Annotated in this window: 57 protein-coding genes (1 of these 57 running past the window's edge); 36 read left to right on the top strand and 21 right to left on the bottom strand. The window is 67.6% G+C overall.

Annotated elements, in window-relative coordinates; translation table 11 throughout:
• From pcrA to sucD, 6 genes are all read left to right on the top strand, one after another.
• A protein-coding gene (gene pcrA, locus QZZ29_RS03215; protein WP_291381330.1) for a DNA helicase PcrA crosses the window boundary here: on the top strand, positions 1-249 show its end. It extends 2,115 nt beyond the left edge of the window; only the last 249 of its 2,364 coding nucleotides appear in the window; the start codon falls outside the window, past its left edge; its stop codon occupies positions 247-249.
• A gap of 95 nt (positions 250-344) precedes the next feature.
• A complete protein-coding gene (locus QZZ29_RS03210; RefSeq protein WP_291381328.1) occupies positions 345-1,301 on the top strand; it encodes an L-lactate dehydrogenase in 957 nt (318 codons plus the stop codon).
• A gap of 90 nt (positions 1,302-1,391) precedes the next feature.
• Entirely contained in the window at positions 1,392-2,762 is a 1,371-nt protein-coding gene (locus QZZ29_RS03205; RefSeq protein WP_291381327.1) for a sensor histidine kinase, read from the top strand.
• Positions 2,759-3,418 (top strand): response regulator transcription factor, encoded by a 660-nt coding sequence (locus QZZ29_RS03200; RefSeq protein WP_291381325.1) that lies wholly within the window; start codon positions 2,759-2,761, stop codon positions 3,416-3,418. Before QZZ29_RS03205 ends, QZZ29_RS03200 begins: the two co-directional genes overlap by 4 nt.
• Positions 3,419-3,521: 103 nt before the next feature.
• Positions 3,522-4,694: an ADP-forming succinate--CoA ligase subunit beta gene (sucC, locus tag QZZ29_RS03195; protein WP_291381323.1), complete on the top strand. Its 1,173-nt coding sequence runs from the start codon at positions 3,522-3,524 to the stop codon at positions 4,692-4,694.
• Positions 4,695-4,704: 10 nt separating this feature from the next.
• Positions 4,705-5,595 carry a succinate--CoA ligase subunit alpha gene (sucD, locus tag QZZ29_RS03190; RefSeq protein WP_291381321.1) on the top strand — a complete coding sequence of 297 codons (891 nt, stop codon included), beginning with the start codon at positions 4,705-4,707 and terminating at the stop codon, positions 5,593-5,595.
• 10 nt (positions 5,596-5,605) lie between these two features.
• Here sucD and QZZ29_RS03185 read toward each other — a convergent pair whose 3' ends face one another.
• On the bottom strand, positions 5,606-6,376 hold the full coding sequence (locus tag QZZ29_RS03185; RefSeq protein WP_291381319.1) for an IclR family transcriptional regulator: 771 nt from the start codon (positions 6,374-6,376) through the stop codon (positions 5,606-5,608).
• A 167-nt stretch (positions 6,377-6,543) separates the two neighbouring features.
• On the opposite strand from QZZ29_RS03185, the gene QZZ29_RS03180 reads away from it, so the two are divergent.
• From QZZ29_RS03180 to QZZ29_RS03160, 5 genes are all read left to right on the top strand, one after another.
• A complete protein-coding gene (locus tag QZZ29_RS03180; protein WP_291381317.1) occupies positions 6,544-7,272 on the top strand; it encodes an MIP/aquaporin family protein in 729 nt (242 codons plus the stop codon).
• Positions 7,273-7,281: 9 nt separating this feature from the next.
• Complete coding sequence (gene dhaK, locus QZZ29_RS03175) at positions 7,282-8,280, top strand: dihydroxyacetone kinase subunit DhaK (RefSeq protein ID WP_291381316.1); 999 nt, start codon at positions 7,282-7,284, stop codon at positions 8,278-8,280.
• 28 nt (positions 8,281-8,308) lie between these two features.
• The gene (dhaL, locus tag QZZ29_RS03170; protein ID WP_291381314.1) at positions 8,309-8,932 is read left to right on the top strand and encodes a dihydroxyacetone kinase subunit DhaL; all 624 of its coding nucleotides are present in this window, start codon (positions 8,309-8,311) and stop codon (positions 8,930-8,932) included.
• Positions 8,929-11,346: a phosphoenolpyruvate--protein phosphotransferase gene (gene ptsP / locus QZZ29_RS03165; RefSeq protein WP_291381312.1), complete on the top strand. Its 2,418-nt coding sequence runs from the start codon at positions 8,929-8,931 to the stop codon at positions 11,344-11,346. Before dhaL ends, ptsP begins: the two co-directional genes overlap by 4 nt.
• 87 nt (positions 11,347-11,433) lie before the next feature.
• Positions 11,434-12,705 (top strand): DUF6350 family protein, encoded by a 1,272-nt coding sequence (locus tag QZZ29_RS03160; RefSeq protein WP_291381311.1) that lies wholly within the window; start codon positions 11,434-11,436, stop codon positions 12,703-12,705.
• Here QZZ29_RS03160 and QZZ29_RS03155 read toward each other — a convergent pair.
• Positions 12,626-13,030: a hypothetical protein gene (locus tag QZZ29_RS03155; RefSeq protein ID WP_291381309.1), complete on the bottom strand. Its 405-nt coding sequence runs from the start codon at positions 13,028-13,030 to the stop codon at positions 12,626-12,628. The two genes, QZZ29_RS03160 and QZZ29_RS03155, sit on opposite strands and share 80 nt — an antisense overlap.
• 48 nt (positions 13,031-13,078) lie before the next feature.
• Between QZZ29_RS03155 and purN the strand changes: the two genes are divergently transcribed.
• From purN to QZZ29_RS03125, 6 genes are read left to right on the top strand one after another with little or no spacing between them, the layout of a single operon-like run.
• Positions 13,079-13,717 (top strand): phosphoribosylglycinamide formyltransferase, encoded by a 639-nt coding sequence (gene purN / locus QZZ29_RS03150; RefSeq protein WP_291381307.1) that lies wholly within the window; start codon positions 13,079-13,081, stop codon positions 13,715-13,717.
• Entirely contained in the window at positions 13,714-15,273 is a 1,560-nt protein-coding gene (gene purH, locus QZZ29_RS03145) for a bifunctional phosphoribosylaminoimidazolecarboxamide formyltransferase/IMP cyclohydrolase (RefSeq protein ID WP_291381305.1), read from the top strand. The genes purN and purH overlap by 4 nt, the downstream gene beginning before the upstream one ends.
• Before the next feature lie 5 nt (positions 15,274-15,278).
• Entirely contained in the window at positions 15,279-15,542 is a 264-nt protein-coding gene (locus tag QZZ29_RS03140) for a hypothetical protein (protein ID WP_291381303.1), read from the top strand.
• Between the two features lie 45 nt (positions 15,543-15,587).
• Complete coding sequence (gene arsB, locus QZZ29_RS03135; RefSeq protein ID WP_291381301.1) at positions 15,588-16,712, top strand: ACR3 family arsenite efflux transporter; 1,125 nt, start codon at positions 15,588-15,590, stop codon at positions 16,710-16,712.
• Positions 16,709-17,719, top strand: coding sequence for a metalloregulator ArsR/SmtB family transcription factor (locus QZZ29_RS03130; RefSeq protein ID WP_291381300.1), 1,011 nt, complete (start codon positions 16,709-16,711; stop codon positions 17,717-17,719). The genes arsB and QZZ29_RS03130 overlap by 4 nt, the downstream gene beginning before the upstream one ends.
• A gap of 30 nt (positions 17,720-17,749) precedes the next feature.
• Complete coding sequence (locus QZZ29_RS03125) at positions 17,750-18,187, top strand: arsenate reductase ArsC (RefSeq protein ID WP_291381298.1); 438 nt, start codon at positions 17,750-17,752, stop codon at positions 18,185-18,187.
• A gap of 12 nt (positions 18,188-18,199) precedes the next feature.
• Here the strand turns inward: QZZ29_RS03125 and QZZ29_RS03120 are convergent, their stop codons facing one another.
• Positions 18,200-19,033, bottom strand: coding sequence for an aquaporin (locus tag QZZ29_RS03120; RefSeq protein ID WP_291381296.1), 834 nt, complete (start codon positions 19,031-19,033; stop codon positions 18,200-18,202).
• A 144-nt stretch (positions 19,034-19,177) separates the two neighbouring features.
• On the opposite strand from QZZ29_RS03120, the gene QZZ29_RS03115 reads away from it, so the two are divergent.
• From QZZ29_RS03115 to QZZ29_RS03085, 7 genes are all read left to right on the top strand, one after another.
• Complete coding sequence (locus QZZ29_RS03115) at positions 19,178-20,395, top strand: NADP-dependent isocitrate dehydrogenase (protein WP_291381293.1); 1,218 nt, start codon at positions 19,178-19,180, stop codon at positions 20,393-20,395.
• Between the two features lie 49 nt (positions 20,396-20,444).
• A complete protein-coding gene (locus QZZ29_RS03110; protein ID WP_291381292.1) occupies positions 20,445-21,431 on the top strand; it encodes a malate dehydrogenase in 987 nt (328 codons plus the stop codon).
• 136 nt (positions 21,432-21,567) lie between these two features.
• Positions 21,568-22,761, top strand: coding sequence for an ROK family transcriptional regulator (locus tag QZZ29_RS03105; protein WP_291381290.1), 1,194 nt, complete (start codon positions 21,568-21,570; stop codon positions 22,759-22,761).
• Positions 22,758-24,203, top strand: a complete 1,446-nt coding sequence (locus QZZ29_RS03100) for a glycoside hydrolase family 3 N-terminal domain-containing protein (protein ID WP_291381288.1) — start codon at positions 22,758-22,760, stop codon at positions 24,201-24,203. Before QZZ29_RS03105 ends, QZZ29_RS03100 begins: the two co-directional genes overlap by 4 nt.
• Positions 24,200-25,093 carry an ROK family protein gene (locus tag QZZ29_RS03095; RefSeq protein ID WP_291381287.1) on the top strand — a complete coding sequence of 298 codons (894 nt, stop codon included), beginning with the start codon at positions 24,200-24,202 and terminating at the stop codon, positions 25,091-25,093. The genes QZZ29_RS03100 and QZZ29_RS03095 overlap by 4 nt, the downstream gene beginning before the upstream one ends.
• Entirely contained in the window at positions 25,086-25,868 is a 783-nt protein-coding gene (locus QZZ29_RS03090; RefSeq protein WP_291381286.1) for a glucosamine-6-phosphate deaminase, read from the top strand. Before QZZ29_RS03095 ends, QZZ29_RS03090 begins: the two co-directional genes overlap by 8 nt.
• A 1-nt stretch (position 25,869) precedes the next feature.
• Positions 25,870-26,736, top strand: a complete 867-nt coding sequence (locus QZZ29_RS03085; protein WP_291381285.1) for an amidohydrolase family protein — start codon at positions 25,870-25,872, stop codon at positions 26,734-26,736.
• Between the two features lie 11 nt (positions 26,737-26,747).
• Here the strand turns inward: QZZ29_RS03085 and purU are convergent, their stop codons facing one another.
• Positions 26,748-27,602 (bottom strand): formyltetrahydrofolate deformylase, encoded by an 855-nt coding sequence (gene purU, locus QZZ29_RS03080; protein ID WP_291381284.1) that lies wholly within the window; start codon positions 27,600-27,602, stop codon positions 26,748-26,750.
• 49 nt (positions 27,603-27,651) lie between these two features.
• Between purU and QZZ29_RS03075 the strand changes: the two genes are divergently transcribed.
• The 4 genes from QZZ29_RS03075 (at position 27,652) to QZZ29_RS03060 (ending at position 31,374) form a co-directional block, all read left to right on the top strand.
• Positions 27,652-28,155 (top strand): GNAT family N-acetyltransferase, encoded by a 504-nt coding sequence (locus tag QZZ29_RS03075; RefSeq protein ID WP_291381282.1) that lies wholly within the window; start codon positions 27,652-27,654, stop codon positions 28,153-28,155.
• A gap of 223 nt (positions 28,156-28,378) precedes the next feature.
• Complete coding sequence (glyA, locus tag QZZ29_RS03070; RefSeq protein WP_291381280.1) at positions 28,379-29,677, top strand: serine hydroxymethyltransferase; 1,299 nt, start codon at positions 28,379-28,381, stop codon at positions 29,675-29,677.
• The gene (locus QZZ29_RS03065; protein WP_291381278.1) at positions 29,678-30,568 is read left to right on the top strand and encodes a bifunctional methylenetetrahydrofolate dehydrogenase/methenyltetrahydrofolate cyclohydrolase; all 891 of its coding nucleotides are present in this window, start codon (positions 29,678-29,680) and stop codon (positions 30,566-30,568) included.
• Positions 30,565-31,374 carry an exodeoxyribonuclease III gene (locus tag QZZ29_RS03060; RefSeq protein ID WP_291381276.1) on the top strand — a complete coding sequence of 270 codons (810 nt, stop codon included), beginning with the start codon at positions 30,565-30,567 and terminating at the stop codon, positions 31,372-31,374. The genes QZZ29_RS03065 and QZZ29_RS03060 overlap by 4 nt, the downstream gene beginning before the upstream one ends.
• A 10-nt stretch (positions 31,375-31,384) precedes the next feature.
• Here QZZ29_RS03060 and QZZ29_RS03055 read toward each other — a convergent pair whose 3' ends face one another.
• From QZZ29_RS03055 to QZZ29_RS03050, 3 genes are all read right to left on the bottom strand, one after another.
• On the bottom strand, positions 31,385-31,621 hold the full coding sequence (locus QZZ29_RS03055) for a hypothetical protein (RefSeq protein WP_291381274.1): 237 nt from the start codon (positions 31,619-31,621) through the stop codon (positions 31,385-31,387).
• Between the two features lie 86 nt (positions 31,622-31,707).
• Complete coding sequence (locus QZZ29_RS12740; protein ID WP_366478935.1) at positions 31,708-32,166, bottom strand: hypothetical protein; 459 nt, start codon at positions 32,164-32,166, stop codon at positions 31,708-31,710.
• A gap of 22 nt (positions 32,167-32,188) precedes the next feature.
• Positions 32,189-32,464 carry a galactokinase family protein gene (locus tag QZZ29_RS03050; RefSeq protein WP_291381272.1) on the bottom strand — a complete coding sequence of 92 codons (276 nt, stop codon included), beginning with the start codon at positions 32,462-32,464 and terminating at the stop codon, positions 32,189-32,191.
• 90 nt (positions 32,465-32,554) lie between these two features.
• Here QZZ29_RS03050 and QZZ29_RS03045 point away from each other — a divergent pair, with 90 nt between their 5' ends.
• Positions 32,555-33,124: a hypothetical protein gene (locus QZZ29_RS03045; protein ID WP_291381270.1), complete on the top strand. Its 570-nt coding sequence runs from the start codon at positions 32,555-32,557 to the stop codon at positions 33,122-33,124.
• 6 nt (positions 33,125-33,130) lie between these two features.
• Here the strand turns inward: QZZ29_RS03045 and QZZ29_RS03040 are convergent, their stop codons facing one another.
• From QZZ29_RS03040 to QZZ29_RS03025, 4 genes are all read right to left on the bottom strand, one after another.
• Entirely contained in the window at positions 33,131-34,258 is a 1,128-nt protein-coding gene (locus QZZ29_RS03040; RefSeq protein WP_291381268.1) for a P-loop NTPase, read from the bottom strand.
• A 160-nt stretch (positions 34,259-34,418) separates the two neighbouring features.
• Entirely contained in the window at positions 34,419-34,928 is a 510-nt protein-coding gene (locus QZZ29_RS03035) for a DUF1003 domain-containing protein (protein WP_291381266.1), read from the bottom strand.
• Complete coding sequence (locus QZZ29_RS03030; protein WP_291381264.1) at positions 34,921-36,201, bottom strand: CBS domain-containing protein; 1,281 nt, start codon at positions 36,199-36,201, stop codon at positions 34,921-34,923. The genes QZZ29_RS03035 and QZZ29_RS03030 overlap by 8 nt, the downstream gene beginning before the upstream one ends.
• Before the next feature lie 41 nt (positions 36,202-36,242).
• On the bottom strand, positions 36,243-37,700 hold the full coding sequence (locus QZZ29_RS03025; protein WP_291381262.1) for a pyridoxal-dependent decarboxylase: 1,458 nt from the start codon (positions 37,698-37,700) through the stop codon (positions 36,243-36,245).
• Positions 37,701-37,797: 97 nt separating this feature from the next.
• Between QZZ29_RS03025 and QZZ29_RS03020 the strand changes: the two genes are divergently transcribed.
• On the top strand, positions 37,798-39,198 hold the full coding sequence (locus tag QZZ29_RS03020; protein WP_291381259.1) for a PLP-dependent aminotransferase family protein: 1,401 nt from the start codon (positions 37,798-37,800) through the stop codon (positions 39,196-39,198).
• Between the two features lie 3 nt (positions 39,199-39,201).
• Here the strand turns inward: QZZ29_RS03020 and QZZ29_RS03015 are convergent, their stop codons facing one another.
• Positions 39,202-40,194, bottom strand: coding sequence for an LLM class flavin-dependent oxidoreductase (locus tag QZZ29_RS03015; protein ID WP_291381257.1), 993 nt, complete (start codon positions 40,192-40,194; stop codon positions 39,202-39,204).
• Between QZZ29_RS03015 and QZZ29_RS03010 the strand changes: the two genes are divergently transcribed.
• Positions 40,118-40,528: a DUF1304 domain-containing protein gene (locus QZZ29_RS03010; RefSeq protein WP_366478931.1), complete on the top strand. Its 411-nt coding sequence runs from the start codon at positions 40,118-40,120 to the stop codon at positions 40,526-40,528. The two genes, QZZ29_RS03015 and QZZ29_RS03010, sit on opposite strands and share 77 nt — an antisense overlap.
• A 30-nt stretch (positions 40,529-40,558) precedes the next feature.
• Positions 40,559-40,885, top strand: a complete 327-nt coding sequence (locus QZZ29_RS03005; RefSeq protein ID WP_366478929.1) for a hypothetical protein — start codon at positions 40,559-40,561, stop codon at positions 40,883-40,885.
• A gap of 397 nt (positions 40,886-41,282) precedes the next feature.
• Here the strand turns inward: QZZ29_RS03005 and QZZ29_RS03000 are convergent, their stop codons facing one another.
• Positions 41,283-42,677, bottom strand: a complete 1,395-nt coding sequence (locus QZZ29_RS03000; RefSeq protein WP_291381256.1) for an aminopeptidase P family protein — start codon at positions 42,675-42,677, stop codon at positions 41,283-41,285.
• A 57-nt stretch (positions 42,678-42,734) separates the two neighbouring features.
• On the opposite strand from QZZ29_RS03000, the gene QZZ29_RS02995 reads away from it, so the two are divergent.
• A complete protein-coding gene (locus tag QZZ29_RS02995; RefSeq protein WP_291381254.1) occupies positions 42,735-43,559 on the top strand; it encodes a PHP domain-containing protein in 825 nt (274 codons plus the stop codon).
• A 6-nt stretch (positions 43,560-43,565) separates the two neighbouring features.
• Here the strand turns inward: QZZ29_RS02995 and QZZ29_RS02990 are convergent, their stop codons facing one another.
• From QZZ29_RS02990 to QZZ29_RS02970, 5 genes are read right to left on the bottom strand one after another with little or no spacing between them, the layout of a single operon-like run.
• Entirely contained in the window at positions 43,566-45,257 is a 1,692-nt protein-coding gene (locus QZZ29_RS02990; RefSeq protein ID WP_291381252.1) for a DUF885 domain-containing protein, read from the bottom strand.
• Positions 45,254-46,885, bottom strand: a complete 1,632-nt coding sequence (locus QZZ29_RS02985; protein WP_291381250.1) for an ABC transporter ATP-binding protein — start codon at positions 46,883-46,885, stop codon at positions 45,254-45,256. The genes QZZ29_RS02990 and QZZ29_RS02985 overlap by 4 nt, the downstream gene beginning before the upstream one ends.
• Complete coding sequence (locus QZZ29_RS02980; protein WP_291381248.1) at positions 46,882-47,775, bottom strand: ABC transporter permease; 894 nt, start codon at positions 47,773-47,775, stop codon at positions 46,882-46,884. Before QZZ29_RS02980 ends, QZZ29_RS02985 begins: the two co-directional genes overlap by 4 nt.
• Positions 47,772-48,740, bottom strand: a complete 969-nt coding sequence (locus QZZ29_RS02975; RefSeq protein WP_291381246.1) for an ABC transporter permease — start codon at positions 48,738-48,740, stop codon at positions 47,772-47,774. The genes QZZ29_RS02980 and QZZ29_RS02975 overlap by 4 nt, the downstream gene beginning before the upstream one ends.
• 5 nt (positions 48,741-48,745) lie before the next feature.
• A complete protein-coding gene (locus QZZ29_RS02970) occupies positions 48,746-50,287 on the bottom strand; it encodes an ABC transporter substrate-binding protein (protein WP_291381244.1) in 1,542 nt (513 codons plus the stop codon).
• A gap of 185 nt (positions 50,288-50,472) precedes the next feature.
• Here QZZ29_RS02970 and QZZ29_RS02965 point away from each other — a divergent pair, with 185 nt between their 5' ends.
• Positions 50,473-51,189 (top strand): DUF1028 domain-containing protein, encoded by a 717-nt coding sequence (locus tag QZZ29_RS02965; RefSeq protein ID WP_291381242.1) that lies wholly within the window; start codon positions 50,473-50,475, stop codon positions 51,187-51,189.
• Between the two features lie 18 nt (positions 51,190-51,207).
• Here the strand turns inward: QZZ29_RS02965 and QZZ29_RS02960 are convergent, their stop codons facing one another.
• The gene (locus tag QZZ29_RS02960; RefSeq protein ID WP_291381241.1) at positions 51,208-51,831 is read right to left on the bottom strand and encodes an XRE family transcriptional regulator; all 624 of its coding nucleotides are present in this window, start codon (positions 51,829-51,831) and stop codon (positions 51,208-51,210) included.
• A gap of 75 nt (positions 51,832-51,906) precedes the next feature.
• Positions 51,907-53,508, bottom strand: coding sequence for a DEAD/DEAH box helicase (locus tag QZZ29_RS02955; protein ID WP_291381240.1), 1,602 nt, complete (start codon positions 53,506-53,508; stop codon positions 51,907-51,909).
• Between the two features lie 400 nt (positions 53,509-53,908).
• Between QZZ29_RS02955 and QZZ29_RS02950 the strand changes: the two genes are divergently transcribed.
• A complete protein-coding gene (locus QZZ29_RS02950) occupies positions 53,909-54,073 on the top strand; it encodes a hypothetical protein (protein ID WP_291381238.1) in 165 nt (54 codons plus the stop codon).
• 71 nt (positions 54,074-54,144) lie between these two features.
• On the opposite strand, the gene QZZ29_RS02945 is transcribed toward QZZ29_RS02950, so the two are convergent.
• A complete protein-coding gene (locus QZZ29_RS02945) occupies positions 54,145-54,363 on the bottom strand; it encodes a DUF3107 domain-containing protein (RefSeq protein WP_291381237.1) in 219 nt (72 codons plus the stop codon).
• Positions 54,364-54,412: 49 nt separating this feature from the next.
• Between QZZ29_RS02945 and QZZ29_RS02940 the strand changes: the two genes are divergently transcribed.
• Complete coding sequence (locus QZZ29_RS02940) at positions 54,413-55,393, top strand: DUF3152 domain-containing protein (RefSeq protein WP_291381235.1); 981 nt, start codon at positions 54,413-54,415, stop codon at positions 55,391-55,393.
• Positions 55,394-55,607 lie beyond the last annotated feature (214 nt).

Genomic DNA, 55,607 nt, shown 5'->3' with positions numbered 1-55,607 from the left:
CGCGAGGATGGCAACACGTACGCGAAGGCTGGCGCCGTGAGGTCCCGGCGCGTCCCCCCCAGCCCGCCCGGTACTCCGGCCGGCGACGCGGGCTTTGAGGTGGGAGACCGCGTCACCCACGACAGCTTCGGAATGGGCAAGGTGGTCGGCACCGAAGGTGCCGGCCGTCACGCGGTGGTCAAGGTCGACTTCGGGGCTGCCGGTGTCAAGCGGCTGGCCCTGCGGTTCAACGCGATCACCAAGTTGTAGTCAGTGCGCACCGCCCCCAACCGGCCTGGTGGCCGACCCGCGTGGGGTGTGCCCCGCCAGTAGTCTGGGACCTTGTCTCCACGAAAGGATCTGCGGTGGAAAGCAGGACGTCCAAGGTATCGATCGTAGGTGCGGGTGCGGTGGGCTCCACGCTCGCGTACGCGGGCCTCATGCGCGGTTTCGCACGCACGGTCGCGTTGTACGACGTCGACAAGGCGAAGGTCGAGGCGGAGGCGCTCGACCTGTCCCAGGGCATCCAGTTCATGCCGGAAGCCCACGTCATCGGCTCGAACGACGTGGCCGTGTGTGCCGACTCTGACGTCGTGGTCATCACGGCAGGTGCGAAGCAGCAGCCCGGACAGTCGAGACTCGAGTTGGCCGAGGCGACCATCGGCCTCATGGACAAGATCATTCTCCCGCTGATCGAGGTGTCCCCGCACGCCATCTACATCCTGGTGACCAACCCGGTCGACGTGGTGACGTACGCCGCCCTCAAGGCCTCCGGCATGAGCCCGGCGCAGATGTTCGGCTCCGGCACGGTGCTCGATTCTTCGCGCTTGCGTCACCAGATCGCGCGCGAGTGCGGCGTGGCGGTGGGTAACGTCCACGCCTATATCGCTGGGGAGCACGGCGACTCGGAGGTGGCGCTGTGGTCGTCAGCGAGCATCGGCGGGGTGCCGCTCACCGAGTGGCACGATGCCGATGGTCGGGTCATCATGACGCCCGAGGTGTGCGACCGGATTCATCACGACGTGACTCGTTCGGCCTACCAGATCATCGAGGGCAAGGGCGCGACCAACTACGCGATCGGCATCGCGGGCGTACGCATCGTCGAGGCGGTTCTTGGCGACCAGCACCGGGTGCTGCCCATCTCGACTTTGGTCGACTACCCCGGCGTCGGCGAGGTCTGCATGTCCCTGCCCGCCGTGGTGGGCCGCAGCGGCGTCAAGCACCGGGTGGACGTGCGGATGAACGAGGCAGAGCGCTCGGGCCTCGAGGCCTCCGCGCGATCGATTCGGGAGGTCGCGGAGCGTTTCGGCGCCGCGAGGTAGCCGCGAGCGCGCACGTGGGGGGCGCGCGAACCTACGAGGCCGAGCGTTCGATGGTGGGCATGAGGCGCCCGAGCGGGCACGATGGGGAGTATGACCGCGCTTCGCAGCTACTTCGCCCCGGTATGGGATGCGCACACGTGGACCGCAATCACGTACCTCGTGCTCGGCCTTCCCATGTCGATCCTGTGGTTCACCTACGCGGTGGTGATGTACTCGGTTGGCCTGTCGCTCGCGATCGTGTGGGTGGGGGTACCCATCCTGATCTTCGCGCAATGGACCTTGCGTCCCATCGGCGCGGTCGAGCGAAGGTCGATCAATACGCTCTTGGATGCAGGTGTGCCGCCCGTGGTCGGGCGGGTGCCGGCTGCAGCCGATCACAGTGTCGCCGTGACCGAGCGATGGCGCGTGTGGATCCTGAACCTTTGGCGCGACGGGGCGCGGTGGCGCGCCCTGATCTGGATCATGGCGCGAATCGTGCTGGGCCCGGTAAGTTTCGTGCTCGCGGTGGTGGCCGTGGTGGTTCCGTTCGCTGTGGTGGGCGCTGTCGCTGTTGCCGTGGCGCGCGTCGCCGGCATCGTCGCTGTGAACGGGGACAACCAGGCCCTCGTCGAGGTCATCGACACCGTCGCGTACTGGGTCGCTGTGGGTTCGCCAGCGATCGTATTCGCGGTGCCAACGCTGGCGTGGATGGTGCGAGGTCTCGCCATCACGCATCGCGTGTTGGGGCGCTGGGCACTTGGCCCAGGGGCGGACCAGATGGTGCAGGCCGCCACCGAGCGGGCTGAGCTCGCGGAACAGCAGATCCGCATCGACCAGGAGCTGCACGACTCGATCGGCCACATGATCACCATGAACATCATTCAGGCCGGAGCGGGCGCCCACGTGTTCGACACCGACCCCGAGTTCGCGCGCCAAGCCCTCAAGACCATTGAGGAGAGGGGGCGGGCCGCCATGGGCGAACTCGACCGCATCATTGCCGCCATTCGAGGTGACCAGCACGAGAGTCGCGCACCGCTCCCTGGCATCAACGACATCGGACGGCTCATCGAGGAGTCGCGTGCAGCGGGTATGGACGTGTCCTACGCTGCGGAGTTCCCCCAGGCGCCTGCCGCCGTGGGGCGGGCGGCCTTCACGGTGGTCCGGGAGGCGCTCACCAACGTGGCCCGCCACGCTCCAGGCGCCACCGTGACGGTAAGGATCGCGCAAGACGCCGACGCCTTGGGAATCGAGGTTCTCAATGGAAAGCCCTCCGCTGGCGCGGGGCGTCCCCACGGCGGGGGCGGGCGCGGCCTGTCAGGGATCCGCGACCGCGTCACTTTGCTGGGGGGCAGGTCATCCGCAGGTGCGGAGAACGGAGGCTTTGCCGTGCGCGCGCTGCTGCCGCTGCAGGCCACCTTGTCAGAAAACTCTGCCGACCCTTCCTCGCCATGGGCGTCGCTGCGTGAGAGGGTGACCGCGTGAGAATCGTCATCGTGGACGACGACCCCTTGGTCCGCATGGGACTCAGGGCCATCGTCGGTTCGGAGGCGGGCTGGGACGTCGTGGCCGAGGCGGGGGACGGCCGGGAGGCGCTCGCCCTGGTGGATGAGCATCGTCCGGACGTCGTGCTCATGGACATCCGCATGCCGCACATGGACGGCCTCGAGGCAACCCGGGAAATCACCGCGGGGGCGTCGGGCGCCAAGGTGATCGTGCTCACCACCTTCGAGGTGGACGAGTACGTGTTCGAGGCGATGCGCGCCGGGGCGTCAGGTTTCGTGCTCAAGCGCGTGCCACCCGCCGAGTTGATCGAGGCCGTGCGGGTGGTCGCAGCGGGCGAGTCGATGCTGTTCCCGTCGTCAACCCGCCGGGTGATCGAGCGCTTTGCCACACCCACCAGCGTTGCCAGCATGCCCGACCTGACCGAACGGGAGGGCGACGTGCTGCGGCTCTTGGCGCGGGGCCTGTCCAACGGCGAGATCGCGGTCGAACTGTTTGTCTCGGTAGAGACCGTGAAGTCCCATGTCGCGTCGATCCTCACCAAACTGGGGGTGCGCGACCGCACCCAGGCGGTGATCGCCGCCTACGAGAGCGGCTTCGTGTCCCCGGGCACCGGCGACGATGCGGAGTCGCGCTGAGCGGAAACGAGGCCCGGACAGGCGCCGCCCCAGTCGAGGCTAGGCTGGGGGCATCGTCCCCCTGGTCGCGCTGACCGCGCGCCCCAAAGCGTCAAGGAATCCGATGGACCTCTTCGAATACCAAGCGCGCGACATGTTTGACAAGCACGGCGTGCCCGTGCTCCCGGGCATCGTCGCCACCACCCCCGCCCAGGCGAGGGCCGCGGCCGAGAGCCTCGGAGGCGGCACCGTCGTCGTCAAGGCCCAGGTCAAGACTGGAGGCCGCGGCAAGGCCGGCGGCGTCAAGGTGGTGCACAACCCCGCCGACGCCGAGGCGGCCGCCCAGGCGATCCTGGGCATGGACATCAAGGGTCACACGGTCCACAAGGTGATGATCGCCGCCGGCGCCAAGATCGCGCAGGAGTTCTACTTCTCCGTGCTGCTGGATCGCTCCGAGCGGCGCTATCTCGCGATGTGTTCCGTCGAGGGCGGCATGGAGATCGAAGAGCTCGCGGTCGAGCGTCCCGAGGCGCTCGCCAAGGTTGCGATCGATCCGCTCGTGGGCATCGACGCGGCCAAGGCCGCCGAGATCGTCGCGACCGCAGGGTTCTCGGCGGAGCTCGCGGGCCCCGTCGCCCACGCGATCGAGAAGCTGTGGACGGTGTATCGGGAGGAGGACGCCACCCTGGTGGAGGTGAACCCGCTGGTGCTGACCGAGTCCGGCGAGGTGATCGCGCTCGACGGCAAGGTCACGATCGACGAGAACGCTGGCTTCCGCCAGGCTGATCACGCGGCGCTCGAGGACAAGGACGCCGCCGACCCGCTCGAGGCGCAGGCCAGGGCCCTGAACCTCAACTACGTGAAGCTCGACGGCGCCGTGGGCATCATCGGCAACGGTGCGGGGCTCGTGATGTCCACGCTCGATGTGGTGGCGTACGCCGGCGAGCAGTACGGCGGGATCAAGCCCGCCAACTTCCTCGACATCGGTGGCGGCGCGTCCGCGACCGTGATGGCGAACGGGCTGCACGTCATCCTCCACGATCCTCAGGTCAAGAGCGTGTTCGTCAACGTCTTCGGCGGCATTACCTCGTGCATCGAGGTGGCCAACGGCATCGTCGGCGCGCTTGAGGCGATCGGCGACGAGGCCACGAAGCCGCTCGTCGTGCGACTCGACGGCAACTCCGTGGAGGAGGGCCGCGCCATCCTGGCGGCCGCCAATCACCCGCTCGTGACCATCGAAGCCACCATGGACGGCGCCGCGGCCAAGGCCGCCGAACTTGCCGCCGCGGCCGCCTAAGGAGCAACTCATGGCAATCTTCCTCACCGCAGCATCCAAGGTCATCGTCCAGGGCATGACCGGCACGGAGGGCATGAAGCACACCACGCGCATGCTCGCCTCGGGAACCAAGATCGTCGGCGGCGTCAACCCGCGCAAGGCCGGCACCACGGTCGACTTCGACATCGACGGCGCAACCGTGTCCATTCCGGTGTTCGGCTCCGTCGCCGAGGCGATGGCCACGACGGGCGCCGATGTCTCGGTGCTGTTCGTGCCGCCGCCGTTCACCAAGACCGCCGTCATGGAGGCGGTGGACGCGGGAATGCCCCTCGCCGTGATCATCACCGAAGGCGTCCCCGTCAAGGACACCGCCGAGTTCTTCACGTATGCGCAGTCCAAGGGCACCCGCCTGATCGGCCCCAACTGCCCCGGACTCATCACCCCGGGCCAGTCCAACGTGGGCATCACCCCTGCCACCATCACGGGCCCGGGCAAGATCGGGCTCGTGTCCAAGTCCGGCACCCTGACCTATCAGATGCTGTTCGAGCTGCGCGACATCGGCTTCTCCACCGCGGTGGGCATCGGCGGCGACCCCATCGTCGGCACCACCCACATCGATTGCCTCGAGGCGTTCCAGAACGACCCCGATACGGTGGCGATCGTGATGATCGGCGAGATCGGCGGAGACGCCGAGGAACGCGCGGCCGCCTACATCAAGGACCACGTCACGAAGCCCGTGGTGGGCTACGTCGCCGGCTTCGAGGCGCCCGAGGGCAAGACGATGGGCCACGCCGGCGCGATCGTGTCCGGCTCGGCCGGAACCGCTCAGGCCAAGAAGGAGGCCCTCGAGGCCGCAGGTGTGAAGGTGGGCAAGACGCCGTCCGAGACCGCGCAGTTGATGAGGGACGTCCTAGACCGGTAGTTCGTCAAAACTAGAGGGACTCGTCGTCCCTCCTGCGCGGCGGCCAGTCCGACGAACCGAGCTCACGGGAGATCGTCCTCGCGGCCTCACGCAGGTGGTCGAGGACGGCGTCCGATGGGGGAAATTCCGTGGTGGGCATCACGACGCCAATGGCGGCGATTACTGCTCCTGAACGATCCGCGATAGGTGCCGCCATGCACGATTCGCCGAGCACCGCCTCGTCCCGTTCCGAGGCGCTGGCATTCTTGGCGATGACGGCAAGCTCGGCGGTGAGCTCTGCGGAATCGACGATGGTGTCTCCCGTGAGGCTCCGCAACCCTCCCGCCAACAACTCCGTGGCCCAAGGCGGGTCGTACGCGAGCAGCACCTTGCCGAGTGCAGATGCGTGGGCGGGGATGGTGAGTCCCGTTTCGTACATGTGCTGTCCACCGTCCGGCCGACGGTTGTGGTGAATGATCAGTACCTCATCGAACAGCGTGACACCGAGCCTCGTCGAAAAGCCTGTGCGGCGGGCGAGTTCGCGGGTCCACCGCATAGCGCGGGCCCGCACCTCGTGGGTGTCCAGGTAGACGTTCGAAAGTTTCAGGAGGGCGGGACCGAGCCGATATCGATTTGAGCCCGGCTCCTTGGCAACGAGTCCGTGCTCCGCGAGCGATTTGACGATGCCGTGAACGGTCGATGGGGCAAGGTTGAGCTCGGCTGCCAGCTCGGTGATACCGAGGTGGCGGGCACCCTGAAGCGCTTGCAGCACGCGCGCCGCGCGGTCAATCGCTTGGATCATGCTCAGCCCTCCGAGGTGAGATCCATTATTGCCTGGATCGCGACACGCCCCAGACCTTGACACCGGGGATATTGGAAGTATATTCGATAATGTCGAATGATGTTCCAAAGGTGGAACGTCGCGGCCATCGGTCGCATCGGCGAATCCTGCTGTTCAAAGGAGTGCAGATGGATGACAACAGCCGGTGGCAGAAACTCGCCGCCGAATTCTTGGGCACAGCCTTCCTCGTCTTTGTTGGAGTCGGCTCGGTGCCCGCAACGCTCATGGTCAATGGTGACGCGCCATTCACGATGGCGGACCTTGGCATGATCTCCCTTGCGTTTGGCACGATCGTGATGGTGACGGTCTACGTGTTTGGTTACATCTCGGGCAACCACATCAACCCGGCCGTGACGTTTGGCCTGGCAGCGACGGGTAAGTTCCCCTGGAAGCAGGTCCCCGAGTATGTGGCCGCGCAGGTGCTCGGCGGCACTGCTGGAGCCTTCGCGATCGTGGGTGTGCTCGGCATGACGGCATCGGATGTGGGCCTCGGCATCGCCGCCTACGGCGGTATCCCGTGGTACCAGGCATTCTTTGCCGAGTTCGTGGGCACCTTCATTCTGGTGTTCGGCGTGTTCGGCGTGATCTACCGCAAGGCGGCCGCAGGCTGGGCAGGCATGGCAATCGGTCTGGTCGTTTTCGCGGCCATCATCCCGGTTGCCCCGGCAACGGGAGCATCCATCAACCCTGCGCGTACCTCGGGCCCCATGCTCGTCCAGCAACTGCTCGGCGGCGAGGTCCTCTGGGAGCAGTGGCCCATCTATGTGGGGGCCGAACTCCTCGCTGGCGTCCTCGCAGCACTCGCCTTCGGGCTCATCGCACACACCAAGGCCGACAAGGCTGTGGCTGAGGCTTAGGAGAATTCAATGAAGAAGCTCATCAACGCACCGGAGACGGTGCTCGCAGACGCCCTCAAGGGTATTGAGGCGGGCGACCCCAACGTTCGGGTCGACCACGTCAACCGTGTGATCTACCGCGCGACCCCCAAGGCCGACGGCAAGGTTGCCCTGGTGTCAGGTGGTGGCTCAGGCCACGAACCACTTCACGGGGGATTCGTCGGTGTGGGAATGCTCGACGCCGCGTGCGCGGGCGAGGTCTTCACCTCACCTACGCCCGACCAGATGCAGGAGGCCACGAAGGTGGTCGACCGAGGCGCCGGAGTGCTCCACATCGTCAAGAACTACACCGGCGACGTCATGAACTTCGAGATGGCAGCGGAACTCGCGGCTGCCGAAGCCGGAGTCGAGGTCGCTGCGGTCGTCACCAACGACGACGTGGCTGTCAAGGACTCGCTGTACACGGCGGGTCGCCGCGGCGTGGGAATCACCGTGCTGCTCGAGAAGATTGTGGGTGCGGCCGCCGAAGAGGGGCGCGACCTCGCAGCGGTCAAGGAACTCGCCGAACGGGTCAATGCGCATGGTCGATCCATGGGAATGGCGCTGACGAGTTGCACAGTGCCTGCCGCCGGAAAGCCCACGTTCGACCTGCCCGACGACCAGATGGAGATTGGTGTCGGCATTCACGGTGAGCCCGGAAGGCACCGTGTCGATCTGGCCCCTGCCAAGGAGATTGCCGCGCAACTCGTCGAGCCGATTCTCGACGACCTTGACATGACAGGAGCGCCAGCGATCGTCATGCTCAATGGGATGGGAGGCACTCCTCAGATTGAGCTCTACCTCATGTACGGCGAGGTGGCGGCCCTTCTGGAGAAGGCAGGCGTCAAGGTTGCTCGCACTCTTGTGGGCAACTACATCACGTCCCTCGACATGGCAGGTTGTTCGGTCACGGTACTCAAGGCCGACGACGAGATGCTGGGTCTGTGGGACGCCCCCGTTCACACCGCAGGCCTTCGCTGGGGCCGCTAGAAAGGGAATGACCGTGACTGAAGGAACCATGACCATCGACAGTGCTCTGGCCTGGCTGGACAATTTTGCCCACCAGGTCACCGAGCAGAAGGCATACCTCACCGAGTTGGACTCTGCGATCGGCGATGCCGACCACGGGATCAATATGGCTCGAGGGATGACCGCGGTGATGGCCAAACTCGAGACCACAACTCCTCCGACCCTCGACGAACTCTTCAAGAGCGTCGGCATGACGCTCGTGACGAGCGTGGGCGGCGCGAGCGGTCCTCTCTATGGAACCTTCTTTCTTCGGATTGGCACGTCGATCGGCGCCGTCTCCTCGTGTGACGGCGCCGGTTTGGCGGCCAGCCTGCGAGCGGGCCTTGGCGGGCTCGTCGCCAGAGGCAAGGCCGAGTTGCAGGACAAGACCATGTTTGATGCGATGGCGCCCGCGCTCGACGCCTTCGACGCCGCGCTCGCCTCAGGTCGGTCGCTTCAGGAGTGCACCGCGGCCGCACGCGACGCCGCGGCGGTGGGCAGGGACGCCACGGTGGACCTCGTCGCACGCAAAGGTCGCGCCAGCTATCTCGGAGAACGCTCCAAGGGGCACATGGATCCGGGCGCGACGTCTACGGCAATGCTTTTCGACGCGCTCGCGGACACTATCGCATGAGTCCTCGGGTTGGCCTCGTCGTCGTCTCTCACTCGGCGCCACTGGCGAGAGCCGCTCTTGACCTCGCGTTGGAGATGGTGGCGGGCGACCCTCCCCCTATTGAATTGGCCGCTGGAACCGCTGACGGAGGCACGGGCACCGATGCTGCGCGTGTTGCCGAGGCGATTCAGTCGGCAGATGAAGGTGCGGGCGTGGTGGTGCTCATGGATCTTGGCTCCGCCATCTTGAGCGCGGAACTTGCTCTCGAGTTCTGCCCCCCTGACACGCGTGCAGTGCTGGTGGGGGCGCCTTTCGTCGAGGGGCTCGTCGCCGCAGTGGTGCGGGCTGCCGCAGGTGCGACGCTTGAGGACGTTGCAGACGAGGCTCGTGCGGCGTTGTCGCCCAAGACGAGTCACCTCGGGGACGATTCGGCGCCCCCCATGCAGAGCGACGTGAAGGTGACGGAGCCCCCGGATGCCACGGCGACCGCGACCATCGTGAACGTCGACGGGCTGCACGCCCGTCCAGCCGCCGCACTCGCGGCCGTGGCCGCAGCGTTCGGCGCGCGTTCGCTCGTCTCCGCATCGAATTCGCGCGCCGACGCACGGAGCCCCCTTGCTCTCGCAGCGCTCGATGCAAGGCTTGGGGCCGTGGTGACACTTGAGGCGTGGGGGGAAGATGCCGAGGAGGCGGTGGCCGCGCTCGGCTCGGCGATTGCCGCTGGATTCGGCGAGGAAGTCGTCGATGTGCTGCAGCAAGCTGCCCCGCGCGCCCCACGGTCTGGAGCCACGAGGCTGGGAGTGTCGACGGGTCGTGCCGTTGGCCCCGTCCACGTAATGCGGCGAGCGACACAGGAACCTCCTGCGGCGACCTACACGGCTCCCGAGCGAGTCGACGAAGAGATTGCGGCGGTGAAGGCTGCCGGACACCAGGTCGCCGCCGCCTACCGCGACCGTGCGTCGATGGTGACCGGGCAGGCTGCGCAGGTCATGGAAGCCACCGCAATGATGGCGACCGACCCGACGATCGTCGACGGCGCCGCACGGAGGATTCGCGAGGGGATGGGGTCGGCACGGGCGGTGTGGGATGTGATGCGCGGACTCGTGGTCAGGTACGAGGCCGCAGGGGGATTGCTCGCTGGGAGGGTCGCGGACCTGCTTGATGTGAGGGATCGCCTGATCGCCGCCCTGACGGGACAGTCCGTGGGTGGACTTCCCCAGTCCGGTGACCCCTTCGTCCTTGTCGCCTCGGACCTCGCCCCTGCCGACACTGCTTTGCTCGATCCCACTGTGTGTCGGGCGATCTTGACTGAGAAGGGCTCGGCGACTTCTCACACCGCGATTCTGGCGAGGGAGTTGGGGATTCCCGCTGTGGTGGGTTTCGAGGGGGCCCTCGAGCTCGCTGATGGAGTCACGGTGCTCGTCGATGGGTCGACGGGTGAGGTCATCGTGGACCCAGCCGCTGAAGTGATTGCGGCGGTGAAGGCTGCAGACAGTCCTGAGCCCTTCGAGGGGCCTTGTGTGCTCGACGACGGTCGCCGCATTCTGTTGGGAGCGAATGTCGGGGCCTCGCACGACGCCGCCGGTGCGGCCCAACGGGGGGCCGAGGGCGTCGGCCTGTTTCGGACCGAGTTCTGCTTCCTGGATCGTGCTGGCGAACCGTCTGTCGAGGAGCAAGTGGACCACTACGCGACGGTGCTGAACGCCTTCGCGAACCAGCGCGTGGTGATTCGCACCCTTGACGCTGGGAGCGACAAACCACTGCCCTTCCTCACACCCGAGCGGGAACCCAACCCGTCGCTCGGTGTGCGTGGTTATCGGACGACCCGCATCCATCCAGGCGCTCTGAATCGCCAACTTGAGGCAATTGTGACTGCCGCGCGACGTAGCGGCAGTTCGCCGTGGGTCATGGCTCCCATGATTTCGACGGTGGAAGAAGCCACGAGCTTCGTTGACCTCGCGCGATCGGCAGGGCTCGACCAGGTGGGAGTCATGATTGAGACGCCTTCAGCGGCGACGATGGCCAGGGAACTCTGCGATGTGGTCGACTTCGTGAGCGTCGGGACCAATGATCTTGCCCAGTACGTGATGGCTGCCGATCGCATGTCACCCGATCTCGCAGACCTGACCGATCCCTGGCAGCCAGCGGTGTTGCGTACCCTTGCCGCCATCGCGGCAGTGGGTCTCGAGACGGGAACTCCGGTGGGAGTGTGCGGCGAGTCAGCGAGCTGGCCCGACTACGCGGCCGTCTTGGTGGGTTTGGGTGTCACGAGCCTCTCGATGAGCCCTCGACTCATTCCTGGTGTTGCGAGGGTTCTCCGTGGAGTCACCGCCGAAGCGTGCGCGAGCGCGGCAGCCGCCGCGATCGCAGCGCCGACGGCGGCCGCAGCCAAGAACGCAGCAGGCACCAGGCTGCGAATCGCAGAACCGGCCTGAGGTGTGCCGTGTGACGCGCGGGCTCACGTGAAGGTCCGTGGCGCGCCGGTCCTCGCCGCGGGGCTCGCGCCGGGTGACCATAGCGGCATGACCACTCAGGCCACGCCGGTCAGTCGCGCCACGACCGCCACCGCCCATGCGGTGACGGAGTCGGTCGCGCGCGTCCGTGCCGCCGCGCCCGGCTGGGTCGGCGGCGCGCTCGCGGGCCTCCAGGCCGCGCTGTTCTCTCTCGCGCTCGTGCTCATTCCGGTGTGGGTCGCATCGGCGGCGGTGGCCGACGCGAACGTCTCGTGGGGCCAGTCAAGTGGTACGGCGACGCGGATCTGGCTGCTTGCGTTCGGCGTGCCTTGGGCCGTCGACGGCGTGACGATCACACTCGCGCCCTTGGGACTCTCCGCGTTGACCGCCATCATGTTGGCGCAGTTGGCACGGAGATTCGCGGCGGCCACCTGGGTAGCGGGCTTCGCGGCGGTCGCCGCGTTCGCCGCCACCGTGGGCTTCGCCACGACGCTGGCGTGGGCGGGCGTCGATGACACCCGCTCCCGCATGGCGGGGGCCGTCGTGTGGGCGGTCCTGCTCGCGATTCCTGCCGTGGCGTGGGGCCTTCTCAGGCAACACGGCGCGACGATGGCGTGGCTGGCGCGCGTCCCCGGCACGGTGCGCGGCGGCGTGAGAATCGGCACGGCCATGACCGCGGGGGTGGTGGCGCTGGGGGCGATCGTCCTCATGGTGTCCACCGTTGCCTCGCGGCACCAGTTTGCGGACGCCGCCACCGGCTTGGGAGTGGATTCTGCCGGGGGAGCGGCGCTGGCCTTTGTCGAGACGCTGTACGCGCTCACGCTGGTCGTGTGGGCGGTGTCGTGGCTCACCGGGGCGGGCTTCTCGCTGGCGGGAGTCGACGTATCCTCGGCGCAACCGCTTCCGGACACCATGCCCGCGGTGCCTTTGCTGTGGTCGCTACCTCATGCATCGGGGGGATGGCTCGCGTGGAGTCCCGTGGCCGTCATGGTGCTCGGAGCGATCGTGGTGATTGCCATACGGTCTCGGCTCGGATCCGGATGGCGGCCGCTGGGAACCATCGGCATCGGCGTGGTCTTGGCGGGCTCGGCGATCGGCGTGGCGTCGGGCTTCGCGCACGGCGCGATGGGCCCTGGCGTGCTCGCCTCGGTGGGTCCGCAGGCGGTCGTCGCCGCGGTCTTGGCGGCGTCAGAACTTGCGCTGGGAGCCGTTGTCGCATGGGCGCTCTTGCGAGCATTCGCACATGTCGCGCGGCCGACCGCTAGGGCAGGCTTATCCCGTAGCGGCTCTCCAGAGCGTCCCGATACTCCTGTTCGCACTGAAGTTCGCCCCGATGGGTGAGGGCTGAACGCAGGCATTGGTCGTGTGCCGCTGACTCCTGGGCAAACACCACCCACGCCACGCCGGCGATCGACAGCATGATGGAAAACACGCCACCCATGGCCAGCAGCACCCTCAGCACCGCCACGCGGCCCACGCCAATGGTGGCCACCAGCGCGAGCGTCACAAAGATCCCGGACGCGAAAGCCGCAGGCAACACGGCGAAGCGGTAGGGGAATGGCATTGACGATGCGATCCACGCGACCAGCAGGGAAAGCACCAGCAGGAGCGAGTAGCGGCGCAGGGTCGCGGGCATGGGAGCGGCGCCCTTTGCGGGCTCGGTCATGCGCTGATCCGTTTCATCACGTTCCCAGCATGCCGATAGGGTCTGTCTGTGACAAACCGGCCGGCGCGCCTCGTGGTGCTCATCTCGGGGGCGGGCTCCATCATGTCCGCCCTGGTGGACGCCGCACGCGACGTAGGATTCGGCGCCACAGTTGCCGCAGTGGTGACGGAAAACCCCAACGCGGGCGGGCTGAGCGTCGCCGCCGCCGCCGGCATCCCGACCGCCGTCGTCGCGCTCGCGGACTTCCCCGATCGCCTCACGTGGGACCGCGCGCTTGCCCGCACGATCGACGCGTTTGAGCCCGACCTCGTCGTCTGTGCGGGATTCATGAAGCTGCTGGGGGAGCCCACGCTCGCCGCCCACGCCGGTCGCATCGTGAACACCCACCCTGCTCTCTTGCCGGCGTTTCCGGGCGCCAAGGCGGTTGCCGATGCGCTCGCGGCAGGCGTGAAGGTCACGGGATGCACTGTCATGCTGGTCGACGAGGGCGTCGACACCGGCCCGATCCTCGCGCAAGCGGCGGTCGAGGTCAGAGACGATGACACGAGGGCCACACTGCACGACCGCATCAAGAACGTAGAGCGCGACCTCGTCGTCTCAACTGTGGGCACCATGGTGCGAGCGGGCTGGGCGGTCGACGGTCGCATCACAAGGCTTGGGCAGCACACGGGAAGGGACAAAGAATGAGCGAGCGGCAGCCGGTACGGCGCGCCCTGGTATCCGTCTACGACAAGACGGGCATCGAGACCCTGGCGAAGGGCTTGGCGGCCGCTGGAGTTCAGATCGTGTCGACGGGGTCCACCGCCACGCGCCTCGCCGAGGCAGGGGTCCCCGTCACCGCCGTGGAGGAAGTGACGGACTTCCCCGAGTGCCTCGACGGGCGCGTGAAGACGCTTCACCCGCGCATCCACGCCGGCATCTTGGCCGACCGCAGGCTTGAGTCTCACCGTGCGCAACTCGACGAACTGGGCATCGAGCCCTTCGACCTCGTGGTGGTCAACCTCTACCCGTTCGCGGCGACGGTCGCCTCGGGGGCGTCCGAGGGCGAAATTGTGGAGCAGATCGACATCGGCGGGCCGTCGATGGTGCGCGCCGCCGCCAAGAACCACCCCTCGGTGGCTGTTGTCGTGGACCCCGCCCACTATGACGCCGCTCTGGATGCCGTCCGTGAGGGCGGCTTCACGCTCGAGCAGCGTCGCGAACTCGCGGCGAAGGCCTTCCGTCACACCGCCGACTATGACATCCATGTCGCCTCGTGGATGGGCAACGTCTTGGCTCCGGACGACGACGGCTCCGGCTTTCCCGGTTGGATGGCGGCGTCCTACGAGCGCATCGGCACCTTGCGGTACGGCGAGAATCCTCACCAGCGCGCTGCCGTGTACGGCGACCCTTTGGTGCCCGGCGGCCTGGCGCACGCTCGCCAACTGCACGGCAAGGAAATGAGTTACAACAACTACGTGGACGCCGACGCTGCGGTCAGGGCGGCGTACGACCATGCAGGCACGGCGGTGGCGGTCGTCAAGCATGCAAACCCGTGTGGAATCGCAGTGGCGGACAGCGTGGCGGAGGCCCACCGCAAGGCGCACGCGACGGACCCGGTCTCGGCATTCGGAGGCGTGGTCGCCACCAACGCGACGGTGACGGCCGAGGCCGCGCGGCAGATCGCGGAGATCTTCACCGAGGTCGTGGCGGCCCCTGCGTTTGAGCCGGAGGCCATCGAGATTCTCCAGGCCAAGAAGAGCCTACGCATTCTTGAGGTGGTTCACACGCCCCTGGCGGGCGAGGCGCGGCGCATCTCCGGGGGTCTCTTGGTCCAGGCGGCCGATGCCATCGACGCGCCGGGCGACCCCGCCGAGACGTGGACGCAGGTTGCGGGAAGCCCTGTTTCGGCTGAGGTCCTCGCGGACCTCGAGTTCGCGTGGAGGTCGTGCCGCTCGGTGAAATCGAACGCGATTCTGCTGGCCAAGGACGGCGCGGCCGTCGGGATCGGCATGGGGCAGGTCAACAGGGTGGACTCGTGCCGGCTCGCGGTGGAACGAGCGGGGGCCGACCGTGCCGCAGGCTCCGTGGGGGCATCGGACGCGTTCTTCCCCTTCGCCGACGGACTCCAAGTACTGATCGACGCGGGAGTCACCGCCGTGGTGTCTCCGGGGGGATCGATCCGCGACGCCGAGGTCATCGCGGCCGCCGATGCTGCAGGCATCGCCCTGTTCCACACCGGTACCAGGCACTTCTTCCACTGATGCCCATGAGCCACAATCACCTGACTTCCCGGGGCGTCGCTGTCGCCGCACTCGCCGCCGTCTGGGTGCTGGTGCTGTTGTCGCTCGTTGTTTCTCCGGCAGTCGCCGTTCTTGGGATGGCCGTCTTCGCGCTGGCGGGGGCCGCCGCCCGCACCGCGGCACCGCTGCGTCGCGCGTTCGTGGTGCGCGAGCGCGCGGTCGACATCGTCGTGTTGTCGGCGTTGGGACTCGCGCTTGGCTACCTTGGGCTGACGGCCGCCTTGGGGTAGGGCTCGCGAGTTGCCCTTTGCATCGAAGAATGTCAATATAGACGCATGTCGATGCAACCGAGCAATCTGGTCGTCACCGCGCCCGACACTGGCCGCCGACTGTCCACCCTCGATCGTTGGCTCCCGCTGTGGATCGGGATCGCCATGGTCGGTGGAGTGGGTCTCGGGCGCTTCATCCCGAGCATCTCGGACGTGCTGGCATCGACGGAGGTCGGCGGGATCTCCATGCCGATCGCCCTCGGCCTCCTGGTGATGATGTACCCGGTCCTGGCCAAAGTTCGATACGACAAGGTCGCCGCGGTCACCGGCGATACGAGACTCCTCGTCTCATCCCTGGTGTTGAACTGGCTCGTGGGCCCGGCGCTGATGTTCACCCTCGCCTGGACGTTCCTTCCAGACCTGCCCGAGTACCGCACGGGACTGATCATCGTCGGTCTCGCCCGGTGCATCGCCATGGTCGTCATTTGGAACGACCTCGCCTGCGGGGACCGCGAGGCCGCTGCGGTGCTGGTCGCAATCAATTCCGTGTTCCAGGTTGTCGCGTTCTCTCTGCTGGGGTACTTCTACCTCACCGTCCTTCCGGGGTGGCTCGGCCTGGACACGCAAGGGCTTGAGGTGTCGATAACGCAGATCGCTGTCAACGTGTTGGTCTTCCTGGGAATCCCCCTGGTCGCGGGGTTCGCGTCACGGTGGGTCGGAGAGCGGGCCAAGGGCCGCGCCTGGTATGAGTCGAGGTTCCTCCCCCGGGTCGGCCCCTGGGCCCTGTACGGACTGCTCTTCACGATCGTCCTGCTGTTCGCGCTCCAGGGAGAAGCGGTGACCTCCCACCCGCTCGACGTGGCGCGCATCGCGCTCCCGCTCCTGGTCTACTTCTCGGTCATGTGGGTGGTGGGGATGGTCGCGGGCAAGGCGCTGGGACTCGGCTATCCGCGGTCGACCACGCTGGCCTTCACCGCAGCGGGGAACAACTTTGAGTTGGCGATTGCGGTCGCGATCGGGACGTTCGGGGCGACGTCGGGTCAGGCGCTGGCCGGTGTCGTGGGGCCCCTCATCGAGGTTCCCGTGCTGGTCGGGCTCGTGTACGTATCCCTGTGGCTCGCGCGCCGATGGTTCGCGGTCGATCCAAACACCGCCGCCGCCCCCAAGGCTCTGGATGAGGCGAGGCGATGAGCGCCATCGACGCACCGCGGGCCGACGTCGACCTGACGTGCACTCCGCAGGTCGAGTCGCACGCTATCGACACCGGGGTCGCGGAAGGTGTCGCGACGACGCTCAAGGCCCTCGCCGAGCCACTGCGTCTGCGCATGCTGTCGTTCATCGCGACCGCTCCGGCCGGCGAGGCATGCGTGTGTGATCTTGCCGCACTGGCGAACGTGTCTCAACCCACGGTCTCGCATCACCTCAAGGTCCTTCGCGACGTCGGAGTGCTGACGTCGCAGCGCCGAGGGACATGGGTCTGGTACCGCATCGCCCCTGGCTTCACGGGTGCGGTGTCCACGCTGCTCGAGTCGTTCGCTCCCGCGGCACTGGCGTCGGTGCGCGAACCCCATCACATGACCGGCCTCGAGGACGCCGATGCCTCCCTTGACCGCCTGACCGAGAGCCTCGCCCCACGATTCCCTGACGTGCGCGCGGACGCCGTGCGGGGGATCGTGCGGGAGTCGTACACCGCGCTCGCCCGGTCGGCGAAGGTGTCCGCGCACCTCCTGACCCTGACGGAACGGTTTGCTCGGCAGCGCCTCGCCGACGCGACGCGTCCCGTCGACGCCCGGCCGCAGGTGCTGTTCGTGTGCGTCGCGAACGCCGGGAGGTCCCAGCTCGCCGCCGCCCTGGTGCGCCGCTACGCGGGCGAGCGGGTCGTCGTCCGCTCCGCGGGCTCGACGCCAGCCGCCGACGTCCACGCCGGCGTGCGCCCCATCCTTGCCGAGCTCGGAGTCGGCGAAGAGGCGTTCCCCAAGCCGTTGACGGACGATGCCATCCGCGCCGCCGACGTCGTGGTCACGATGGGCTGCGGCGACGTGTGTCCGGTCCTTCCTGGCATCCGGTACGAGGATTGGCTCGTGGGAGACCCGGCACTGGCGTCCCCTGAGGGGATCGCCGCGATCCGCGACGAGCTCGATGTCCGCGTGCGCGCGCTCCTTGCCAGCCTCCTACCCGGCCTCGACCTGCCCGCCTGACCCACCCCGCCAACATCTCCTGGAGAGACCATGAGTGAGAAAACCGCCGTCACCCCATCAGCCCTCTTCGTGTGCGTCCACAATGCCGGCCGTTCCCAGATGGCCGCGGGCTTCCTGCGCGTTCTGTCGGGCGGCGCGGTGGAGGTGCGCTCGGCTGGCTCGATGCCCGCCGACCACATCAACCCGACCGCCGTCGAGGCGATGCTCGAGGTCGGGATCGACATCCGCGCCGAGCAGCCCAAGGTGCTCACGACGGAGGCGGTCCAGGCGTCGGACGTTGTGATCACGATGGGCTGCGGCGACGTCTGCCCGGTCTTCCCGGGCAAGCGGTACGAGGACTGGGCGCTGGACGACCCTGCGGGGCAGGGAATCGGCGCGGTCCGTCCGATCCGCGACGAGATCCGCGACCGCGTCCTTGCGCTGCTCGACGAACTGGGCATCACGCCGGTGGGTGCACAAGACGGCTGACGAGCCGCGCGCTCACGCCTCGGCGGACTCCTCTGCGACCTCAGGTTCCTCGACGGACCCGTAGATCCTGTACAGCAGTCCCACGATCGCCGCGCCCACCACCGGCGCGAGCCACCACGCCCACAGCTGCTGAAGAGCCCACGTGTCGGAGAACAGGGCGGTGGCCGTCGCGCGCGCCGGGTTGAGCGCTCCGTTGGTGAACGGAATGGCCCACATCATGAGGACGGCAAAGGTGAGGCCGATGGCGAACGGGGCTACCGTGCGGGTGGTCCGCTTGGCAGCGGCGCCCAACACCACGAGCGTCAGCAGCCCGGCGGCGAGGGCCTCCACAGTCAACGCGACGGCGACACTAAAGTTCAGTCCGGAGGAAGCGAGAGGTGCGTGCTCACCGTACCCGGCGGAGACGGCACCCATGAGACTCATGGCCGAGTCACTCGTGACCGCCTCAAGAGAGCCGACGCCGATCCGCACGATCCCCGCCGCGAGGATGCCCCCGACCACCTGCGCGAGGATGTATGGCACCACGTCCATGCCGGGGAAGCGCCCGGACAGCCACGCGCCGACGGTCACAGCCGGATTGAAGTGCGCCCCCGAGACGCTCCGCCACGCGACGATCCCTATCATCAACGCGATGCCGTAGGCGAGGCCCACGTCGAGGGGGCCTCTTCCGGTGACGGCCGCCATCGCGGCGGTCCCCGCGCCGATGAGCACCAGAATGAATGTGCCCGTCGCCTCCGCAGCCAGGCGGGCGACAAGACCCGGTCCCGCGAGGTCGGCGGGCCAGGTTTCCGTGGTCAGGTCTTCGGTGAAGTCGTCGGACTCGACCGGTGTTGTCTCGTCTGGCATGTCTCTCCTCGTGTGTCCGGGAACGAACGTCCTCCAACGCATCCTGGCATGCGCAACCACAAAGGTGGTGAGGGACGTTCGAGTGTCGTGGGTGGACTAGCCTGGTTTCATCATCCACGCCGCGTTGTTGAGGAGAGCCGCCGCATGGCAAAGATCAAGGTTGTTGGCAAGGTCGTCGAACTCGATGGTGATGAGATGACCCGGATTATCTGGCACTTCATCAAGGAGCGCCTGATTCATCCGTACCTCGACATCGACCTTGAGTACTACGACCTCAGCATCGAGAACCGCGACGCCACGGACGACCAGGTCACGCACGATGCCGCACACGCCATCAAGAAGCACGGCGTGGGCGTCAAGTGCGCGACGATCACGCCAGACGAGGCGCGCGTCAAGGAGTTTGGCCTCAAGAAGATGTGGGTCAGCCCCAACGGCACGATCCGCAACATCCTGGGCGGCGTCGTGTTCCGTGAGCCCATCCTCATCTCCAACATTCCTCGGCTGGTGCCGGGCTGGACCAAGCCGATCGTCATCGGCCGCCACGCTCACGGCGACCAGTACACGGCCACCAACGTCAAGGTTCCCGGCGCGGGCACGGTGACGCTCTCGTTTGCCCCCGCGGACGGCTCCGACCCCGTGCAGTACGAGGTGGTGAAGATGCCGGAAGACGGCGGCGTCATCATGGGCATGTACAACTTCAACAAGTCCATCGAGGACTTTGCGCGTGCGTCATTCGCGTACGGCCTGCAGCGCGGTTACCCGGTCTACATGTCGACCAAGAACACGATCCTCAAGCAGTACGACGGCGCATTCAAGGACATCTTCCAGGACGTGTTCGACCGCGACTTCAAGGCCCAGTTTGACGCGGCGGGCCTGACGTACGAGCACCGCCTGATCGACGACATGGTCGCCTCCGCGATGAAGTGGGAGGGCGGCTATGTGTGGGCGTGCAAGAACTACGACGGCGATGTGCAGTCCGACACCGTGGCGCAGGGCTTCGGCTCGCTGGGTCTCATGACGTCGGTGCTGATGACGCCGGACGGCCAGACGGTGGAGGCGGAGGCGGCGCACGGCACCGTCACGCGCCACTACCGACAGCACCAGCAGGGCGAGCCCACCTCGACCAACCCGATCGCGTCGATCTTCGCGTGGACGGGTGGTCTCAGGCACCGCGGCAAGTTGGACGGCACGCCCGAGGTGACCGGCTTCGCCGAGACTCTTGAAGACGTTGTCGTCAAGACCGTGGAGTCCGGCAAGATGACCAAGGACCTCGCTGCGCTGGTCGGCCCCGACCAGGAGTGGCTCACCACCGAAGGCTTTCTCGAGGCGCTCGACGAGAACCTCGCCGCACGCCTCGGCTAGCCATCATCCACCAGCCCCGGGCATCGTCGCCCAAGGAAGGTTCACCACCATGACTGTCCCTGTCAATGTCACTGTCACCGGAGCCGCCGGCCAGATCGGTTATGCGCTCCTCTTCCGGGTCGCGTCCGGCCAACTGCTGGGGCCAGACGTCCCGGTGAGGCTGCGCCTGCTGGAAATTCCGCAGGCGGTGCGTGCCGCCGAGGGCACGGCCATGGAGCTCGAGGACTGCGCCTTTCCCCTGCTCGCCGGCATCGACATCTTTGATGACGCCAAGGCGGCGTTTGACGGCGTCAACGTGGGGCTCCTGGTGGGAGCACGCCCGCGTGGAGCGGGCATGGAGCGCGGCGACCTGCTCGCGGCGAACGGCGGGATCTTTGGCCCTCAGGGTGAGGCGATCAACGCCGGAGCCGCGGATGACGTGCGCATCCTCGTGGTCGGCAACCCCGCCAACACCAACGCGCTCATCGCGTCCGCACACGCGCCCGACGTGCCAGCCGACCGCTTCAACGCGATGATGCGCCTCGATCACAACCGGGCCCTTGCCCAGCTGGCCGTCAAGACGGGCGTCCCGGTCCGGGACATCGACAACGTCATCATCTGGGGAAACCACTCCGCCAAGCAGTACCCCGACATCGCCCACGCGGTCTTGGATGGCAAGCCTGCCGCCAGCGTCCTGAACGACGACGCCTGGGTCCGCGACACCTTTGTGCCCACCGTTGCCAAGCGTGGCGCCGCGATCATCGAAGCCCGCGGTGCGTCGTCGGCGGCCTCTGCCGCGAACGCGGCGATGGAGCACGTCAACAACTGGGTCAACGGCACGCCCGAGGGCGTGTGGACGTCGGTGGCGATGCCGTCCGACGGCTCGTACGGCGTGCCCGAGGGCCTCGTGTGCGGATTCCCGGCGGTGTCGAAGAACGGCGCGTGGGAGATCGTTCAGGGCCTCGAGATCGACGCGCACGCCCGCGAGATGATCGATGTCTCGGTCGCCGAGCTCATCGAGGAGCGCGACGCGGTCAAGGAGCTGGGTCTGCTCTAGCGCGACCCGCCGCACCATCAATGGAGGGCCGTCGCCGGTGCGATGGCCCTCCCGTGACGGTTGAGTGGCAACGAGCGGCCGGAATTTCGCTTTGGTGGCTTGCCAAGAGTCATGTTTGTAAGGTTGACTAACAAATATGAACCCGGTGCAGAGCGCCCCCACGGAGCCGGCATCCCACGCCGGAAGCGTCCCGGCGCGGAGGCGGGCGCTGGCCGCCACTGTGCACGGCGGGGCCCGCCTCACGCCCGAGCATGCTCGGCGCCACCATCGTGCGCTCGTCCTGCGGGCGCTGTATCGCGGCGAGGGTCTCAGCCGCGCCGACCTCGCCAGGGAGGTGGGCCTCGCGCGGGTCACGATCTCCGACCTCGTTGCCGACCTCGTCGCCGAGGGCCTCATCGTGGAACTGGGAACTCGCGCCGATTCACGGCCCGGCAAGCCGGCCACCGTGGTTGACCTCAATCGCGCCGGATTCAACGTCATCGCATTGGACCTGTCGAAGGATGCGACATTCGGTGGCGCCGTCACCGACCTCGACGGCACGGTGCTCCACCGTCACGAGGTAGACGTCACGGGCCTCACGGGCCAGGCCGCGATCGATGCCGTCGTCGCCGTCCTCGACGCGCTTGTCGCCGCGGCGACGGTGCCCGTGCTGGGGGTAGGGGTGGGCTCGCCCGGCATCGTCGATGCCCGGGGCGTGGTGCTTCGCGCCCCCGACCTCGGCTGGGCCGACGTGCCTCTCCAGGACGTGCTTGAGCGCCACAGCGGCCTCGCGGTGGTGGTGGCCAACGACGCCAACGCGGCAGCGCTCGCAGAGCGCACGTTCGGCACGGGTGACGACGACATGATGCTCATTCGTATCGGGCGCGGCGTGGGCGCCGGGATCGTCGTGGGAGGAGCCCTGGTTCAGGGTGCCAACTCGGCAGCCGGCGAGATCGGCCACGTGGTGGTCGGTACCGACGGCGGCGACACCTGCGTGTGCGGCAGGGACGGCTGCCTCGAGACGTGGCTGGCCATCCCGCGGCTCACTGAACGGCTCGCCCACGCGGCGGACGCCGACGAACGCGACGGCCTCCTCGTGGCAGCGGGCGAGCGCCTTGGCATCGTGATCGCGCCCGTGGTGGGTGCGCTCAATCTTCGCGAGGTGGTCCTTGCCGGACCCCGCGACATGCTTGCAGGGGCGCTGCTCGATAGCGCCGTCGCCACGCTGCGCGGACGTACCCTGCCGGAAATTCACGGCGGCTCGGACGTGCGTCTCACGGGGCTGGGCGGAGACATCGTCGTGCTCGGTGCGGCCGTGATGGTCCTCATGGGCCAACTGGGGGTCTCGTGAACCCCCTTGCCGTCCTGATGCCCGGGTTTGAGGGCAGCACGCTGCCGGAGTGGGTCGACACGCTGTTGCGTGAGGGGCTCGCGGGAGTCTGCCTGTTCGCCACCAACATCGAGTCTCCCGAGCAGTTGAGGGAACTCACCTCCGCCATCTACGCCGGGAACCCCCACGCGGTGGTGACGATTGACGAGGAAGGCGGGGACGTCACGCGGCTCTACCAATCTTCCGGTTCGCCGTTCCCCGGCAACGCCATCTTGGGCAGGCTCGATGACGAGTCGCTCACCGCCGCGGTGGGTGAGCAGGTGGGACGGGAACTCGGCGCCGTGGGCGTCGGGATGACGCTCGCGCCCGACGCCGACGTGAACAGCACCGCCCTCAACCCCATCATCGGCACGCGAAGTTTTGGCGCAGACGTGGGCGTGGTGGCCCGTCATACCGCCGCGTGGGTGCGCGGCGTCGAGTCGACGGGCGTGGCGTCGTGTGCCAAACACTTTCCCGGGCACGGCAGCACGGTGCTGGACTCTCACCTCGCCGCGCCTCGGATCGACGTCGACGCCCAGACGCTTGAGGCGCGAGAACTGCCGCCCTTCGTCGCGGCGATCGCGGCGGGCACGCAGGCCATCATGACTGCGCACATCGTGGTCCCCGCGCTCGATCCGGAGTTCCCCGCGACGTTCTCGCGGCCCATTCTGCGCGACCTCCTGCGAGGTCGCATGGGCTTCACAGGGGTGGTGGTGTCGGACGCCCTGGACATGGCGGGCGCCAGCGCGAGTCGCGGAATCCCGGCCGCAGCCGTGGCCGCGCTACACGGTGGTTGCGACCTGCTGTGCATCGGCACGGCCAACACAGGCGAGCAGCTGAGAGCGATCGCCGCCGCCGTGGAGGACGCCGTGAACGCGGGTGAGGTCGACGAGGCTGAGGCGAGCGCCGCGGCAGGCCGGGTCGCCACCCTGGGAGAGCGCATGGCTCACGCGAGGAGCGCCGCACCGGAGTCGGGTCCGTTGAAGCGGGGCGTCGTGCCAGGGGTGACGGCGGCGGTGGTGGCGAGCGCTTTCGAGGTGTCGCCGCACGCAAAGGTCTTCTTGGGCCAGAACACCCCGATCAGCCTGATCCGCTTGGAGACTGCCCCCTCCGCCGCAGTGGGTGCCTCTCCGTGGGGGCCCTTCGCCGTGCCCGGCGTGGAAGTCATCGTGACCGCGACCCCGAAGACCGATCCCCAGGACATCGCCGACGCCGTTCCGGTGCGTTCGCTGGCCGTCGTGGTCGGTCGAGACAACCATCGTCACGCGGTGGCCCGCCCGGTGGTGGACGCGCTGAAGGCCCGTCACGACGTCGTTGTGGTCGACATGGGCTGGCCCGACACTGAGGCCGGGCTGGCCGACATTGCCACCTTTGGGGCGTCTCGCCTGGCAGGCGAGGCCCTGCTCGGCCTGGTGGGGTGGTGACCGTGCGGCTCGGAGTGGACATCGGCGGAACGAAGGTCGACGCGGTGATCGTCGACGATGCTGGCGATGTGCTGTATCGGCATGTGCGACCGTCGGGCCGCGGTGAGGAGGCGGTCCTCGCAAACGTCACAGGGGCGGTCGACGTCGTGTGCGCCGAGGCGGGGATTGAGCCGGGTGACGCGGCTTCAATCGGGGTGGGCGTGCCCGGCTCGGTGCTTGATGGCGTGGTCACCTATGCTCTCAACCTTGGCATTTCGCGGCTTGACCTTGGCCATGTCCTGACTCAAACGTGGGGTACGCGCCCCACGGTCGACAACGACGTCAACGCCGCGGCCGTGGGCGCATGGGTGACATCAGGCGCGCGGCGCGACGCAACCGCATTCCTCAACCTGGGTACGGGACTCGCGGCAGGAATCATTCTCGACGGGAAACTGTGGCAGGGTGCGCGCGGCACCGTGGGGGAGATCGGCATGATCTCGTTCGATCCGGCCGGGCCGGAAGGGCCCGACGGTATTCCCGGCGGGATTGAGACGTGCGCGTCCGGCAGCGGGATCGCATGGCAGGCGGGCGGGGAGGCAGCCTCGTCGGTCTTGGCCAGGGCCGATGTCGATGCGGACGCGGCCCTGATTCGCGAGCGCATGTTTCAGGCGGTGGCCACGGCGGTCAGGATCCTGATCCTCACGCTCGACGTGGAGGAAGTACTGCTCGGTGGCGGGCTCACCCGCATGGGCCCCGACCTGATCGAGGGGGCGCGGCGAGTGATGCGCGACTGGGAGCGTCGCAGCGAGTTCATGGCGTCCGTCGACCTGACCTCGCGGACGCGAATGCTCGATCCGGATGTGCCGCTCGCGGCCATCGGGGCCGCAATGAGAGGAGCAGGACGTGGCTGAAGTGCTGATCGTCGAAGGCGGCGAGGCCGCGGGCAGGCTGGTTTCCGACCACATCGTTGGGCTGGTCCAGATTAGGCCGGACATGGTGTTGGGAGTGGCCACCGGGTCCACCCCGCTTCCCGTGTATCGCGAGCTTGCTCGGCGCCACTCGCGGGGCGTCGACTTCAGCCGCGCGTGGGCCTTCGCGCTCGACGAGTATGTTGGGCTGCCCGAGGGTCACCCCCAGAGCTATCGCGCCGTCATCGACCGGGAGGTCACCGTGCCGCTTGGCTTTGATCGCTCACATGTCAACGTGCCCGATGGCGGGGACGGCGACATTGAGACCACGGGAGAGCGCTATGAGGCGGCTCTTCACGCGCATGGCGGTGTCGACCTTCAGTTGCTTGGCATCGGCACCACGGGGCATATCGGCTTCAACGAGCCTGGATCGAGTTTCGCTTCCCTGACCCGTGTCAAGACCCTGACCGAACAGACCCGCGCCGACAACGCGCGGTTCTTCGACTCCTTGGAGGACGTGCCGATTCACTGTGTCACGCAGGGTCTCGGGACGATCCTGCGGGCTCGCCACCTGGTGCTCTTGGCGTTCGGCGAGGCAAAGGCGACGGCCGTCGCGGCCGCGGTGGAGGGCCCCGTGACCGCGTCTGTGCCTGGTTCGGCGATCCAACTACACCCGCACGTCACCGTGGTGGTGGACGGGGCCGCCGCATCGCGGCTCGAACACGCCGACTACTACCGGTGGGCTCGGGACCACAAGCCCGCCTGGCAGGGCCTCTGACGTGTACACCGATATTCACTGCCACGGTGGCGGCGGCCACTCCTTTGGCGACACGGTCGAGGGCACGCTCGCAGCGTTCGCGGCTCATCGCGCGCACGGGACCGGGCGCGTGGTCGCGTCGTTGGTGTCCGAGCCTCTCGAGCGCACCGCAGCCGCCATGGACGTCATCCGGCAGGCGATGGCCTTGGATGCGGGGCTCCTGGGCGTCCACCTCGAGGGCCCCTTCTTGGCGCCTGGCCGAAAGGGGGCGCACGACGCGTCGGCCCTTGCGATCCCCACGCCCGATGTCGTCGACGCCTTGCTCGACGCGGCCGACGGCATCGTCCGCCAGATCACACTTGCCCCGGAACTGCCGCACGCGCTCGACGCGATTGAGCGGTTTGTCGAGGCGGGCGTGGTGGTCGCCGTGGGCCACACGGAGGCCGATGCCGAAACGGCGAGTGCCGCTTTTGATCGCGGCGCGACCCTGCTCACGCACGCCTTCAACGCCATGCCTGGCATCACGGGACGCACCCCCGGCCCCGTGGGCACGGCCATCGCGGACCGGCGCGTGAGTCTCGAAGTCATCGCGGACGGCATCCATGTGGACCCCCGCCTGATCGCGATGCTGTTCAACGCCGCTCCCGGGCGCATCGTCCTGATGACCGACGCCATGGCCGCTGCGGCCGCGGCGCCGGGTCGTTACATGCTTGGCAGCCTCGCGGTGGATGTGGTGGACGGCCGGGCCGTCATCGCGGGCACGGACACGCTTGCCGGCTCCGCGTTGACCATGGACAGGGCGGTGGAGGTGTGCGTCGACGCCGGAGTGCCTCGAGAAGCAGCGATGGCTGCGGCTACCGAGACGCCCGCGCGAGTGTTGGGTCGCTAACTCGCGCTTCACTACCTGAAGACGATCGTCCTGTGACCGTCGAGGAGCACCCGGTGCTCGGCGTGCCACCGGACTGCACGCGCCAAAGCGCGCCGCTCCACGTCGGCGCCGATCGCGGTGAGCGATTCGGGCGTGAAGGTGTGATCCACGCGCTCCACGTCCTGCTCGATGATCGGCCCGTCGTCCAGGTCCGCCGTGACGTAGTGCGCGGTCGCCCCGATGAGTTTTACGCCACGGTCGTGTGCCTGGAAGTACGGACGGGCGCCCTTGAAGCTGGGAAGGAACGAATGGTGGATGTTGATGGCCCGCCCGTACAGAGCACGCGATAGGTCGGGCGACAGGATTTGCATGTACCGCGCCAGCACCACGAGTTCTGTGTCCAACTCGCCAACCAGGTCCAGCAGTGCGGTCTCTGAAGCGGGCTTGGTGTCGGCGGCGACGGGGATATGCACAAAGCGCTTGCCGTAGAACTGGGCAAGATCACGGAGGTGTTCGTGATTTCCCACCACGGCGACGATGTCGACGGGTAGGGTGCCAGCCCGTTCGCGGACCAACAGATCGTTCACGCAGTGGTCGGCCTTGGACACCAACACCACGGTGCGCATCCGTCTGCCCGCCACATCGAGGCTCCAGGTCATGTCGAAACTTTCGGCGAGTGCGCCGAACGCCGACTCCAACTCGACCCGCGGTGTGGGAGCGGTGACCTCGACGCGCATGAAGAACAGGCCTGTGTCGGGGTCCCCAAACTGCTGCGATTCGGTGATGTTGCCGCCGTGTTCTGCGAGCAATCCGGAGACGGCGTGGACGATGCCCGGGCGGTCGGGGCACGACAAAGACAGCACCCAGGCAGTCTGTTCGGTGGACACGGCCACAAGGCTAGTCGTGTTTGGGTCAAAATCCTGACACCATGGACCCATGAGCGACGACCTTGACGTGCGCATTGACCGCATCGACCACGATCACGCGGGCGAGTTGCTCACCGTGCGCCGGGCAGCCTTCGTGGCCGAGGCGCAGTTGTACAACGATCCTCACATTCCCGCGCTCACCCAGACGCTCGAAGAGCTCGAGGAGGATCTGGCAAGCGACGACGTCGTGACGCTGGGCGCGTGGCACGGGCCCCGGCTCGTCGGCTCCATCCGGGTGGGGATCGAGGGGCAGAAGGCCACGATCGGTCGCCTGGCGGTGGTCCCCGACATGCAGTCCCGGGGTATCGGGACGCAATTGCTGTTCGCGGTGCTGGCCTACCTGCCCGACAACACCACCGAGGTGTGGGTCTTCACGGGGCAGAACTCGAAGCACAACATTGAGCTGTACAACAAGGCGGGCTACGAGCACCAGTTCGATGACGTGTCCGGTGACCTCACGTACGCCTACCTGCGGAAGATTCTTGAGGCTGGCAACATCGTCGACGATGCCTGACACCTGCGGGGCCTCGCTATGCCGGGGACCCGCGTGGTGGCCGGTTGCCGCATCCGATAGACTGACGCGGTCGCGACTGGCGCACGCGGTTCACCGCGAGGAAGCGACATGGCAGGTTGGCCGCCACGTGGTCTGCCCGCCGACCACGGTCGTTCCGCCTGGGCCACGGTCGCCGAACACTCACCTCGGCGCCGCGCGCGCCGACTGACGCGAAGGATCCGCGATGACTGACCCAGCGACCCCCTCTGCCACGCAGGCCATCATGAACTCGACGTTGGCCGAACTGGACCCCGATATCGCGGGCGTCCTCGAACGCGAGCTGGGGCGCCAGCGCGACTACCTGGAAATGATCGCCTCCGAAAACTTCGTTCCGCGCGCGGTGCTTCAGGCGCAGGGTTCGGTGCTCACCAACAAGTACGCGGAGGGCTACCCCGGGCGCCGCTACTACGGCGGGTGCGAGGAGGTGGACGTCGCCGAGACGATCGCCATCGATCGAGCCAAGAGTCTGTTCGGCGCCGAGTATGCGAATGTCCAGCCCCACTCGGGCGCCACCGCGAACGCCGCGGTGCTTCACGCGCTGATCAATCCCGGGCAGAAGATCATGGGCCTTTCCCTCGCGCATGGCGGGCACCTCACCCACGGGATGAAACTCAACTTCTCCGGCAAGCTGTATGAGGTGGCCGCGTACGGCCTCGACGAGCAGTCCCACCGCATCGAGATGGAGCAGGTGCGCGAGCAGGCGCTCGCTGAGCGGCCGGACGTCATCATCGCGGGCTGGTCCGCGTACCCCCGTCACCTCGACTTCGCCGCGTTCCGTGAGGTTGCCGACGAGGTGGGTGCGAAGCTCTGGACGGACATGGCGCACTTCGCCGGGCTGGTGGCCGCTGGCCTTCACCCGAGCCCCGTCCCTCACTCCGACGTGGTCTCCACGACCGTGCACAAGACATTGGGCGGCCCGCGCGCCGGACTGATCGTGTCGCGTGACATGAAACTGGCCAAGAAGCTCAACTCTGCGGTGTTCCCCGGTCAGCAGGGCGGCCCGCTGATGCACGTCATCGCGGCCAAGGCCACGGCGCTCAAGATTGCGGCTGGCGCGGAGTTCAAGGAGCGCCAGGAGCGCGTCCTTGAGGGTGCGCGGATTCTCGCGGAGCGCCTCACGGCTCCCGATGCGATCGAGGCGGGCATCAACGTCGTGACCGGCGGCACCGACGTGCACCTGGTCCTTGTTGACCTCCGCAACTCACCGATCGACGGCCAGCAGGCACAAGACCTGCTGCACGAGGTCGGGATCACGGTCAACCGCAACGCCGTCCCGTTCGACCCCAGGCCGCCGATGGTGACCTCGGGTGTGCGCATCGGCACCCCGGCCCTCGCCACGCGCGGCCTCGGTGCGGCCGAATTCGCCGAGGTCGCAGACATCATCGCCACCGCGCTGAAGGGCGACGCCGACATCACGGCGTTGCGCGCCAGGGTCGCCAAACTCGCGGGTGACTTCCCGCTCTACCCAGGCCTCGCTCAGTAAATGACGGGCGTTCTCGACGGCAAGGCGACCGCCGCGACCATCAAGGCCGAACTGGCCGAACGAGTCGCGGCGCTCGCCGAGCGTGGCATCGTTCCCGGCCTGGGCACTTTGTTGGTGGGCAGCGACCCGGGCTCCACCTGGTACGTCAACGGAAAGCACGCCGACTGTGCCGAGGTGGGCATCACGTCGATCAGGGAAGACCTGCCGGAGACGGCGACACAGGCCGACATCGAGGCCGCGGTCCAGCGCCTCAACGACAACCCGGCATGCACCGGATTCATCGTGCAACTGCCGCTGCCTGCAGGGGTCGACACCAACCGGATTCTCGAGCTCGTCGATCCGGACAAGGATGCCGATGGGCTGCACCCGATGAACCTGGGGCGGCTGGTCTTGCGCGTCAGCGGAGACGTCACGAGCCCGCTGCCGTGTACCCCCAAAGGGATCATCGAACTGATCGAGCGGCATGGTGTGTCGCTGGGCGGCAAGCACATTGTGGTGGTCGGGCGAGGCACCACCGTGGGTCGCAGCATCGGGCTGTTGCTGACTCGCAAGTCGGTGAATGCCACGGTGACGCTGTGCCACACCGGCACCGAGGACCTCGCATCGCACACCCGAGCAGCCGACGTCATCGTCGCCGCCGCGGGCGTGCCGGGGATCATTGCCGGCGACATGGTCAAGGACGGAGCCGTGCTCATTGACGTGGGCGTGTCCCGAGTGACCGATCCCGACACCGGCACATCCAAGGTCGTCGGCGACATCGCGGCCGATGCCCGGGACAAGGCGTCGTGGTACTCCCCGAACCCCGGCGGCGTGGGGCCCATGACGCGGGCGATGCTCCTGGCGAACGTGGTCGAGGCGAGCGAGAGGCATGCGGCGGTGGTGGGTTCGTGAGGATCGTCACCGTCAACGTCAACGGGGTGCGCGCCGCCCTGCGCAAGGGCATGCAGGAGTGGCTCGACGCGGCGGACGCCGATGTGGTGTGCCTCCAAGAGGTGCGCGCCCCGGAGGAGATTGTCCAGGACGCCTTCGCGGCGGGCTGGAACGTCGCCCAGCAGGCGTGCGAGATCAAGGGCCGTGCCGGCGTAGCGATTCTGTCGCGAGAGCCGCTCACGGACGTGCGTGTAGGGGCCGAGGCACTGGGCGAGGCGGCGACCGATCCTGCCCATACCGGCCGCTGGGTCGAGGCCACGGTGCCGTCCGCCGACGGTCCGGTGCGCGTCGTCTCGGTGTACGTCCACTCCGGCGAGGTGGGCACGCCCAAGATGGAGGCAAAATTCGAGTTCTTGGACCTCATGACCGCCCGCATGGCGGCGCTCGCGGCCGAGCATGAGCGCGTGGTGGTGATGGGCGACATCAACACCGCACACACTCAGCGCGACATCAGGAACTGGAAGGGAAACCTCAAGTCGGCGGGCTTCCTGCCGGAGGAGCGCGCCTACCTGGACCGATGGATCGAGGCCGGTTGGGTCGACACCCACCGCACGCTCGTGGGGGAGCAAGACGGCCCCTACACCTGGTGGTCGATGCGGGGGAAGGCTTTCGATACGGACACCGGCTGGCGCATCGACTATCAGTACGCGACGCCCCAGATGGCGGCCTCCGCATCCGCGGCGCGGGTGGACCGCGCGGCCTCGTGGGGCGCCCGATGGTCGGACCACGCGCCCCTGGTGGTCGACTACGCGCTGGGCGCGCGGTAGCGCCCCATGTCTAGATGAGTGCGAAGCTGGGGCGAGGGAAGCCCTCCTCGCGGAAGACCTCGTCGATCAACTGCGCCGTGCTGGCCGCCTGTGTGTGTCGAATCAAAGCCACGACGGATCCGCCGCGGCCCGAACCCGCGAGCCGGGCGCCCAGTGCACCCGCGTTGAACGCGACGTCCACGGCGAGATTAAGGGCGTCGTTGCTGACGTCGAAGTCGACCTCGAGGGACGCGTGCGAACGGTACATCGCCCTGCATGGCGCCAATACTCGCTACGTCCAGTGCCGCGACAGCTTGGTGCGTCTCGGCCATCCGTTGCCGAATGACAGCCGCCTCATCCGGGTGTGGGACGTGGGTGTCGACAACGAGCAGACCCAACCCATATTCGTGGAAGGTCAGTGGACACGCGGTCGCGGCAGGAGGGCTCGCCGCGAAATCGAGGTGAAGCGCCTGTCCAGGAGAGCTGCGCAAGATAGCGTGCGGGCCCAGTCCCGCGGTGAAGCCGCCAGCCACGTCGTTCGACGCGTCCATGCACACCTGCGCGAGTTCGACTGCGGCGATGTTGGTCTTGAGGGCAAGACCCCCACAACCCATTTGCGGCGAGCGCGGTTGCGGCCGTAAGTGCGGCGGATGAACTGAGACCGGCGGAGCGGGGCACGCAGGACGCGAAAGCAATGTCCGTGCCCGCGCCGGAATACCCGTGTTCAAGCAGTGCCCACAGCACCCCGGCCGGGTAGGCAACCCAGTCATTCTGGCTGGCCAACGCTCGCAGCGAGTCGAGGCTCCCACCCATGTGGTCAGGGTGTTCCCCCGTGTCATCGGGGGGGGGGGTCAGTGCTGATCCGCACCACGTTGTCGGTGCGTGGCGCCGCGGCCGCGAAGGTGCGGTGCGGGAGGGGCGTTGGCAACGCCACGCCATCGCTGATGTCCGTGTACTCGCCGATGATGTTCAGCAGCCCGGGCGCCGACCACACATGCTGGGCATCAACCCCCAACGCCTGCCGCAACTGGGCGCGGGTCCGACGTTCACCCTCGTTTTGAGACCACGCCTCCATCCAGCGCGGTGCCGAGGGATCCGGCGACACAGACATGCGCCCATCATGCCAAACCCTCAACGCCTCGCGTGGCCCAGAACATGCCATGATGAGAGAGGAATCGCCGCCCACTCAAGGAGCTAAGACATGGCCGCCCGCAAGACGAAACCCTCCTCCAGCCCCGAATCACAGCCGACCCCCGAACCACAACCCACCCCCGAGTCGGCCGTACAGCCCCCACCGTCCGTGTTGGGGCGCCTGCGTGGCAATCGCATGGGTGCCGTGCTGGGCGGGTTGGTGGTGGCGCTGGTGCTGGGTGCGTTGCTGTCCGTGCTGGTACCCGACTCCCAACTCTTGCTTGCCCTTGCGCTGCTCGGGCTTGCCGAGGCCGCCGCGGTGGGCTTCACGGTGCGCTACCTGAGCGAGCGCCGGGGTCTCGCGCCCCAACTCACCGCATTCGGGCTGACCGCCATCGGCGTACACGTGCTCGCCGGCACCGGATTGGTCAACCAGCAGATCGGAAATCTGGGAGACCTTGCGGGGCCCCTCGGCGGCGGACTCACGTCCGGACTTGGGTGGGATGACGCCCTTGTGGGAGCGATGGCCACTCCGGCCATTTCGACCGGCGCCGTGGTGTGCGGGCTGATTGCCGCGATCATCGCGGGGTGGGGCCCGCGTGGCGACAGACACGGCACGTCGGGCGACCCGGCCGCGTAACGTGGCTTAGCGGGCGACCGGGGTCACGCCGAGCGACCGCCCGGCAAGACCGCGCTGACGCGCGCCCAGAGTCGTCGCCATCCGACGCATGGCGACGGCGGCGGGCGACTCGGGGTTCGAGATGACCACGGGCGTGCCCTCGTCGCCGCCCACGCGCGCGCTCATGTCGAGCGGGATCTGGCCAAGGAGCGGCACTGTGGTGCCCAGGGTCTCGCTGAGACGATCCGCCACCCGCTGCCCGCCTCCCTCGCCGAACAGGTGCAGGCGACTGCCGTCGGGCTGATCGAGCCATGCCATGTTCTCGATGACACCCACCACGGACTGGGACGTCTGGGTCGCGATCGAACCGGCGCGTTCTGCCACCTCGGCCGCGGCAACCTGCGGCGTGGTCACCACCACGAGTTCCGCGTGAGGAAGCAATTGCGCCACCGAGATGGCGATGTCTCCGGTGCCGGGAGGCAGGTCCAGCAGCAGCACGTCGAGGTCGCCCCAGAAGACGTCGGCCAGGAACTGTTCCAGAGCCCGGTGGAGCATCGGGCCGCGCCACACCACCGGCTGGCCCGGGGGGACGAACATGCCGATGCTGACGGCCTTGACCTCGTGCGCGATCGGCGGGAGCAGCATGTCGTCGAGACGCGTCGGCTGGTCGGTGATCCCGAGCATGCCGGGAATGGAGAACCCGAAGATGTCCGCATCGAGCACTCCCACCTTGAGGCCGTCGGCGGACATGGCTGCGGCAAGGTTCGCGGTCACGGTGGACTTGCCGACGCCGCCTTTGCCGGAGGCGATCGCGTATATGCGGGTCATGTTCCCCGGCTGGGTGAACGGGATCACCGGCTCGGGCTTGCCGCCGCGCAGCGCCGTCTTCAACCCTTCGCGTTGCTCGTCCGTCATGACACCCAGCTCGACTCGCACGTCGGTCACGCTCTCGACCGCACTTGCCGCCGCCTCGACGTCGCGCGTGATGCGCTCGCGCATGGGGCAACCGGAAATGGTCAGGTCGATCCCGATGACAGCGACCCCGTCTGAGTCGACGTCGATGCTACGCACCATGCCGATCTCGGTGATCGGCCTTCGGATCTCGGGGTCGATGACTTTGGAGAGCGCGGCTTGGAGGGCTTCGATAACAGGCATAGAACCCATCGTAGGCACGCTTGCGGGCCGGTTCGTCCGCCGGCCACCGCTGGAGCACGCGAAGTCACCCACATACCCGTGAAACGGAGGACGTTCAGGCTCGAGGGGGAAGAACGGGGCCCACCCGCACCATGTCCTAGCCTGGCGCGCCGGACGGTCGTTACTCGGCGTTCGCTTCCTCGCCGCGATCACGGTCGTCCGCTCGCAACTCATCAAGGAGCGCACGCAGTTCCGAACGCACAAAGTCGCGGGTGGCCGTCTCGTTGATCGCCTGGCGCAGCGCGGCGACCTCGCGGGCCAGATACTCGGTGTCCGCGAGCGAGCGCTCCGCGCGCTGTCGGTCCTGTTCGGCGGCCACACGGTCGCGGTCGTCCTGGCGGTTCTGCGCCAACAGGATCAATGGGGCGGCGTAGGAGGCTTGGAGCGACAGCATCAGTGTCAGTGCGGTGTAGCCGTTTGACGCGGAGTCGAATCGCAGTCCGGTGGGTGCCCAGGTGTTCCAGATCAACCAGATGATGACAAAGACCGTCAGATAGACGAGGAATCGAGGCGTGCCAAGAAAACGGGCGATGCCCTCGGAGATGCGGCCAAAGCGGTCGGTGCCCTGGCGCCGAGGGATGCCAAAGCCCCGCCGCTCGCCCTTGGGACGATCGAGCCTGCGCTCAGCCATGAGTGCCGTCCGCATTTTGGTCGTCGTCGAAGTGTTCGCGCCAGTCGCTGGGCAGGAGGTGGTCGAGCACGTCGTCGATCGAGATCGCGCCCACCAGGTGGTGGTCGGGGTCGACAACGGGCAGGGCGAGGATGTCGTACGCGGCCATGCGGCGCGCGATCTCCGACAGGTGATCCGTCGGTTCGACGGGCGCGATTGCGGGGTCCACGTAGTTGCCGACTGCGTCGCGGGGTGCTTCGCGCAGCAACCTCTGAATATGCACGAGGCCGATGAATCGGCCGGTGGGTGCCTCAAGAGGGGGCCGGACCACGAACACCATGGAAGCGAGAGCGGGGGGAAGCTCCTGCCTGCGTAGCATCGCCAGGCAGGTCGCGATGGTGGTCTCGGGCCCGACGATGACGGGCTCGGTCGTCATCAGGCCGCCGCCGGAGTCATCCGCATACGTGAGCAGTTGACGCACCGCCTTGGCGTCCTCGGGCTTCATGAGCTCCAGCAGCGCCGCTCGTTCGGACTCGGGCAGGTCTCCCAGAAGGTCCGCAGCATCGTCGGGATCCATGGCTTCGAGCACGTCCGCGGCGCGGTCGGACCGCAAGGTGCCAAGGAGCGCGATCTGGTCCTCTTCGGGAAGTTCCTCCAGCACGTCGGCAAGCCGTTCGTCGTCGAGGGCGGCCGCAATCTCGGCGGACCGCGACGGCGACATCTCCATGAGCGCCGCGGCGAGGTCGGCTGGCTTGTGGTCGACGAACGACTGGATGACAAGTGCGGCGCCCTGGTTCTTGTCGCGTTGTGCGAGCCCCGTGACCTGGTCGACATCGACGACCACGGCCTCACCGCGGCGACTGAAGCCCAGCACGCCCTTGCGGCGCCCGGTCTTGCGCACATACAGCTTGGACACATTCCACGATTTGGTCCGGTCCCGCTCGATGGCGATGTCCTCGATGTACGCCGTTGAGTTGTCCTCTTTGAGCGTGACCGAGCGCTCGAACAACTCGGCGACCGCAAGGGTCTCGGAGGCGCGCGCCTGGAACCGACGGAGGTTGACAACGCCCGTGCAGATCACCTGGCCGGGCGCAATCGACGTCACCCTGGTCAAAGGCAGAAAGACGCGCCGACGCCCCGGAACCTCGACCACGAGGCCGACGGCGTTCGGGGCCCCCGTCCGGCGCATCAGGATCACAACGTCGCGCACGCGTCCCACCGCATCGCCAAGGGGATCGAAGACGTTGGTACCGGCGAGGCGCGCCACATAGACGCGCTCGGTTCCCGTGCTCATGGGCTCAGCCTAATGTCGTTGCGGGCCGATGCCGTGGACCCTCACAGATGCGGGGCGATCGCGCCTGCGCGAACCTCCTCCCAGCACGCGATGATGGCGCGGACCGAGGCGCGCACGTCGTCGGCCGTGGTGGCGGCATCGGACACGGAAATGCGCAAGATCTTCCGGCCCCTCCACACGCTTCCCCCGGCCCACAGCGTTCCCTCGCGCTGGACGGCCTGCGTGACGGCGACGGTCAGCGCATCGTCCCCGGCCCTCCCCGGCTCGTGACCGAAGGCGACGGGCACCTGGTTGAGTGACGGCGAAACCACTACGTCCACGCCCGCATCGCGCAGCAGTTCGGCAAACAGGGTGGTCATGGCACACGAATGTTCCACGAGTTCTGCGATCCCCGTGCGACCGCGGGCGGCGAGCAGCGCCCACGTCTCGACCCCGCGGGCGCGCTGCGACATGTGGGGGCTCAGGTGCATCAACGGCCGCGCATCGGCGGTCGCGAGGTAGGGAGCGTGCATTGCCATCGCGCGGTACAGGTCGTTGCCGTCGCGCACGGTCACGACGCCAGAGTCGTACGGGGCATTGAGCCACTTGTGGGCGTCCGTGGCCCAGGAGTCGGCCAACTCGACGCCCGCCACCTGATCGCGCAGCGCCGGGGATGCGGCCGCCCACAGCCCGAACGCGCCGTCGACGTGCACCCAGCCGCCGCGTTCGCGTACTCCCGGAATGATCCGGGCGAACGGGTCGGACGCTCCGGTCGTGACGTTGCCCGCCTGCAGCAACACCAAGGTGAGGGCGTCGGTGTCGGTGGGGAAGGAGTCTGCGTCGATCGCGCCACGCTGGTCTACGGGCACGCGCTCCACGAGCCCCGGCGCGAGTCCGGCGAGCCGCAGCGACTTGAGCGCCGAGATGTGAACCTCCTCGCCCACGATCACCCGGATCGGCGGCGCACCAAGAAGGCCGTTCTCGTTGACGTCCCAGCCGGCCCGGGCGAGCAGGGCGTCCCGCGCGGTGACGATGCCGGTGAAGTTCGCCATCGTGGCGCCCGCGGCGAAGGTGGCGATGGCCTCCGCCGGCAGGCCCAGGAGGTTCACGATCCATTCGGCCGCGACCTCGTCCAGCACGGCCGCGGCGGGCGCCATCGACGGCAATCCCACGTTTTGGTCCCACGCTCCGGCGAGGATCGCCGCGGCTGCTGCGGCCGGTTCGACGCCGCCATTGACGTACCCGAAGTAGCGGCCCATCGCCTGAACGGTGGTGGCGGGCGAGCCGATCTCGTCAAGCTCGCGCAGCACCTCGTGGGCTTGGCGGGGCGAGTCCTGGAGGGGGCGTCGGAATGCGTCGAGGCGTGCAATGGCGCCGTCCGTGGGGGCGATGGGCCGGTGTGGCGCGGAGGCCAGGTAGCCGCCGGCCCTGCGCGCGGCTTCGGTGGTGACGGCGATCCGCTCGCGCAACCGTGCGAGCGCGACCGGGTGGGTGAGTGCCTGAGTCAGATCGGTAGCCATGCCCCTATGGTTTCTGGACTGGCCCCATTGATCCAGTGCCGCCCCCGATGCCAGTGGCACTATGCGTGGGGGGCCAGTTTGCGGCATGCTGGCCCACATGCGCACCACGGCCGAACAACTCTCCGACGTGCTGGATCACTGGCAGACCGGCACGGGTCCCCTGTACGTCCAACTCGCCAACGCGATCGTGTCTCTGGCCGAATCGGGTTCGCTTGAGCACGGCACGCGCATGCCTTCCGAGCGCGCGCTCGCGGACCACCTGCACCTGTCGCGCAACACGGTGACGGCGGCGTACCAGCGGCTGCGGGACGCGGGGTGGCTTGAGGTGCGTCCCGGAGCGGCGCCCACGCTGGGCGTCAGCTCGCGCGGGGTGCTCGGCCTCAGCCCCCAGGAGCGGTTCGTGCAGATTCTGACGGGCGAGAGCCAGCCGGTGGTGGCCTTCAACACCGCGTCGCCTCCTCCCGCGCCCGCGGTGACCGAGGCGCTGCGCGACCTGCCCGGCTTTCTCGGCGGCTCGCCCGCGGTGGGAAACGGCTACGCGGCGCTGGGGGATCGCGATCTGGTGCTCGCCGTGACCCAGCACCTCAGGCGCCAAGGTATCCCGGCGCGGCCCGAGGAGGTTGTGATCACGGCCGGAGCGCAGCAGGCGATCTGGCTCGCGGTGACGATGCTGGCCACGTCGCGGCGACCCGTCGCGCTCGAGTCGGTCACGTACCCCGGGGTGTTCGACGCGGTGCAGGCCTCGGGCTCGCGACCCCTCGCTTTGCCGATGGGAACCGACGGCCTGGACGTGGCGGGCTCGATCAAGTTGCTACGCGCCGCACGTCCCGATCTCGCCTACACGACCACGTTTCACAATCCCACCGGCACCGCGATCGGCGACGACGACGCGCGCGTGCTGCTGGAGGCATCGGCCGCGCTGGGCACCACGCTGATCGACGACCGCACGATCGGCGACCTCGCGCTGGATGGCAGCGCCCTGACGCCGTTCGCGGCGATGGGCACCGATGCCTCGGTGATCACGGTGGGAGGCATGTCCAAGGTGTTCTGGGGAGGCCTCCGCATCGGCTGGTTGCATACGAATGCCACGCTGGCCGCTCAGTTGCGGCACCGGCGCGCGGCCATGGACCTGGGCTCGCCCGCATTGTTCCAGAGGGTGGCCGCGCGGCTGCTGGCGGAGCACTACGAGGAGACGCTGACGTGGCGCGTCGCCTCGATGTTGGAGTCGCTCGACGCGGTGGATGAGGCGGTCGAGGAGCACGGGCTGGACTGGGAGTATCGGCGCCCTGTCGGCGGGCCAGCCCTGTGGGTGAGGCTTCCCGATGGCGGGGCTGCGCGGTTTGCCGCGCGCGCCGCGGAGGCGGGTGCGCCGGTGGCGTCGGGAACGGCCTTCGAGGTACTACCCGGCACCGGGGCTGATCGCTTCCGGCTGCCGTTCTACCTCCCACCCGAAGAGATGAAGCTGGGCATCAAGGTGCTCGCGGAGCGCGCGGCGTAGACGTCAGGCGGCCGTCGCGGCCGTGAGTCGCAGGGACTGCTCGCGGTCATCCGCGTCCAGCGCGCCGTGCACGGTGATGAGCTCGTCGGCACGCGCCTCGAGAGCGAAGGCCTCGAGGTATTCGCGCACCTCCTCGGGCGTGCCCACGGCCGTGTACGTGGCCATCTGCGCGATCTGCTGGCCGGCGGGGCTCAGCAGGAATGCGTCGATCTCGTCATCCGAATAGTCGCGGGCCCCCGGCCCGCGCTGGATCATGCCTCGCACCCTGCGCCTGCGGGAGGTGGCGAACTGGGCGGCCGCAGCGTCGGCGTCGCCGTCTGCGTAGACGCTCACGCCCGCGATCACGTAGGGCTCGCTGAGAGCATCGGACGGCTGGAAGGTGTCGCGATAGACGCGCACGGCCTCGTGCAGGGCGGCCGGAGCGAAGTGCGAGGCGAAGGCGTAGGGCAGGCCCAGCGCGGCCGCGAGCTGGGCGCCGAACAGGGAGGAGCCGAGGATGTACAGCGGCACAGCATCGGCGGACGATGCCGCGGGCACGGACTGCACTCCGGGCACGCGGGAGGCTCCGGCGAGATAGTCGCGCAGCTCGACCACATCGGCGGGGAAGCGATCGGAATCCGTGGGGGAGCGGCGTAGCGCCGCAAGAACGGCGCGGTCGCCGCCGGGAGCGCGGCCCAGCCCCAGGTCGATGCGGCCGGGGTGCAGGGCGCCGAGCGTGCCGAACTGCTCCGCAATGGTCAGCGGCGAGTGGTTGGGAAGCATGATGCCGCCCGCACCCACGCGGATGCGCTCGGTGTGCGCCGCCACGTGTGCAATGAGCACGCTCGTGGCGGACGACGCGATGGTGGGCATGTTGTGGTGCTCGGCGTACCAGACGCGCGCATAGCCCGCCTCGTCGGCGGCGCGGGCCATCCGCACGGTGTGGGCGAGGGCGTCGGCAGGAGATTCGCCCGGCGCGATCGGGGCAAGGTCAAGGACAGAGAGTTTCACGGGCACAGGAGTTGAACCCGCGGGAGGCGCGGATCCTTCCCCGCTCGCGATACGGAGCCTGGCCGCCCTGTTGCACGTGTACATCTTTGCGATGGAGTCGCTGTGGTGGACCACCCCGAGAGTGCGCGTCACGTTCGGGGCGAGCGAACTCGATGCCCAGGTCACGCGTGCAATGGCCTTCAACCAGGGCTTCTACAACCTGTTCCTCGCGATCGTCACCGGCGCCGGCGTCGTCGCGCATGCACGGGGCGAGTCCGCCGTGGGCGCCGCCTTGGTGATCGCCGGAGCCGGTTCGATGCTCGCCGCCGCCCTCGTTCTCCTCGTGTCCGCCGCGCTCTAGACCACCCGCCACGAGACTCAAGGAGTCCCCGTGACCACCGCAGTACCCACCCACATCGAGCTCGCCTCGCGTCCCGAAGCCTGGCCGACTCACGACAACGTCCGCACCACCCAGGTCACCTACGGAGATCTCGAGCCCGGCCAGGTGCGCGTGCTCAACGAGTTCATGTCGGTCGATCCGTACATGCGCGGCCGCATGAACGACGTGAAGAGTGACACGCGGCCCTGTGCCCTGAACGAGACGACGACCGGTGGCGCCGTGGGCCGCATCGTCGAATCCGCCGCGGCGGGCCAGATCGCCAGGCTGCTGGGCGCGAAGCGCGGCGACAACATCGGCAAGATGGTCGTGAAGATCTAGCGAGTCGGCCCCTACGACCGCTCCCTCCCGACGCTACGAACCAGAAGAGTGGGCGACGCGCCGCTTGTGGCGTGGCATTTGCAGCGCGCCAGGCGTGTCGTCGGTGACAACGGTTCGTGGCGTCGGATGAGGCGCGGGCGCCGAGGGGGCGCAAGCGGGTCACAGGCGGGCCGCGCTAGTACGTCTGGTATCTCACCGGCGCGACCATTCCCAGGAGCGGGACGTACGTCGTATGGCACTGGCTCACGCCACTGACCGACGCTGCCACGTCGGCACACTCCGTCACTGAGGTCACCGGGCACAAGAGCACGCCGGTGATGAGAGCCGTCCAGCCCCGGCGCCACCATGCTCGCCGAGCGTCCGACCATGCTGCTCGATTCATGCCCCGACGTTAGCGCTACCCCCGCAGCCGCGCCATCCACGCCTCGACGGCATCGGGGTCGCGGGGGAGCGCGGCGGAGAGATTCTCGCAGCCGTCCTCCGTGACCAGTACGTCGTCCTCGATGCGCACCCCAATACCGCGCAGCTCCTCGGGGGCGATGAGGTCGTCCGCCTTGAAGTACAGGCCCGGCTCGATCGTGATCACCATGCCCGGCTCCAGCACGCCCTCCATGTACAGTTCGCGCCTGGCGGCCGCGCAGTCGTGGACGTCGAGTCCCAGGTGGTGCGACGTCGAGTGGACCATCCAGCGGCGATACAGCTTGGACTCGGGGTCCTGGGACGGCGGAGCGATGCCCCATTCGGTCAGGCGCTTCTCGATGACCTCCATGGCGGCCATGTGGATGTCGAGGAACCTGGCGCCCGGGCGAGCGATCGCGAACCCTGCGTCCGCGGCCTCGAGCACTACCTCGTACACCTTGCGCTGCACCGGGCTGAACTGGCCATCCACGGGCAGGGTGCGGGTGACGTCGGCGGTGTAGAGGCTCTCGACCTCCACGCCAGCATCGAGCAGCAGCAGGTCGCCGTGGCGCACCTGGCCGTCGTTGCTGATCCAGTGCAGGGTGGTCGCGTGCGCGCCCGACGCGGCGATCGTCTCGTAGCCGACCGCGTTGCCCTCCTCGCGAGCATGGCCGTCGAAGGCGGCCTCGACGACGCGCTCGCCGCGCTTGTGCTCGATGGCGCGCGGCAACTGACTCACGGCGCGCGCAAAGCCCTCGATCGTGGCATCCACGGCGTCGCGCAGCTGTTGGATCTCGTAGTCGTCCTTCACGAACCGCATCTCGCTGAGCGCCTTGTGCACGGCCTTGGTGGGCTGTGCGGCCAAGCGGATGCCGCCCGGCAAGTCCTTGAGGGGAGCGGTCGGGATATCCGTCATGGCAGCGAACTCGGCCAGCCCCGGGCGTCGACCGATCCAGAACTCGCCCGAGCGTGGGTCGGAGTAGAAGCCCTCGTCGTCGTGGCCCGCGGGGGGGATCAGGTAGAGCGTCGCATCGTGGCCGGGCTGTGGGGCGTCCGCAGTTCCGCGCGGCTCCATCACCAGAACGGCGTCGGGCTCGTGGTCAGCTCCTAGCCCCGTCAGGTACGCGAAGTCGCTGTGGGGGCGGAAGCGGTAGTCGGTATCATTGGCGCGGACCTTGAGCTCGCCCGCGGGGATCACGAGGCGCTTGCCGGTGAACTGGGCGCTGAGTCGGGCCCGACGCTGCGCCGCGTAGGGCGCGGCGGCCGAGCGGGTGGTGTGCACGTCGTCCGGCTCGGCCCAACCTGTCGAGAGGAACTTCTTGAACTCCTCCGAGGTGGGTCGAGTGCTGCGGGCTTGGTTATTGGCCTGGGTGGCCTTGTCGGTGTCTTCCACCCCGCTATCGTGGCACGGCGCGAAAGCGCATGGCGCAACGCACCGTAGGCTTGCCGCGTGCGCATCGACCTCCACACCCATTCGTACGTCTCGGACGGCACCCAGTCCCCTTCAGACGTGATTCGCGCTGCGGACGTCGCGGGTCTCGACGTGGTGGCCCTCACGGACCATGACTCGATGGCGGGACTCGAAGATGCTGCCGAGACCGCCGCCGCGATCGGCATCAACTTTGTGCCGGGCATCGAGGTTTCGTGCACACATCACGGCATCTCGGTTCATCTGCTCGCGTATTGGCCCGACCCTTCGCACCCCGACATCGTCTCGATGCTCGAGCGCACGCGCGCCGCGCGCATCGACCGGGCGCGCGAGATGGTCGCGCTCGTCGGCGCCGACTACCCGCTCACCTGGGACGCGGTGGCGGAGCATTCTGGCGACGCCGACACGATCGGGCGCCCGCACATCGCCGATGCTTTGGTCGCGGCCGGAGTCTTCGCCACCAGGGACGATGCCTTCAATGAGGTGCTCGCGGGAAACTCGGCCTATTACGTGCCCCACTATGCGCCGCCCGTCTTGGACGCGATCCGCACGTTCCGGAATTCCGGAGCAGTTCCCGTCTTCGCCCATCCGGGCGCCGACGGTCGAGGTCGTGTGGTATCGACGGAGGTGATCACGTCGATGGCTCGCGCCGGTTTGGTGGGCATCGAGGTGGAACATCGGGATCACTCCGAGGTGCAGCGGGGCCGCTTGGCGCGCATCGCCGAAAGGCTCGACCTCGTGCACACGGGCGCGTCCGACTATCACGGCGCTGGCAAACTCAATCAGTTGGGTGAAAACGTCACGTCGCCCGCGGCCCTCGAGGCGCTCCAGGCACTCAGGGGTTAAGCGAGGTCATGTGTTGTGGGTGCGGCTGCTCGATCGTAGGGCATCGAGGCTGACACCCCCCAACTCGAGTGCCTCACGGTGGAACTCCCGAAGCGAGAAGCCGTTGCCTTCCGCGCCGCGCCGAGCGTCCAGTACCTCATTCCACACGCGTAGCCCCACGGAGTATGCCGATGCCTGCCCAGGCCAGCCCAGGTAGCGGTCCACCTCGAACCGCACGAACTGATCGGACATGGAGGTGTGCGACCGAAGGAACCGTGTGGCCGACGCTGCGTCCCAGCCCCCACCGTCGGGGTGTGGCAACTGCAAGTGCACGCCGATGTCGATGACCACCCGGGCGGCGCGCAGACGTTGCGCGTCGAGCATTCCGAGCCGGTCGGCGGGGTCCTCGAGAAAGCCCAGCTTCTCCATCAGCCGTTCGGCATACAGGGCCCATCCCTCACTATGACCTGCGCTGCCAGCGAGCTGTCTGCGCCAGGTGTTGAGTCGTCCGCGTGCGATCACCGCCATCCCCATCTGGAGGTGGTGTCCGGGAATCCCCTCATGAAACATCGTGGTGCGCTCGCGCCACGTGGCGAACGGTCCGGCCACCTTCCGCGATGGCCACCAGATGCGGCCGGGGCGGCCTAGGTCGTCCGAGGGTGCGGTGTAGTGGGCACCGCCCTGCATGGACGGCGATGTCATGGCCTGGAGGGAGCGCAATTCCAGGGGGATCTCCACGGAGGTATCGTCGAGCGCTGCCATGGCGAGGTCACTCTCGCGTTGAAGCCACCGCCGAACCTCGGCGTCATCGGTGAGCGTGCGTCGGGGATCCGCGGTCAGTTCTGCCACGGCTTCGAGGACGCTGGTGCTGCCGAGTTCTCGTGCAGCGGCCTCCTGTTCGGCCACGGTCTGGGCGAGGACGTCGAGACCCCATCGGTAGATCTCTTCCGGATCGATCACGGTTCCCAGATGGTGCCGAGAGGCGAGGCTGTAGAGGTCGCGTCCCACGGCGTCGGTGGGGGTGGCCGCCGGGGCCAGATCGTGCGTCAGGAAGTGCTCAAGACTGGTGAACGCCACCCGCGCGGCGTCCACCCCAGCGTCGACCTCGCGCCGCAGGGCCCGCGATCCCGTTCCGGCGACGACGCTCGCGAAGAAGCCGTCGGGCGCAGCGAAGGCGGAGGCCTGCTTCGCGACCGCGGCCGCTTGATGTCGCGCGGGCGTGACGCCCTGCACGATGCCCTCCCGCAGGGTGGCAATGTATCCGGCGATGGCCGCCGGCACCATGGACAATCGGGCGGCGAGGCGTTCTTCATCGGCTGCGGTTGCCCGGGGCAGAAGGTCGATCGCCTGGCGGATGTCCTGCGGGACGGAGGACAGCACATTGAGGTCGCGCAGGTGCCAGCCGGCCGCATACGCGTCCGTCATCCAGGAGAGTGACGCGGAGAGGTCGGCCTTGGTCACCGCATCTACCTGATCCTGCGGATCCAAGGAGTCGAGGGCCGCGAGCGTGCTCGCCGCGCGGGCCGCGCGTTCGGCGTGACCGTCGGGGGAGAGGTCCCCGTACCCGTCGGCAACCTCGCGGCCGATGCGCAGGCCGATCACCGGTGACAGCTCGATCAGGTCCTCGACCCACCTCTCCGCGAGAGCGTCGATCGGTGTAGGGGTGCGGGCGGCGGAGGTTCCCGAGCGTGTGTCGGCAGATGGCACGAAGAGGGTCACCGGTCCGTAGCGGCGGCAGCGCGCGGGCGCTCAGGCGGAATGGCGCTGAGGAGTGCGCGCGTGTACTCGGCCTGAGGCGACGCGAACAGGTCCGCCGCCTCCCGGTATTCCACGGACTCGCCATTGCGCAGCACCAGCACGTCATGGCTCATTTCGTTGACGATTGCAAGGTCGTGCGCAATGAACACGTAGGTCAACCCGAGTTCTTGCTGGAGTTGCTTGAGTAGCGCGAGCACGTGTGCCTGGATTGACACGTCGAGTGACGCCGTGGCCTCGTCCAGAATGATCACGTTCGGCTTCAACGCCAGGGCGCGGGCGATCGAGACTCGCTGGCGCTGACCTCCGGAGAGTTCGTGCGGATAGCGCTGCCCGAAACTCTCGGGAAGGCCCACCAGGTCGAGCAGTTCATTGAGGCGCTCGGTTCGGGCGCGCTGGCCGTCGAGCAGCCGGTGGACCTTGATCGGTTCGAGGATGGAGTCGCCGATCGAGCCGCGCGGGTCGAGCGAGGAGAAGGGGTCCTGGAACACCATCGCGATACGGCGACGCACGGCGGCCGCGCTACGTCCACTGACCTTCACCACCTCGGCTCCCTGCACACCGTCCGAGTTGTACAGCGTGGCGTTGCCGGCCTGCGCGCGCACCAATCCCGTCAGCGTGTTGGCGATGGTCGACTTGCCCGAACCCGATTCGCCCACGATTCCCAGGGTGTGGCCGTGACGCACAGAGAAGGAGACGTCTTTGACCGCGTGCACGGTGCTGCGTCCGGTGGGCGTAGTGACGGGGAAAGACACGTCCAGGCCCCTGACATCCAATACCACCGGGGCGTCAGGGCGGGTCTCTGGTGGTGTCGAGCGGCCTAGCAGCGGGCGAGCGTCCAACAGGCGCCTGGTGTACTTGTTCTGGGCATCGTCGAAGATGTCGAGCACGCCGCGATGCTCGACGACGTTTCCGGACTGCAACACGGCCACGTCGTCGGCGACCTGGCCAATGACCCCCAAGTCGTGGCTGATCCACACCACGGCGCTGCCGCGTTCGTGCTGCAGGGTGCGCACCAGATCGATGATCTGAGCCTCGGTGGTGACGTCGAGCGCGGTGGTGGGTTCGTCGGCTACGAGCAACCCGGGATCACAGGCGATCGCGATCGCGATCATGATGCGCTGGCGTTGGCCACCAGAGAGTTGGTGAGGGTACGAGTCCAGCCGATTCTCGGGTTGCGGGATCCCGACGGCCTCGAGGAGCTCGAGCGCACGTGCGCGGGCCCGGCGTCTTGTCATGTTTCGGTGCGCCTCGAGAGGCTCGGTGATCTGGCGCTCGAGCGTGAGCAGCGGGTTCAGAGAGGTCGACGGATCCTGAAACACGAATCCCACTTTGCTACCATGGACGCCGCGCAGCGTCTTGTCGCTCGCCCCCACGAGTTCGATGCCGTCGAGCTTGCTGGAGCCCGTGGCACGCGATGCGGGGGCGTCGAGCAGGCCCGTCGCGGCAAGCACGGTCATGGATTTGCCGGAACCGGACTCGCCCACAATGCCGAGCGTGCCACCCTGCTCCACGGAGAACGAGACGTCGCGCACGATCGACCGGTGGCCAATCGTGACAGCGAGGTCGCTGACGCTGAGGACCGCCGTCACTTCTTGGCCCTCGCTTCCATGATGGACCGCTGTTTGGGATCAAGTACATCGCGTAGCCCGTCCCCGACGAGGTTGAACGCGAGCACGGTGACGAAGATGGCGGCGCCGGGAAACACGCTCAACCACCACGCCTGACCCAAGAATGCCTGGGCGTCGAACAGCATGCGACCCCAGGACGGGTCGGGAGGCTGCACCCCCAGGCCCAGGAAGGAAAGGGAGGCCTCGGAGAGGATCGCGAAGGCCAGTGACAGCGAGGTTTGCACGATGACCGGCGCGGTGATGTTGGGCAGCACGTGCTTGCGCAGGATGTAGGGCGCTGGCACGCCCATCGTGCGGGACACCTGCACGAACGGCTCGACCGAGATCGACAGGGCGCTGGCACGCGCCACGCGCGCAAAGATTGGGGTATACACGATGCCGATCGCCACCATCGTGGTCCCGACACCGGGTCCAAGGATCGCGATGATTGCCAAGGCGAGCAGGATCACCGGAAACGAGAACATGACGTCGACGACGCGCATGATGATCGTGTCGAACCATCCGCGCATGAATCCCGCGATGACACCTGCAGTGACGCCCGCGACAAAGGCGATGGCGACGGACACGACCGCTACCTTCAGGGACACCGTGGTCGCCACGAGGACACGCGAGAACACGTCGCGTCCAAGGTCGTCCGTTCCAAACCAGTGGGCTGACGAGGGGGCCTGGAGTGCCCCCGGTACGTCGATGCTGTTGATGCCGTAGGGCGCGATGGTCTCGGCGAAGACCGCGACGATGAGGACGAGCGTCAGCACGACAGTACTGACCACCGTGACGGGGTTGCTGAGCAGCAGGCGCCACGAGGCGATGCGGGTGCTGTCGATGTGTTCGACGTCGAGCGTGGTGGTCATGACAGTCGGATCCTCGGGTCGACGACGGCGTAGAGCATGTCAACAAGCAGGTTGACGGCCAGGAACATGACCGCGATCAGCAGGACGGTGCCTTGAATCAGCGGATAGTCGCGGGTGGCGACCGCGTTGTACACCAGGTTGCCCAGACCCGGCCAGGCGAACACCACCTCGACAACGATGACGCCGCCAAGAATGGTCGCGAACTGGATTCCGGCAATGGTCAGCACGGGGATGAGAGCGTTGCGGACGATGTGCCTGAAGGTCACCACGCGGCGCGAGAGTCCCTTGGACTTCGCGGTGCGCACGTAGGACATGGACACGACCTCCAGCACCGCGGAGCGCACGTAACGGGTCAGGATGGCGCCAGCAACGAGGCCCACGGCGCTCGCCGGCAAGATGATATGTCGCAACCACTGCCAGGGGTCATCGGTGAGCGCGACGTAGCCCGACGACGGCAGCAGATGGAACGTGGCGGAGAAGACGGTGATCAGCAGCAGCCCCATCCAGAAGTCGGGAATGGAGACCCCGAACTGGCTTGCGATGCGGACGACGGCATCGGACACCGTCCCTTCGTGGAGCGCGGCCCAGATGCCCACCACGAGCGCGATGACAAGGCCGATGATGATGCCGACCAGCGCCAAAGAGAGGGTCGCCGGCAGTCGGTTCATGAGCAACTCCGTCACCGGCTGACCTGAGCGAAAGCTCACGCCCAGGTCGCCGGTGACGGAGTTGCCGAGGTAGGAGAAGAACTGCACCAGGAGGGGACGGTCCAGGCCGGAGGCGGACTTCAGCGCCTCGTAGCTCGCCTCTGTGTAGCGAGTACCCAAGGCGATCCTTATCGGATCGCCTGGTACCAGCTGCAGTAGCGAAAACACCACCACCAGGACGCCCAGCAACACGACTGCAGAGTGCAGCAGTCGGCGTGACAGGAACGCCACGGTGGGGTGTTTCAGAACCGCCCCCATGGTGACTAGCCCTGTACCGCGTCGCGGAAGCGGATCGCGCCGTCTGCCCGAGCGCTCACGCCGGTCAGGTTGGGCGACCAGGCCTGGATCACGGCGGGGTTGTAGAGGTACAGATAGCTCACGTCGTCCGCGATCATCGTCGCGGCCTGTGCGTAGAGCTCCTTGCGTGCAGCGACGTCGGTCTCCGTGCGTCCAGCGTCGAGCAGGGCGTCGACCTCGGGGTTGGAGTAACCCTGGAAGTTGAAGCCGCCTCCGGTGCGGTGCTGGGCGTAGTAGAAGTCATCCGGGTCGAGATTTCCCAGCCAGGACAGCATGAACATGTCGAAGTTGCCCGAGCCTTCCTCATCGAGCCAGGTGGCGAAGTCGAGCGTCCGAATCTGAACGTCGATGCCGTACGGCTTGAGTTCGTCGGCGAGGATTTGTCCGGTCGTTACCGTCTCCGGGTAGTCCGAGGTGGCCAGGAAATCTAGCGTTGCGCCCGTGAATCCGGCGTCGTCGAAGAGCTGCTGGGCCTTGGCCGGGTCATACGAGTACTTGTGGTACTCGGTGTACCAGCCGGACTGCTCCGGGATGGCGAGTTGGTTGAGCACGCCAGTGCCGTACGTGGTGGCCTGCAGGATCGCATCACGGTCGATCGCGTAGGCGACCGCCTGACGGACACGCACGTCATTCCACGGCGCACGGTTCTCGTTCATTGCGAGGTACCAGTAGTCGGTGCTGGGGGCGACTGTCAGGTTTATCGAGTCATCGCCTGTGAGCGACTCGACCTGCTGCACTGGGATCGAGTCTGTCCAGTCGATTTCGCCGTTCTTGAGCGCCGTCATCGCCGTATTTCCGTCGGAGATGAACCGGAATTCCACAGTGTCGACCGAAGGAGCGCCACCCCAGTAGTCCGGGTTGGCGGTCAGAGTGATGTGGTCGCCGCTGACGTACTCGGCCACGGAGTAGGGGCCGGTGCCAATGGGGTTGGTGGTGATATCTCCGGACTCGACGTTTGACTGCTCCACGATTGCCATTCCCTTGTACCCGCCGATCAGGGCGAGCAGGTTTGGAGTGGGCTGCGAAACCTTGATTTCCACTGTGGAGTTGTCGACAGCAGTGACCGACTCGACTGCCGCGAAGCGCCATGACGTCGTCAACGCGTCATTGATGATGCGGTTGTACGAGTAGGCGACGTCGTCGGCCGTCAGAGGCGAACCGTCGTGGAAGGTCACTCCCTGGCGGAGAGTAAACGTCCACGTGAGTTGGTCGTCGCTGATGTCCCACGACTCGGCGAGTGCGGGCTGCATTTCGAGGCTGTCGTCTGGCTCGACGAGGGTGTCGTACACGTTCTCAAGTACCTCGAACGAGAAGTATGCCGACGTGATGTGCGGGTCGAGCTGGTCGGGCTCGCCGCCAATAGCCGCGACGAGCGTGTCGGAAGAGGCGGGCGCGCTCGTCGCATCGGACGTGCCGTCGCCAAGGTCGACGCTTTCTCCGGAAGAGCATCCGGCTAGCGTCAGCACCGCAGCGGTGGTGACCGCGATGATCTTGGTGGTTGTCTTCATCGTTCCTCCCAGAATGCAATCACTTTGGTGATGGTTGCATCAGTATGTGGCACCATGGGACTGTAAACAAGGCCTCAAGGGTGTACGAAACATAGATTTCACATGAGGTCGTTCTTGGGTCGCGCGCGGCCTCGTGCGGCCCAAGACAACCCGAATCTGCTTCATCAGGCGCTCCAGGAGGTGCGATGACCTACACGATCCTTGTAGCGGATCCGACCCACCGGATCGTGGGAGTGGCTGCGGCGACAGGGGGGCATGCGGTCGGTGCGGTGGTACCCGCGTTGGACCCCTCGGCAGGCGCCGTGGCGAGCCAGGCGTGGGTTAACCCCGCGCTTCGGCACGCCATGCTCGACGCTCTGCGTGACGGCAAGGATGCCGAGTCGGCCATCGTTCGCGCGCTTGAGACCGATGGCGCGCCGGAACGTCGCCAGGTTGGGGCCATCAGGTTCGATGGGCGCTACGCCGCGCATACCGGCGCCGAGTGCACCGCATGGGCAGGAGAGCGTCGCGGGCGTCAGTTCATCGTGTTGGGAAACTATCTTGCCGGGCCTGAGGTGCTTGACGCGGTGGCGGCCGCCATGGAAGCCGCGTCGCGCACACCGGGGGACGATGCCTCGGGCGAGCGGTGGCTCGATGCGTCGGGGGAGTTGGTTCGCCACGTCACCCCCGGCCCGGTGGTGTCGCTGGCATCCACTCTGATGATGGCACTCGAGGCGGGACAGGCCGCGGGCGGCGATGCGCGTGGCTCGATGAGCGCCTCGCTGGCCATGTGCCGACAGGCCCCGGTCGGAATGTTCCCTCCGGATCTCGACATTGACCTCAGGGTCGATTCCGATCCTGACCCGGTGGGTCGCCTGCGAGTGATCCTTGACGAGCACCTCTACGAGAGGCGCGCCAACTGAGCGGTCTCGCTGCACGCTTCAGTCCTCGAAGGGGCTGACCGCGCCGAGCACCACCGTGGTACCGTCCAATCCGTTCGCCCACCAGTGGGTGGTGGAGCAGCGGTACTCCATGGTGTCGCCCTCGTGAAGTTCGACCGTGCGGTCCCCGTGCTGCACGATGAGCACCCCGCATTCCACGACCACGGCTTCAGTGCCGACGTGGCGAAACGGCGTCCGCTCGTTTGAGAATCCCGGCGGAAGTTCACTCCGAATAAGCTGCACAGTGGACTGCGCACGCGGTGTGAGCAGGGTACGCCGCACGAGCCGAGTGGGATCTTCATCGGCATCGGGATAAGAGGGCATGATGTGTCGTTCAGACGCGCGCACCACCATCGCATCGCCATCAGGCTCGGCGAGCAGCTTGTGGACAGGAACCCCGAGCGCCTCAGCGAGACGGTGAAGCGACAGCACGGACGGGTTCCCTAAGCCGCGCTCCAACTCACTGATCAGCCCAAAACTCACGCCAGCTCGTTGACTTAGCGCTTGGACGCTCAGGTGCTGGCGGCGGCGTTCTCGATGGAGGTTCTCGCCGATCGCGGCTACCACCGGACCCACCTCTTGGGCCCCAGATCCGCGGTCGCTGTCCGATGCCAGTGAGTTCATGCGCCTAGCGTAATGGGGGAGGTAGGGCACCCTCAAAGGTGGTGCCCGGATATCGGCGATACGACGCCCTTGCGACTACTCCGCGGCGGGAGCCGAAGCGGCTCCCTGGTTGCCGCCGGAGCGGCGGCGGTTGCGGCTGCGCTTGCGCTTGGCCGCGCCCTCGCGGGGCTGGCCATCCGCCGATGCGCCCTCGCGCGGTCCCCGACCCTCGGCCGCGGGAGGGTCGCGACGAGGGCGGCCCTCGCCGGAGGTGCGGCCGCCGTCGCCACCGCGGCGTCCCTGGCCGCGTCCGCCGCCAGAGCTGCGCCCACCACGGTCTGAGCCGCGGTCTGAGCCACGTCCGCTGCGGTCCGATCCGCGGTCGGAGCGGCCGCCGCCGGGGCCTCCGCGCTTGCCGGTCTCGCCCAGGTCCTCGACCTTCTCGGCATCGAGGCCCTCACGCACCCGTGAAGAACGGGGGAGCGTGCCCTTGATACCCGCGGGGATGTTGAGCTCTTCGAACAGATGAGGCGAGTTGGAGTACGTCTCTTCCGGCTCCGGGTAGCCCAGGTCGAGCGAGCGGTCGATCATGCCCCAACGCGGCATGTCGTCCCAGTCGACGAACGTGACGGCCACACCCGTCTTGCCCGCGCGGCCGGTGCGGCCGATGCGGTGGACGTAGGTCTTCTCGTCCTCGGGGCACTGGTAGTTGATCACGTGCGTGACGTCTTCGACGTCGATGCCGCGCGCTGCCACGTCGGTCGCGACCAGCACGTCGATCTTTCCCCCACGGAAGGCGCGGAGTGCCTGCTCGCGCGCCCCCTGGCCCAGGTCGCCATGGATGGCGCCGGCCGCGAAGCCGCGGTCGCGCAGATCATCGCTCACCTTCGCGCAGGTGCGCTTGGTACGGGCGAACACGATCGTGAGCCCGCGGCCCTGCGCCTGCAGGATGCGCGCGAGCACCTCGATCTTGTCGAGCGCGTGGGCGCGGTACACAAACTGGGCGGTCGCCTTGACCGTCGCGCCGTCATCATCGGGCTCCGAGGCGCGGATGTGGGTCGGCTGCGTCATGTAGCGGCGGGCCAGTGCAACCACGGGGCCGGGCATCGTCGCGGAGAACAGCATGGTGTGGCGGCCCGCGGGGGTCGAGGCCAGCAGCTTCTCCACGTCGCCGAGGAACCCGAGGTCGAGCATCTCGTCGGCCTCGTCGAGCACCACGGTGCGCACGAAGCGCAGGTCCAGGTGGCCCTGGTTCATGAGGTCGATGAGGCGCCCGGGGGTGCCGACCACCACCTCGACGCCCTTGCGGAGCGCCTCGATCTGGGGTTCGTATGCGCGGCCGCCGTAGATCTTCAGGATGCGGGTCGAGCGCTTTTTGGACGCCATCTCCAGGTCGTTGGCGACCTGTACCGCCAGCTCGCGAGTGGGTGCGACCACGAGCGCCTGGGGCCTGCCTGCGGCGTCGCCCATCTCGTCAAAACCGGGCTCGTCGGGCGACACGGCCCGCTGCAGGAGCGGCACGCCAAAGCCGAGCGTCTTGCCCGTGCCGGTCTTGGCCTGGCCGATGATGTCGTGGCCGGAAAGCGCCACGGGTAGCGTCATCGACTGAATGGGGAAGGGGGAAATGATGCTGTGGTCGGCGAGTGCCTCCACGATCAGTGGGTTCACGCCAAAATCTGCAAAGGTCTCGGTAGTCATGTGGTCCTCAAATGCGGGGCGACGTTGAGTCGCGGGCTAGTAGCCGATCGCGCATTATCCGTAAGAATGCGGCGTCACGCCGCGCATCACATGCGACCGGTCAACCATGTGGTCCCAGTCAGTCTAGCGGGTGCGGCGTTGAGCACCTTCTGACGACGCCCGCCGTGGCGTCTACGCATGGCGTCATGCGCGTGATCGTCATGGGTGTCACCGCCCGCGAACGTGGCCGCGATGGCCCAGGGGATTCCCCTCACCGACGAAGGTCGGTGGCCGTGGTCTGGAGGCAGTCGGCGCGTGGGTGCGGCCCCGTAGGGACGTGCTGGTGGCGTGCTCCGCGTTGCGCCGGGCGTGTCGCGACCGGCTCCGCGCGACCGCCGGTCCTACCCTGTTTGTCCACCTCATGGCGCCGCGCGCGATCCTCGAGGAGCGCGTCAGGAAACGATCCGAGCACGAGGAACACCATGAGGAACACTTCGCGGGCGTGGAACGGGTGTCCACTCACTACGGGGTGCTTGATCCCTTGGGGTTCGATGAGGCGGGGGGACGATCGATGTGTCGCACCTGAGCATCCGCCAGATCACATGGGAAGCCGCGGACACCGTGGCTCTTCAGGACGACTAGGACGTCGGCTGCGACTCAAGCACCGAAGCCAACACGTCGCTTCGTCTCTTCGCCGATGTCGATGTAGCCCAGCGAGGCAACGGGCACGATGACGCGTCGGCCCTTGGTGTCTGTGACGTCGAGGGTGCCGCCCGCCAGTGCGTCGGTCACCATTGTTGCCACGTCGTCAGACGACTTGTCGGTCTCCATGATCAACTCGCGGCTGACGTTCTGAATGCCGATGCGGATCTCCAACGTGACCTCCGTGAACGGTGTATGCCCCTGCAAGAACTATCGTAGGGGGGTGTTTCAGCGGCCCAAGACGATGTTCGCGGGCAGGGGAATCTCCCTGCCCGGTCTCGCGGCGACCGCCGGAGTCGTGGTGGTTGCCTTTGGCTTGGGCCTGGTGGCGGGGTGGATCACGGATGGATTGCCTGGCCGACTGCACGCGGAGCCGTCGCCGAGCGCGTCGCCGACCCCGACTACGGGATTGAACCCCACCGTCGAGCCCTCATTGCCGCCTCTCGGTCCGGTGACTCGCGACCTCACCGTCGACGACCGTGCCGCCGGCATTGTGGCGACCGACTACGTGGTCCGCGCGGACGGCACGTTCACTGTGGTGGCTGGCAAGGACGAGCCGGACGCCGGCAAGGGCGATGTGCGCTGGGTGTCGTTCGCAGTCGAAGACGGAGTCTCGGTCGATGCGGTCGCCTTCCGCGGCTATGTGATGAGCATGCTGAACGACAACCGCGCCTGGGGAACGGAAGGCCAACTCCAATTTGTGGCGACCGACGGAGTCGCGGACTACCGGGTCGTGCTCGCCAGCCCCTACACCACCGCTGCGGTCTGTCCTGACCAGCACGTGGCGGTGACGGTGGGGCCCGTGACCCAGGCGAGCCCCACCCCTTCTGCGGACGCTACGCCACCTCTCGCGCCGCAAGCATCGGGCGCCGCCGTCAACGGCGCCACGGAGGATCAGTCCGAATCGGCCTACGACCGCCTGTGCGCTGACGACGGCGTCATCGTGCTGTCGGCCTACGACTGGATCGCAGGGTTGCCCGGGTTCGCCGACGATCATGCTGGCGCCCGCAAGTACGTGGTGTTGCACCGCATGGGTCACCTCATGGGCCGCGAGGACTCGGCGTGTGCCACGGGCCGGGCCGCAGTGATGGATCTCCAGCATGAGGTCTTGCCCGAAGGTTGCGAGCCCAACCCCTGGCCGTATCCTGATGCCCCGGCAACGTTGCCGACGCCGTCACCCACCCCGACGCCGGCCAGTCCGTAGCGTCGGTGTGCGCCCACGGCCCCTGTGTGCGTGGGCCTGACCCGCGATGTCTGTGGGCCGTGGTGGGATAGGCCCATGACCGCATTGAGCCTTGTGCCTCCGCGCTCGCGGGCGCCCGAGCCCGAGTCCTCGAACGGTCAAGCCGCGGCGCTGGACGAGCTGGCCCGCGGCGCGGGCCACGTGGTGGTCACCGGAGGCGCGGGCGCTGGGAAAA

Source organism: Demequina sp., assembly GCF_016278765.1.
Lineage (GTDB): Bacteria > Actinomycetota > Actinomycetes > Actinomycetales > Demequinaceae > Demequina.
Note: the sequence above shows the minus strand (reverse complement) of the source record. Positions and strands in the feature narration are given on the sequence as shown.

What these genes read in the sequence shown, in the direction of transcription:
- QZZ29_RS03205 (WP_291381327.1), top strand. Translation starts at nt 1,392, where the DNA reads ATGACCGCGCTTCGCAGCTACTTCGCCCCGGTATGGGATGCGCACACG.
- sucC (WP_291381323.1), top strand. Translation starts at nt 3,522, where the DNA reads ATGGACCTCTTCGAATACCAAGCGCGCGACATGTTTGACAAGCACGGC.
- sucD (WP_291381321.1), top strand. Translation starts at nt 4,705, where the DNA reads ATGGCAATCTTCCTCACCGCAGCATCCAAGGTCATCGTCCAGGGCATG.
- QZZ29_RS03185 (WP_291381319.1), bottom strand. Translation starts at nt 6,376, where the DNA reads ATGATCCAAGCGATTGACCGCGCGGCGCGCGTGCTGCAAGCGCTTCAG.
- QZZ29_RS03180 (WP_291381317.1), top strand. Translation starts at nt 6,544, where the DNA reads ATGGATGACAACAGCCGGTGGCAGAAACTCGCCGCCGAATTCTTGGGC.
- dhaK (WP_291381316.1), top strand. Translation starts at nt 7,282, where the DNA reads ATGAAGAAGCTCATCAACGCACCGGAGACGGTGCTCGCAGACGCCCTC.
- dhaL (WP_291381314.1), top strand. Translation starts at nt 8,309, where the DNA reads ATGACCATCGACAGTGCTCTGGCCTGGCTGGACAATTTTGCCCACCAG.
- ptsP (WP_291381312.1), top strand. Translation starts at nt 8,929, where the DNA reads ATGAGTCCTCGGGTTGGCCTCGTCGTCGTCTCTCACTCGGCGCCACTG.
- QZZ29_RS03160 (WP_291381311.1), top strand. Translation starts at nt 11,434, where the DNA reads ATGACCACTCAGGCCACGCCGGTCAGTCGCGCCACGACCGCCACCGCC.
- QZZ29_RS03155 (WP_291381309.1), bottom strand. Translation starts at nt 13,030, where the DNA reads ATGACCGAGCCCGCAAAGGGCGCCGCTCCCATGCCCGCGACCCTGCGC.
- purH (WP_291381305.1), top strand. Translation starts at nt 13,714, where the DNA reads ATGAGCGAGCGGCAGCCGGTACGGCGCGCCCTGGTATCCGTCTACGAC.
- QZZ29_RS03140 (WP_291381303.1), top strand. Translation starts at nt 15,279, where the DNA reads ATGAGCCACAATCACCTGACTTCCCGGGGCGTCGCTGTCGCCGCACTC.
- arsB (WP_291381301.1), top strand. Translation starts at nt 15,588, where the DNA reads ATGTCGATGCAACCGAGCAATCTGGTCGTCACCGCGCCCGACACTGGC.
- QZZ29_RS03130 (WP_291381300.1), top strand. Translation starts at nt 16,709, where the DNA reads ATGAGCGCCATCGACGCACCGCGGGCCGACGTCGACCTGACGTGCACT.
- QZZ29_RS03125 (WP_291381298.1), top strand. Translation starts at nt 17,750, where the DNA reads ATGAGTGAGAAAACCGCCGTCACCCCATCAGCCCTCTTCGTGTGCGTC.
- QZZ29_RS03120 (WP_291381296.1), bottom strand. Translation starts at nt 19,033, where the DNA reads ATGCCAGACGAGACAACACCGGTCGAGTCCGACGACTTCACCGAAGAC.
- QZZ29_RS03115 (WP_291381293.1), top strand. Translation starts at nt 19,178, where the DNA reads ATGGCAAAGATCAAGGTTGTTGGCAAGGTCGTCGAACTCGATGGTGAT.
- QZZ29_RS03110 (WP_291381292.1), top strand. Translation starts at nt 20,445, where the DNA reads ATGACTGTCCCTGTCAATGTCACTGTCACCGGAGCCGCCGGCCAGATC.
- QZZ29_RS03105 (WP_291381290.1), top strand. Translation starts at nt 21,568, where the DNA reads ATGAACCCGGTGCAGAGCGCCCCCACGGAGCCGGCATCCCACGCCGGA.
- QZZ29_RS03075 (WP_291381282.1), top strand. Translation starts at nt 27,652, where the DNA reads ATGAGCGACGACCTTGACGTGCGCATTGACCGCATCGACCACGATCAC.
- glyA (WP_291381280.1), top strand. Translation starts at nt 28,379, where the DNA reads ATGACTGACCCAGCGACCCCCTCTGCCACGCAGGCCATCATGAACTCG.
- QZZ29_RS03065 (WP_291381278.1), top strand. Translation starts at nt 29,678, where the DNA reads ATGACGGGCGTTCTCGACGGCAAGGCGACCGCCGCGACCATCAAGGCC.
- QZZ29_RS03055 (WP_291381274.1), bottom strand. Translation starts at nt 31,621, where the DNA reads ATGTACCGTTCGCACGCGTCCCTCGAGGTCGACTTCGACGTCAGCAAC.
- QZZ29_RS12740 (WP_366478935.1), bottom strand. Translation starts at nt 32,166, where the DNA reads ATGGGTGGGAGCCTCGACTCGCTGCGAGCGTTGGCCAGCCAGAATGAC.
- QZZ29_RS03050 (WP_291381272.1), bottom strand. Translation starts at nt 32,464, where the DNA reads ATGTCTGTGTCGCCGGATCCCTCGGCACCGCGCTGGATGGAGGCGTGG.
- QZZ29_RS03045 (WP_291381270.1), top strand. Translation starts at nt 32,555, where the DNA reads ATGGCCGCCCGCAAGACGAAACCCTCCTCCAGCCCCGAATCACAGCCG.
- QZZ29_RS03040 (WP_291381268.1), bottom strand. Translation starts at nt 34,258, where the DNA reads ATGCCTGTTATCGAAGCCCTCCAAGCCGCGCTCTCCAAAGTCATCGAC.
- QZZ29_RS03035 (WP_291381266.1), bottom strand. Translation starts at nt 34,928, where the DNA reads ATGGCTGAGCGCAGGCTCGATCGTCCCAAGGGCGAGCGGCGGGGCTTT.
- QZZ29_RS03030 (WP_291381264.1), bottom strand. Translation starts at nt 36,201, where the DNA reads ATGAGCACGGGAACCGAGCGCGTCTATGTGGCGCGCCTCGCCGGTACC.
- QZZ29_RS03025 (WP_291381262.1), bottom strand. Translation starts at nt 37,700, where the DNA reads ATGGCTACCGATCTGACTCAGGCACTCACCCACCCGGTCGCGCTCGCA.
- QZZ29_RS03020 (WP_291381259.1), top strand. Translation starts at nt 37,798, where the DNA reads ATGCGCACCACGGCCGAACAACTCTCCGACGTGCTGGATCACTGGCAG.
- QZZ29_RS02980 (WP_291381248.1), bottom strand. Translation starts at nt 47,775, where the DNA reads ATGACCACCACGCTCGACGTCGAACACATCGACAGCACCCGCATCGCC.
- QZZ29_RS02975 (WP_291381246.1), bottom strand. Translation starts at nt 48,740, where the DNA reads ATGGGGGCGGTTCTGAAACACCCCACCGTGGCGTTCCTGTCACGCCGA.
- QZZ29_RS02970 (WP_291381244.1), bottom strand. Translation starts at nt 50,287, where the DNA reads ATGAAGACAACCACCAAGATCATCGCGGTCACCACCGCTGCGGTGCTG.
- QZZ29_RS02965 (WP_291381242.1), top strand. Translation starts at nt 50,473, where the DNA reads ATGACCTACACGATCCTTGTAGCGGATCCGACCCACCGGATCGTGGGA.
- QZZ29_RS02960 (WP_291381241.1), bottom strand. Translation starts at nt 51,831, where the DNA reads ATGAACTCACTGGCATCGGACAGCGACCGCGGATCTGGGGCCCAAGAG.
- QZZ29_RS02955 (WP_291381240.1), bottom strand. Translation starts at nt 53,508, where the DNA reads ATGACTACCGAGACCTTTGCAGATTTTGGCGTGAACCCACTGATCGTG.
- QZZ29_RS02950 (WP_291381238.1), top strand. Translation starts at nt 53,909, where the DNA reads ATGGCGCCGCGCGCGATCCTCGAGGAGCGCGTCAGGAAACGATCCGAG.